Here is a 56,541-nt window from a genome sequence, read left to right on the forward strand (position 1 = left end):
CGCCGACGGCTGCCCGGCGACCGCGGCGGGCAAGTGCGCCCGCGAGGTCCTGGCCCTGGGCACCCCGCTGCTGTGGTGGGCGGGCTGCTTCGCGCTGCTGTACGTGCTGTGGCGCTGGTTCTTCCGCCGCGACTGGCGGGCGGGCGCGATCGCGTGCGCGCTGGGGGCGGGTCTGCTGCCCTGGTTCAACTACCAGGAGCGGACGATCTTCTACTTCTACGCGGTGGTCTTCGTCCCGTACCTGTGCCTGGCGGTGGCGATGATGATCGGCGCGCTGCTGGGCCCGGCCGGCTCATCGGAGCGCCGCAGAGCCCTGGGCGCGATCGGCGCGGGCGTCCTGGTCCTGCTGATCGCGTGGAACTTCATCTACTTCTGGCCGATCTACACGGGCCAGACCCTGCCGATGGATTCCTGGCGCGGCCGCATGTGGCTGGACACCTGGGTCTAGCACCGCGCACGACGGGCCCCGACGCCGGATGGTGTCGGGGCCCTCGTCGTCGGGGTCAGCGGGAGGCTTCGCAGGCCGCGGAGGCGGCGTCCTTGCTCGCGCCGGCCGCGACGAGGCTGGCGTCGCAGCTGGTCTGGTTGCCGATCGACCCCTGGTAGCAGGCCTCCGCGGCGCCGTCCGTGGCCTTCGGGGCGTGCTGGGCGACGTACTGCTCGCAGGCCTTCACGTCCGCGTGGGCGGACGGGGCGGCGATGACGGTGCCGCCGAGGGCGAGGGCGAGGCCTGCCAGGATGCTGGGGATACGAGCCGACGGACGCATGCGGATGCACCTGCTCTCTCGGTGGGCCGCGCGGTCCGCGGACCCTCGCCCTTCCGACGCTAGAACACGGCGCCGGAGCACGCATGTTCGGACGAGACGGCCTAGGAGGCCTTGAGCGGCCGGCCGAGCGCGACCGGTCCGAAGTCGGCCGGCAGATGGCGCACGGCCAGCGCCGCGGCCTCGGACGCCGTGGTGAACACCCCGAGGTCCGGGGTGATGAAGCCGGTGCCCACCCCGTACGTGCCGTCGCCGCCCGCGCTCAGGCAGGGGCTGCCGAGCGTCAGGCTCGGGCGGGTGGTGGACGAGAAGCGCAGCGCCCAGTGGCTCGTGAACGGGTAGAGGGCGCGCAGGGCCGGCTCGGCGTACGCCGCCTCGACCAGGGCCCGGTACTGCGGCTGCCAGGAGTACTCCAGCTCGCGCGCCTCCCGGAGCATGCCCTGCCACTCCGATTCCACCAGGCGGACGGGATCGAGGTCGGGCACCTCGAAGTGGCCCGTCAGGTGCACGAACGGGGCTACCCGCCGGATGTCGTCGAGGGACTCGCCGTCGTGCCAGGCCCGGGCCGCCCTGGCGACCTGGGCGAGATCGTCGGTGTCCCCGTCGACGAGGCACGAACCCTGGAACGGCTCCCCGCCCCGGATCGACCAGCGCCGCTCGTGTGTCGACGCGCCGATCCGCAGCGGCTCGCGGTGCGGCAGCGTGCTCGCGACGCTCGCGTGCAGCAGTGGACCGGAGTCGGGCGAGACCGCGGGGACGGCGTCGAGGCAGCCGTCCGCCGCGGCTCGGAGCGCTGCGGCGAGGCTGCCGCGGGCCGCGACGTCGGGGTACAGGACGGCGGGATCGGGAGGTGTGGACACAGCTCCCGATTGTGCCCGGTCGGCGGGCCGGGACTCCCGCCGGATGTTCCGGTCCGGTAACAACGACGTACTGATCCGCTGCACAGAGTAAAGTCCGCACCAGGGGTTCTTTGAACATGTTCAGGAACCGTCATCATGGGGGAAGGATTCAAGTGAACGGGGCAGCTAAGGGCGCCGTCATCGGCGGGGTGTTCCTCGCCATGGTCGGCGGCGCCGGCTACGGGGTGTACACGCTGGTCGGAGACGCCGGCGAGAACGCGAAGGAAGGCAAGGACGACGAGACCACCGTCCAGGCCGAGAAGGGCAGCGGGCCGGTCAGCGAGAAGGACGCCGCGAAGACCGCCAAGGCCTTCCTGGCCGCGTGGGCGGCCGGGGACGAGCGGGTGGCCGCCGACCTGACGAACAACCCCGCGGCCGCGCAGGCCGCGGTCGGGGATTTCAGGACCAGGTCGTACGTGTCCAAGACCGTGATCACCCCCGGCACGCCGACCGGCACCACCGTGCCGTACAAGGTCGAGGCGGAGATCACGTACGAGGGGACCACCAAGCCACTGGCCTACGACGGGCGGCTGACCGTGGTGCGCGGGCTGACCAGCGGAAAGCCGCTGGTCGACTGGCAGCCCTCGGTGATCCACCCGCAGCTCCAGAAGGACGAGAAGCTGCGCGCGGGCGCCCCCGCGAACCCGCCCGTGAAGGCCGTGGACCGCAACGGCGAGGAGCTGACCGCGGAGAAGTACCCCTCGCTGCGCCAGATCCTCGACGAGCTGCGGCAGAACTACGGCAGCAAGGCGGGCGGCAAGCCCGGGGCCGAGGTGTGGATCGAGCCGGCCGCCAAGGACGCGCCCAAGCGGACCCTGCTGACCCTCGTCGAGGGCGAGCCGAGCGTCCTCAAGACGTACCTGGACGCGCAGGTGCAGGCGGCGGCCGAGCAGGCGGTCACCAGGTTCCCGGAGGCCTCCGTGGTCGCCGTCCAGCCGAGCAACGGGCACATCCTGGCCGTCGCGAACCACCGCAAGGACGGCTTCAACGCGGCGATGCGGGGCGCCCGGGCACCCGGTTCCACGATGAAGATCGTGACGGCCGCGATGCTGATGGACCGCGGCATGGTCGCCGCGGACAAGCCGGCGGAGTGCGGGAAGACGGTGACCTGGGGCCGTGAGTTCCACAACCTGAACCACTTCGAGCTGCCGCCCGGCACCAGCTTCGCGACCTCGTTCGCCCGCTCCTGCAACACCGCCTTCATCAAACAGATCAAGCCCGTCGACGACGACTCCGCGCTGCCGAAGGAGGCCACGGAGGTCTTCGGCATCGACCTGGACTGGAAGACCGGCATCAAGTCCACCGACGGCAAGGTCCCGCCTGCCACGGGCGCGGCGGCGGCCGCCGAGTACATCGGACAGGGCCAGATCACCATGAACCCGCTGAACGTCGCGTCCATCACCGCGACCGCGCGCACGGGTGTCTTCCGCCAGCCGGTGCTGGTCTCGCCGGAGCTCGACGGCCGGAAGATCGCGACGGCCGAGCGCCGGATGAAGTCCTCGGTGCAGCAGCAGCTGGTTTCCATGATGAAGCTGACCGCCTCCAGCGGCACCGCGCGGGAGGCGATGGCCCCGGTCCGCGGCTCGGACAAGGGCGCGAAGACCGGCTCGGCGGAGGTCGGCGGCGCCGGGGACAGCCCGGACAGCTGGTTCACCGGCTTCAGTGGCGACGTGGCCGCGGCGGCCATGGTCGAGGGCGGCGGCCACGGCGGCGATGCCGCGGGTCCGATCGTCGCCCAGGTACTGAACGCGGGCTGAGCGCCCGGCCGAGCGTACGGCGGCGGCGACGCGACCGGCCCGGGCCGAAATCGGTCGTGTCGCCCCGCCGGGCGGCGATAGCGTCGCGGCATGACGACGTCCACGCACCCCCTGTTCGCCGAGGCCCTCGCCGAGCTGGGCCTCGACCTCACCGTCCGGAGCTTTCCCGAAGGGACCCGTACGGCCGCCGACGCGGCGGCCGCGATCGGCTGCGAGCTGAGCCAGATCGTCAAGTCGCTGATCTTCGCGGCGGACGGGGTCCCGGTGCTGGTCCTCATGGACGGTGCCTCACGTGTGGACGTGGAGGCCGTGCGCCGCGAGCTCGGCGCCGGGAAGGTGACGCGGGCCGACGCCGCCCTGGTCCGGGAGACCACGGGCTACGCGATCGGCGGGGTCCCGCCCTTCGGGCACCGCACCCGCACCCGGGTACTGGCCGACCGGTCGCTGCTGGCCCACGAGGAGATCTGGGCGGCGGCCGGTACCCCGACCACGGTGTTCCCGATGGCCCCGGACGAGCTCATCGGGTACGCGGGGGCCGAGCTGGCCGATGTGCGCGAGCGGTCCTCAGAGGGCTGACAGGGCCGACTTCAGGGCCCGGACCAGGGCCTGCGCCCGGGGATCCGCGGTGACCGACTTGGCCAGGGCGTTGGTGACGTAGCCGAAGCCGATGCCCGCCTCCGGGTCCGCGAAGGCCAGGGAGCCGCCGCGCCCGGGGTGGCCGAAGGAGGCCGGGGAGAGCAGCGGGGAGGCCGGGCCGTGCAGCATGTAGCCGGGGCCGAAGCGGGTGTTCACGACCAGCACCCGGTCCGGTCCGGCGGAGTGCTCCCGGCCGGCCAGCTCGGTGGTGGCCGGCGTGAAGATCCGCGCGCCGTCCTCGACCACGCCGATGGTGGCTCCGTAGAACCGGGCCAGGGCGCGGGCCGTCCCGATGCCGTTGGAGGCGGGGAGCTCGGCGGCCCGGTACGCGGGGTCGTTCTCGTCGGGCAGCGGCGCGATGGCGGCGAAGGCACGGCGGGTGAGGGAGTCCGGGTCGGCATAGGCCTCGGAGACGTTGCGCCGCGGCCGGGTCCGCAGCAGGCCCGCGCTCTCGGGCGGCTCGACCGGCGCCACCCGGCCCACGCGGTGGGCCTCGGTCTCCGGCAGGCCGATCCAGAACTCCAGCCCCAGCGGTTCGGCGATCTCCTCCGCGAGGACGGAGCCCACCGTGCGGCCGGTCGCCCGCAGCACCAGCTCGGACAGCAGCCAGCTGTAGGTCTGCGCGTGGTAGCCGTGCTCGGTGCCCGGCTCCCAGAAGGGCTGCTGGGCGGCGACCGCGTGCGCCCCGGACACCCCGTCGGCGGCCTCGGCGGCGCTCAGCCCCCGGTCCAGCGCGGGTATGCCGGCGCGGTGCGCGAGCACGTCGCGCACCAGGATCCGCTCCTTGCCGCCCGTCTTGAACTCCGGCCAGTACGAGCCGACGGGCGCGTCCAGGTCCAGCAGTCCGCGCTGGTGCAACAGCAGCGGCACGGCGGCCGCGACGCCCTTGGTGGCGGAGCGGACGATCTGCGCGGTGCCCTCCGTCCAGGGCTCGGTGCCCTCCGCGTCCCGGGTGCCGCCCCACAGGTCGACGACCTTGCGGCCGTCGCGGTACACGGCCACGGCCGCGCCCCGGTCCCCCAGCGCCTCGAAGTTGCGTACGAACGCGTCCCTGACGGGCTCGAAGCCCTCCGTCACCGACCCGTGGACATCCACGTCTGCTCTCCTGCCGTGGCGCTCCGACGGCGCCTACGCCACAGTGCAACGCCTTCCGGACGGCTCTGCTTCCCGGGTCCCCACGGAGCGCTCACCGGGCCCGGCGCCGATCAGTGCGAGGGGCGCGTCAGAAGGGGCGTGCGCGGGTCGAAGCCGAACGGCAGCTCCAGCCGGTGGGCCCGCATCAGCTCGTCGTCGCACAGCAGCTCCTGCGTGCGCCCGTCCGCCGCGATGACGCCCTCGCTGAGGATCACCGAGCGCGGGCACAGTTCCAGCGCGTACGGCAGGTCGTGCGTCACCATCAGCACGGTCACGTCCAGCGAGCGCAGGATGTCCGCGAGCTCGCGGCGCGAGGCGGGGTCCAGATTGGACGAGGGCTCGTCCAGGACCAGGATCTCGGGCCGCATGGCCAGTACGGTCGCCACCGCGACGCGGCGGCGCTGGCCGAAGGACAGGTGGTGCGGCGGCCGGTCGGCGAAGTCCGCCATCCCGACCTGCTCCAGGGCCTCCCGGACCCGCTCCTCCAGCTCCGCGCCGCGCATCCCGGCCGCCGCCGGGCCGAAGGCCACGTCCTCGCGGACGGTCGGCATGAACAGCTGGTCGTCGGGGTCCTGGAAGACGATCCCGACCCGGCGGCGGATCTCGGCGAGGTTCCGCTTCTCCACCGGCAGCCCGGCGACGGCCACGGTGCCGACCCCGCCGGTGAGGATGCCGTTGAGGTGCAGCACCAGCGTGGTCTTGCCCGCGCCGTTGGGTCCGAGCAGGGCGACCCGCTCGCCCTGCCCGACGGTGAGGTCCACCCCGAAGAGGGCCTGGTGGCCGTCGGGGTAGGCGTAGGCGAGGCCGGCGACTTCGAGGGAGGGGGTACTGGTCACAGGGTCCATCCCATCAGACAGACGGCGAGGGCCGTCACCGGGAGCACCGCCGCGTACGCCCACTGGGCGCGCGTGGCGACGACCTCGTCGATCACCGGCATCGAGCCGGCGTAGCCCCGGCTGACCATCGCGAGGTAGACCCGCTCGCCACGCTCGTAGGAGCGGATGAACAGCGCGCCGGCGGTCTTGGCCAGCACCCCCCAGTGGCGGATCCCGCTGGCCTCGAAGCCGCGGGAGCGGCGGGCGATGGACATCCGGCGCAGCTCGTCGCTGATCACGTCGCCGTAGCGGATCATGAAGGAGGCGATCTGGACGAGCAGGGGCGGCAGCTTCAGCCGCTGGAGGCCCAGCAGCAGGGCCCGCAGTTCGGTGGTCGAGGCGAGCAGGACGGATGCGGCCACGCCGAGGGTTCCCTTGGCGAGGACGTTCCAGGCGCCCCAGAGGCCCGAGACGCTGAGCGACATGCCGAGCACCTGCACCCGCTCGCCCTCGGCCACGAAGGGCATGAGCACGGCGAAGGCGACGAAGGGCACCTCGATCAGCAGCCGCCGCAGCAGGAAGCCGGCCGGGATCCGGGCGACGGCCGCCACCGTGGCGAGGAGGGCGGCGTACAGGCCGAAGGCCCACACCGCCTCGCGCGGTGTGGACACGACGGCCACGACGAAGGCCAGGGTCGCGGCGAGCTTGCAGTGCGCGGGCAGGTCGTGGACCGGCGAGTGGTCGTGGCGGTAGAGCTTGTGGGCGTGGCCGGCCCCCATGTCAGCCCGCCGAGACGGAGGTGGACGCGGAGGTGGCGGTGAGGTCCTCCGCCCGGCGGCGGCGCACGGCCCAGAAGATCCCGGTGCCGGCGACGACGGTCACGCCGACGCCGATGACCCCGGCGAGTCCGCCGGACAGGCGCGCGTCGTCGACGTCCTTGACGCTGTAATCGGCGAGCGGGGAGTTCGCCGCGGCGTGCTCCTCGACCTTCTGGTCGATCCCCTTGTCCGCGGCGACCTTCTCCAGGCCGTCGGGGTTGGCGGAGGCGTAGAAGGAAACGAATCCGGCGAGCACGAGGGCGGTGACCAGGCCGGTCACCCACACCTTCTTCGTCGATCCGGCCCCGGCGGCGACGGGCGCGGCGGCCGCGGCCGGTACCTCGACGAGTGCGCCGTCGACGCGCAGCTTCAGGGGCGAGGCCAGCCCGCGGGCCCCGTGCACCAGGTCGGGACGTACGGCGATCACGGCGCCGACGGTCGCGGCGGTGATGGCAGCCTCGCCGATGCCGATCAGGACGTGGACGCCGACCATGGCGGTGAGCACCTTGCCGATGGGCACGTCGGTGGTGCCGCCGATGGCGTAGACGAGGGTGAAGGCGGCGGCCGCGGCGGGCACCGAGAGCAGGGCGCCGGTGAAGGCGGCCGCGGTGACGGAGCGGCGGGTGGGCGGCAGGAGCCCGAGCAGCCCGCGGAAGATCGCGTAGGCGACGACGACGGTGACGACGCCCATGACGGTGACGTTCACGCCGAGGGCGGTCAGGCCGCCGTCGGCGAAGAGGATGCCCTGCATGAGGAGGACGACGGACACGCACAGCACGCCGGTGTAGGGGCCGACGAGTATCGCTGCGAGGGCCCCGCCCAGGAGATGGCCGCTGGTGCCGGCCGCGACCGGGAAGTTCAGCATCTGCACGGCGAAGATGAAGGCGGCGACGAGCCCGGCGAGCGGCGCGGTGCGCTCGTCGAGCTCGCGGCGGGCGCCGCGGAGGCTGACGGCCACCGCCGCGGCCGCCACCACTCCGGCGGCCACCGAGACGGGTGCGTTGATGAATCCGTCGGGCACATGCATGGAGGAGCTCCGCTTCCGCGTCTTATGCAGTCTTTAGCTGTTCAACCATAGTGCCCAGTTGCAAACCATTGGCAAGAGCGGGCGCATCACAAATGGAGCCGTGCGGTTTCGTGGGAATGTGCGAGGCTGGACGGGACAAAAGGACGCAAATGTTCTGATTTCGAGGAGTCTTGTCGATGTCAGCCACCGCCGAGAATCCCCCAGCGACCGCCACGGTCACCATCGTCGAGGAACGGGTCCGTGCCCGCGTCATCACGGACGACCCCCTCTACCGGGCCATTCCGGTCGCGCTGCGCTTCGCCGTCGCCGAGCCGCTGGCCGTGCGGATCGTCTTCCCGGCGGGCCTGTCCCCCGAGGGCACCGACAACGAGTGGGTCTTCCCCCGCGCCCTCCTGGAGGCGGGCCTCCAGGCCCCGACCGGGACCGGGGACGTACGCGTCTGGCCCTGCGGCCGCGTCCAGGCGGTCGTCGAGTTCCACTCCCCCGAGGGCGTCGCCGTCGTCCAGTTCGACATCGCCGCGCTGCGCCGGTTCCTGCGGCGCACGTACGCCCCCGCGGCCGCCGCCACCCGTCAGGCGTAAGGGGGTCCCGCCGGAAAGGGCCCGGCCCCGTACCGCCCGGTGATCGGGCGGTACGGGGCCGGGCCGTCCTGTCGGCAGGTGCGGGGCCGACGGGGTCGAACGGGGCCGGACGGGGTCAGGCCCCGACCAGCTCGCGGTCCTTGTCCGGACCCTTCGGGCCCTCCGGGGACTGCGCGGACTCCAGGTGCTTGCGCAGGCTCTCGCCCTCCACGTCCACGTTCGGCAGCAGCCGGTCCAGCCACTTCGGCAGCCACCAGGCCTTGTGCCCGAGCAGGGCGAGCACCGCCGGGACGATGGCCATGCGGACCACGAAGGCGTCGAAGAAGACGGCGACGGCCAGACCGAAGCCGATCATCTTGACCATCTGCTCGCTGGCCCCGATGAAGCCCGCGAACACCGCGATCATGATGACGGCGGCGGCCACGACGACCCGCGCGCTGTACTGGAAGCCGGTGACCACGGCCTGGCCCGGGCGCTCGCCGTGGACGTACGCCTCACGCATCCGGGTGACGAGGAAGACCTCGTAGTCCATGGCCAGACCGAAGACGACACCCACCATGAAGATCGGCATCATCGACATGATCGGACCGGTCTGCTCCACCCCGAAGAGCGAGCCGAGCCAGCCCCACTGGAAGACCGCGACGACGGCGCCGAGGGCGGCGACGACCGAGAGCAGGAAGCCGAGGGCCGCCTTGAGCGGGACCAGGACCGAGCGGAAGACGAGCATCAGCAGCAGGAAGGCGAGGCCCACGACGAGCGCCAGGTAGGGCAGCAGCGCGTCGTTCATCTTCTGCGAGAAGTCGATGTTCATCGCGGTGGCGCCGGTGACGAGGACGTCGTCCCCGCTGCCGTCGCGGATCTCGTGGACCAGTTCCTCGGTGTGGGTGGAGGAGGGGCGGTCCTTCGGGATCACGGTGATCACCGCGGCGTCGCCGGCCTTGTTGAGCGTCGGCGGGGTGACCGCGACGACCCCGTCCAGGCCCTTGATCCGGTCGACGGTGGAGTCGGCCAGCGCCTTGTCGCCGTCCACGACCACCATCAGCGGGCCGTTGAAGCCGGGGCCGAAGCCGTCGGACAGCAGGTCGTACGCCTGGCGCTGGGTGGTGGAGACAGGCTGGGCGCCGTCGTCCGGCAGGCCCATCTCCAGCTTGCTCGCCGGGACGGCGATGACGCCGAGACCGATCACACCGGCCAGCAGCACCATGACGGGGCGGCGCATGACGAAGCGGGCCCAGCGGGTGCCGCCGTTGGCCTTCTGCTCGGCGCCCGCCGGCTTGCCCTTGCCGAACAGGCGGCTCTTCTTGCCCGCGGGCAGCACCTTCTTGCCCGCGAAGCCGAGGATGGCCGGGACCAGGGTCAGCGCGACGAGCACGGCGATGACCACGGTGCCCGCGGCCGCGAAGCCCATCTTGGTCAGCATGGGGAGGTTGACGACGGCCAGGCCCACCAGGGCGATGACCACGGTCAGACCGGCGAAGACGACGGCGGAACCGGCGGTTCCGACGGCGCGGCCGGCGGCCTCGTCCCGCTCGCGGCCCTCGGCGAGCTCCACGCGGTAGCGGGAGACGATGAAGAGGGCGTAGTCGATGCCGACCGCGAGGCCGATCATCGTCGCGAGGGTGGCGGTGGTGTTGCCGAGGTCCAGCACGTTGGCGAGCGCGGTGATGGAGGAGACGCCGATGCCCACGCCGATGATCGCGGTCAGCAGCGGCAGACCGGCGGCGACGAGCGAGCCGAAGGTGATGACGAGGACGATCGCGGCGACCGCGATGCCGATGATCTCGCCGGAGCCCGTCTCGGGGGCGGCCATCAGCGCGTCGCCGCCGATCTGGACGTTCAGCCCGGCGGCCTTGGCCGCCTTGCCCGAGTCCTTGAGCGCCTCGCGGGTGTCGTCCTTCAGCTCCATGCCGCTGACGGTGTACTTGGCGCTGATGTAGGCGGTGGAGCCGTCCTGGCTCACGGCCTGGACCTCATACGGGTCGGCGACGGAGGAGATCTCGGCCGCGCCCGGTCCGGTCTTCAGACCCGAGACGATCTTCTGGACCTCGGCCTTGGGGCCGGGGTCGGTGATCTTGGCACCCTCGGGGGCCTTGATGACGATGCGGGCGTTGGCGCCGTCGGCGGCCATGCCCGGGAAGCGCTCGTCCAGCAGGTCGAAGGCCTTCTGGGCCTCCGAACCGGGTATCGAGAACGAGCCGGAGGTGGGCGCGGCCGCCGAGGCGGCGCCGAATCCGGCGGCGAACAGCAGCGCCACCCAGAGGAGGGCGACGAGGCCGCGGCGCCGGAAGGCGCCTCTGCCGAGTCGGTAGAGGAAGGTAGCCACGTCGGTGGTTCTCCCGTTCAGGTCGTGGGATGGATCCGGATCGGATCAGGGCGTGAAGAGCCGGCCCGACGACGAGAGCGGTGTGTCAGGAGCAGCAGAGGGCGGTACCGGGGACGGGGAGGAGTGAGGATCAGACGCCGAGGGCGGGGAAGACCACGGCGTCGATGAAGTCACCGAGGAAGGCCCGGTCCACCGGGCGGTCCTCGATCAGCGGGAGCGCGATGAACGCCCCGATGAGCATGTGCGGTACGAAGTCGAGCGCGGGACAGTCCGGGCGGATCTCGCCCCGGTCCACCCCGCGTTGCAGCATCGCCTGGAGACCGTTGATCTCCGGGTCGACCAGCAGGTCGCGCAGGGCCTTGTGCAGCTCCGGGCTCTCGTGGACGGCATGGGCCAGCCCCCGCATCAGTGCGGTGTCCTTGGCCATCTGCGCGTCGTCGGAGTGCTCGACCATGCGTGCGAAGTCCCCGCGCAGGCTGCCCGTGTCGATCTCGCGCAGCGAGACCGGCTGCGTGCAGCGCAGGGCCTTGGCGACCAGCTCCGGCTTGCTCCCCCACTGGCGGTAGAGGGTGGCCTTGCTGGACTTCGTACGGGCGGCGACCGCGTCCATGGTCAGCGCCTCGTAGCCGACGTCACGCAGGAGGTCGAGGACCGCCTCGTGCAGTTCGGCCTGTCGCTCGGGGGTGATCCGGCTACGCCGGGCCGCCATCGCCTCGGTCATGTCCGTGCCTCCCGTCGAAGCGAAACTGTTCCGTACACCTACGACGATACCCCCACCCCAAGCGAAACGAAACCGTTCCGTTTCGCTTGGGGGAGTGGCATGGATCACCTGTACGAGTTGCCAGGGCCCCCCTGCGCGGAAAGCATTGGGGGGTGAGTCACGACGTCGCGTACCTCCGTTTCCCGCACCTGCACGACGACCTCCTCTGCTTCGCCACCGAGGACGACCTCTGGGTCGCCCCGCTGGTCCCCGACGGCCACGCACCCGGACGGGCCTGGCGCATCACCGTCGACCGGACCCGCGTCGGCCACCCGCGCTTCTCCCCCGACGGCAGGCACATCGCCTTCACCACCTGGCGCAGCCTCGACCCCGAGATCCACCTCGCCCCCGTCGACGGCGGCCCCGCCCGCCAGCTGAGCCACTGGGGCGCCACCGACACCCGCGTCTGCGGCTGGGACCCCGACGGCAACATCCTCGCCGTCTCCTCGCACGAACAGCCGTTCTCCTACTTCTCCTGGGCCTACAAACTGCCCGTCGACGGCAGTCCCGGCGGACGTCTGCCCTGGGGGCCCGTGTCCGACATCCAGGTCGCCGACATCGACGGCGAGCACAAGAGCCTGCTGCTCACCGGCAAGCCGCCGCACGAGCCCGCCGCCTGGAAGCGGTACCGGGGCGGCGCCATGGGCCGGCTCTGGCTGCACGGGCGCCAGCTCCTGGAGGGCCTCGAAGGGCACCTGGACGCCGCGATGTTCGTGGGCGGCCGGATCGCCTTCCTCTCCGACCACGAGGGCATCGGCAACCTGTACTCCTGCCTGCCCGACGGCACCGATCTGCGCCGCCACACCGATCACGAGGAGTTCTACGCCCGGCACGCCTCCAGCGACGGCTCCCGCATCGTCTACCAGTGCGCCGGTGACCTCTGGCTCGTCGACTCCCTGGACCGGGGCGCCGCCCCGCGCAAGCTCCAGGTCCGCCTCGGCGGCCCGCGCGCCGGCCGGCGCACCTACCAGGTGCCGGCCGCCAGCCACGTCGACTCGCTCTCCGTCGACGCCACCGGGCGGGCCAGCGCCGTCGTGGTGCGCGGCAGCCTGTACTGGCTGACCCACCGCGACGGCCCGGCCCGGACCATCGCCGACACCCCCGGCGTACGCGTGCGGCTGCCGGAGATGCTCGGCAGCGGCGGACAGGTCGCCTACGTCACCGACGCCGAGGGCGAGGACGCGATCGAGATCGCCTACCTGCCCCGGGCCTCCGGGGACCGGCAGCCGCGCCGGCTGGCCTCGGGCGAGCTGGGCCGGGTGACCGAGCTGCTCGCGGACCCGGACGGCGAGCGCCTCGCCATCGCCTCGAACGACGGGCGGCTGCTGCTCGTCGACGCGTCGGAGGAGTCGAACGGCGAGGTCACCGAGCTGATCCGGTCCATCAACGGCCCCGTCACCGACCTGGCCTTCTCCCCCGACGGGACCTGGCTGACCTGGTCGCACCCCGGCATCGGGCGCTCGCTGCGGCAGATCAAGATGGCCCGCATCTCCGGGCCCGGCGCGCGCACCGTCGTCGACGTCACCAACGGCCGCTTCGCCGACGAGAACCCCGTCTTCACCCGGGACGGGCGCTACCTGGCCTTCCTGTCCTGGCGCGGCTTCGACCCGGTCTACGACGTGCACACCGGCGACCTGTCCTTCCCGCTGGGCTGCCGCCCGTACCTGGTGCCGCTGTCCTCGGCGACCCCCTCGCCCTTCGCGCTCTCCGCCGAGGGGCGGCCCGCGGCGGGCGGCCTGGACCCCGTCGAGGGCGAATCGGACAACTCCGGCGACGGCGGCGCCGTGACCGTGGAGGTGGAGGGGCTGGAGAGCCGGGTCACCCCGTTCCCGGTGAGCGCGTCCAAGTACTCGGCCCTGTACCCGGTCAACGGCGGCGGACTGGTCTGGCTGCGCTGGCCGATCTCGGGCGCGCTCGGCGAGACCTTCGCCAACCCCAACGACATCAGCGGCAAGCCCACGCTGGAGCACTTCGACCTGACCAAGGCCCGCAAGAGCGAACTGGCCTCGGGACTGGACTGGTTCGCGGTCAGCGGTGACGGCACCCGGCTCGTGATCAACGACGACGGCGACCTGCGCGCCGTCCCGGCCACCGAGTCGGGCGACAGCGACTCGACGGTCTACCTGGACCTGCGCCGCATCCTGCACGAGGTGGACCCGGCGGCCGAGTGGCGCCAGGCCTTCGAGGAGGCCGGGCGGATCATCCGCGCCTACTTCTGGGAACCGAACATGTGCGGCATCGACTGGGACGGCGTACTGCGCCAGTACCGCCCCCTGGTCGAACGGGTCGCCTCCCCCGACGAGTTCGCCGACCTGCTGCGCGAGGTCCTCGGCGAACTCGGCACCTCGCACGCCTACGTCTCCCCCGCCCGCCGCAACGAGGGACCCCCGCACTACCAGCGCGCCATCGGCCTGCTCGGCGCCAACCTGGTCGCCCGGGACGGGACATGGGTGGTGGCCAAGATCCTGCCCGGCGAGTCCTCCGACTCCAAGGCCCGCTCCCCGCTCGCCGGCACCGGCATCCGGGAGGGCGCGGTGCTCACCCACGTGGACGGCCGGCCGGTGGACCCGGTCGCCGGCCCCTACCCGCTGCTCGCGGGAGCGGGCGGCACCACGGTCGAGCTGACCTTCCAGCCCGCGGAGGGCTCCGGCCGCTCCCGCCGGGTCGCCGTCGTCCCGCTGATCGACGAACGGCCGCTGCGCTACCAGGACTGGGTGTCCAAGCGGCGGCAGGTGGTCCGGGAGCTCAGCGGCGGCCGCTGCGGCTACCTGCACATCCCCGACATGGGCGGCTCGGGCTGGGCGCAGTTCAACCGCGACCTGCGCATGGAGATGTCCCGGCCCGCGCTGATCGTGGACGTACGCGGCAACGCCGGCGGCCACATCAGCGAGCTGGTGGTGGAGAAGCTCACCCGCTCCATCCTCGGCTGGGACCTGACGCGCGACGCCCAGCCCGTCAGCTACGCCTCCAACGCGCCCCGCGGCCCGATCGTGGCGCTGGCCGACGAGGCGACCTCCTCGGACGGGGACATGATCACGGCGGCCTTCAAACTGCTGGGCCTGGGACCGGTGGTGGGCCAGCGCACCTGGGGCGGGGTGGTCGGCATGACCGGCCGGCACGCCCTCGGCGACGGCACGGTGATCACGGTGCCGATGAACGCCGCCTGGTTCCCGGAGTACGGCTGGTCGGTGGAGAACCACGGCGTGGAGCCGGACTTCGAGATCCTGCGCACCCCGCTCGACTGGGCGGAGGGGCGGCACGCCCAGATGGACGACGCCGTGCACCTGGCGCTGGAGCTGCTCGAACAGGACCCGGCCGCGATGCCGCCCGGCTACACGGACGTACCGGACCGGCGCCGTCCGAAGCTGCCGCCGAGGGAGTGAGCAGGCACCGGGTGAGCAGGGGCATGCGGGAGGGGCGCGATCCCCGGACTGCGGGGATCGCGCCCCTCGGCGCCGAATGCGGGCCCGGTGACGGTCGGATGACGGTCGGGCCAGAAGCCTAGGTCCGGTCGTCGAGCTCGTCCCGGATGTCGTCGAAGGACCGCTGCGGCGAGTCCTTCGGCTGCGGGCTCCGCCGGGCCTTCTCGTCCTGCGGGCCCTTGCCGGGCTGCTTCTGGCCCTTCTGGGCCTTCTCCTTGAGCTCCTGCGCCTTGTCCTGGAACTGGTCCTTGATGCCCATGCTGTTCACTCCATGAGGGGTGTCGGTGGTGGGGCCTCGACCAGACTTGCATGGGCGGACAAAGGTCGCATTTCGATCAGTGACTCTGTGTGCGCTCCTTCTCGTCCGCCGCCCCGCCGGCCCCGACGAGCCCCTTGGAGACGCCGCTCAGGCGCGGTCCGAAGCGCTTCATGTCGCGCTGTCCGACCGTCGCGATCATCCCCGGCAGGTAGCCGCGCACCCCCTGCATGCCGCGCAGCCACCACTGCGCGTACACGTGCGGCGAGCGCCGCTCGATGCCGGCGACGATCCGGTCGACGGCCGGCCCCAGCGGGTACGTGCGGTTGGCCGGCCACGGCAGCCGCTGGCGCAACTCCCGCATGACCTCGTCCTGGTCGGCGCCGCGCACCATGTCGGTGTCGGTCCAGGAGAGGTAGCCGACGCCGACCCCGACCCCCTTGTACCCGACCTCCGCCCGCAGGCAGTGCGCGAAGGCCTCGACCCCGGACTTGGAGGCGCAGTAGGCGGTCATCATCGGTGCCGGGGTGATCGCGGCCAGCGAGGCGATCTGGAGGAAGTAGCCGCGGCTCTCGGTCAGTACGGGCAGGAAGGCGCGGGCCGTGACGGCCCCGCCGATCAGATTGACCTCGATCACCCTGCGCCAGGCGGCCGGGTCCGAGTCGGCGAACGGCCCGCCGGCGGCCACGCCCGCGTTGGCGACGACGATGTCCACCTTGCCGAAGCGCTGCTTGACCTCCTCGGCCACCCGGGACATGGCCTCGTGGTCGGTGACGTCGGCGTACCAGTGGTCGCTGTCGGTGTGCAGCCGCTCGGAGACCTCCTTGAGGGCCTCCGGCTCCAGGCCGACGAGGGCGATCTTCGCTCCGCGGGCCGACAGCTTGCGCGCGAGCAGCTCGCCGACACCGCGGGCGGCGCCGGTGACGACGGCGACCCGGCCTTCCAGACTCCTGCGAGCGCTCACGTCGTCTTCTCCTTCGCGGTGGTTTCGAGATACAGATCGGCGAGCTCGCGCAGGGCGCCGGTGACGGCCTCGGGGGCCTCGACCGGGGTCATGTGCCCCATACCGGTGAGCTCGGTCAGCCCCACGCAGTTCGGCAGCGCGGCGGCGAGTCCCCGGGCGTGCACGATCGGGGTGAGCCGGTCGGCGGTGCCGCCGATGACGGCGGTGGGCACCGTGAGGCGGGCCACCTCGGCGTCCAGGTCCAGCTCGGCCAGCACCCGGGACCACGCGTGCCGCACCCCGGTGGGGCAGGCGTGGACGATACGGGCGCACGCCTCGACCTTGTCCGGCGCGGAACCGGGGCCCATGGTGGCGTACTTGAGGACCTTCCGGGCCACCGGCGTGACCGGCCCGAGAGGGGCGCGCGAGCCGAGGACCGCGCCGGTGACACGGGTCCGGAGGCGCCCGGCGCGCACCGGCAGGACCAGCGCCTCGGCGGCCAGCCGGGAGCTGCCGGTGCTGCACAGCAGTACGGCCGCGGCTCGCTCGGCGAACTCCGGCCGGCCCGCGGCCGCCATGATCGTCATCCCGCCCATGGAATGCCCGGCGACGACCGCCCGCTGCCCGGGGGCCAGGGTGGCCTCCAGGACGGCCACCAGGTCGTCGGCGAGGGCGGTGGTGCTGTGACCCGCCGCCCGGACGGCGGGGCTGCGCCCGTGCCCGCGCTGGTCGTAGGCGATGACCCGGTGGGTGGCGGCCAGGGCCCTGGTCTGAGCGGCCCAGAAGGCGGTGGAACAGGTCCAGCCGTGGGCCAGCACCACGGCGGGCGCTTCCTCGTCCCCGTGGACCTCGACGTGCAGGCGGGCCCCGTCGGCGGAGACGGCGACGAGCTCCCGCCGCGCGACGGGCGGGGCGTAGGGCCCGGAGGCGACGTGCGTCAACCGACTCACGCGCCCCCCTCCGCCGCGTCGACTCCAGCCTCACCGGCATTCGAGGCCCCGCCGGGGGCAAATCCAGCCCCGCCGGCGTTTGAGGCGCGGGGGTCCGGGGGCAGCGCCCCCGGCAACGGCGCCGCACCGGACCCCGCGGAGCCCTCGCGGGAGCGACCCGGCTTCGGCCCGGCGGCAGCCGAGACGCCGGCCGCGACGGCCACGGGGACCCGCTCGCGCTCCGCCACCCGCAGGACCTCGTACTCCGCCAGATCGACGCTCCGCGTCTCCCGTCGGAACTCTCCCGTCGTGCCCGGCCAGACCGTCGTGTTCCGGCCCTGCGCGTCCAGGTACCAGCTGGTGCAGCCGCCGGTGTTCCACACCGTCCGCTCCATCCGGGCCTGCACCTGCCGGTTCCACCGGTTCACCGCGGAGGGGCGGGCGCCGAGCGCGACCCGCCCGCCCAGCATGCCGAGCTGGCGCAGGTAGTCGGCCATGTAGTTGAGCTGCGACTCGATCATGAGGATCATCGAGCTGTTCCCGAGCCCGGTGTTCGGCCCGATGATCGTCATCCAGTTGGGGAAGCCCGCGGCGGTGGCGCCGCGCAGCGCCTGCATCCCGTCCTTCCAGGTGTCCGCGAGGGTCCGGCCCTCCGCGCCCACCACCCGGTCCGCGATCGGCATGTCCGTGACGTGGAAGCCGGTGCCGAAGATGATCGCGTCGACCTCGGTCTCGGTCCCGTCGGCGGCGACCAGCACCGAGCCGCGGATCTCCTTGAGCCCGGAGGCGACCAGGTCCACATTGGGCCGCGCCAGGGCCGGGTAGTACTCGCTGGAGAGCAGGATCCGCTTGCAGCCGATCCGGTAGGAGGGCGTCAGCTTCGCGCGCAGGGCCGGGTCCTTGATGGAGCGCGCCATGTTGGCCCTGGCCAGGGACTCGATGAGGCCGAGCTGGTTCGGCCGCTTGGTGAAGGCGCTGACCTGCAGCTCCCGGATCCCCCACAGCAGCCCGCGCCGCGCCGCGCGGGTGAAGGGCAGCTGGCGGTGCAGCCAGCGCTCTCCGGCGGTGATGGCCCGGTCGGTGCGCGGCATGACCCACGGCGGGGTCCGCTGGAAGAGGGTGAGGCGCTCCACCTCGGGGGCGATGGCCGGCACGATCTGGATGGCGGAGGCGCCGGTACCGATCATGGCGACGCGCTTGCCGCGCAGGTCGTAGTCGTGGTCCCAGCGGGCGGAGTGGAAGACCTTCCCGGGGAACTCGGCGAGCCCGGGGACCTCCGGCATCTTCGGGTCGGACAGCGGCCCGGTCGCGGAGACGACGACGTCGGCGGTCAGCTCACCGGCCGAGGTCTCGATCTCCCAGCGCAGCTCCTCCGCGTCCCAGCGCATCATCCGCACCTCGGAGTCGAGCCGGATGTGCGGGCGCAGTCCGAAGGTGTCGGCGACGTGTTCCAGGTAGGTGCGGATGGCCGGCTGTCCGGAGAAGGTCCGCGGCCAGTCGGGATTGGGGGCGAAGGAGAACGAATAGAGGTGGGAGGGCACGTCGCACGCACACCCGGGATAGCTGTTGTCGCGCCAGGTGCCGCCGACCGAGTCGGCCCGTTCCAGTACGACGAAGTCCGTGATCCCTTCGCGCCGCAGCCGTACGGCCGCGCCGAGCCCACCGAATCCGGACCCGATCACCGCCACCCGTACGTGCTCGCGTCCGCCCATGCCGCTCGTACCACCCATGCCCGCCGCCTTCCGCTCATCCGCAGTCCCAGCCACGCACCGCAACACCGCATCGCACCGCACCATCGAAACACTGCCAGCAATCACTGGCACAATCGGGAGGGTAGAGCAGCTCCGTACTCATGGGTAGGGGGCGGACCCGGAAAGTTACTGCCGGTACGCCATAAGGTGCGACTGTGGCGAAGGAAGAGACGCGAGCGACGAAGACGGTGCGCGAGTACCGCACGGAGGAACTGGCCGAAGCGGCCGGCATCCCGGTCCGCACCCTGCGCTTCTACCGGGAGCGCAAACTGCTCCCACCGCCCCGCCGCGAGGGTCGGATCGCCTGGTACGACGACCACCACCTGGCCCGGCTGCGCACCATCGCCGGCCTGCTGGAACGCGGCCACACCCTCGGCGGCATCGCCGAGCTGACCGCCGCCTTCGAGAGCGGCCGCGACGTCGGCCAGCTGGGCGAGCTGCTCGGCATCGGCTGGTCCGAGGAGACCCCCGTCCGGCTCACCCCTGAGGCGCTGGCCGACTACTTCGAGGGCGAGGTCACCCCGGAGAACCTGGCGGCCTCCCTGGACCTCGGCTACCTCGCCGTCGACGGCGACGTGATCGTGCACGTCAGCCGCCGCCTGCTGGACGTCTCCTCGGCCCTGGTCCGCGAGGGCGTCCCGCTGGCGGCCGTCCTGGAGGCCGGCCGCCGCGTCCGCGAGCACGCGGACGCGATGGCCGTGCTCTTCACCGAGCTGATATCGGCCCACATCTCACCGGACGCGCTGCCCCGGCTGCGCCCGCTGGCGAAGAGCGTGGTCGAGGCCGAGCTGATGATGGCGATGGACCGCCTGCTGGCCTCGGGCGGCGCCCACGCCCCTGCCGCCGACACCGACACCGGCTCCGGTCAGGCACCCAGCTCGTAGACCACGGTCACGGGCGCGTGGTCGGACCAGCGCTCGGGGTGCGTCTCGGCCCGCTCCACGAAGGCCTTCACGGCCTTCGCCGCCAGCCCGGGGGTGGCCACCTGGAGGTCGATCCGCCAGCCGGCGTCGTTGTCGAAGGCCCGCCCCCGGTAGGACCACCAGGAATACGGCCCCTCGGTGTCCGGGTGCAGCTCCCGCACCACGTCGACGTAGCCCGCCTCCGAGTACACCTTGCCGAGCCACGCCCGCTCCTCGGGGAGGAAGCCCGCGTTCTTCCGGTTCGTCTTCCAGTTCTTGAGGTCGGCCTCCTGGTGGCAGATGTTCCAGTCACCGCACACCACGACCTCGCGGCCGTCGGCGGCCGCCCGCTCCTTCAGCGCCGCCAGGTAGGTCAGGAACTCGTCCATGAACCGGTACTTCTCGTCCTGCTTCTCCGTCCCGGCCTCCCCCGAGGGCAGGTAGAGGCTGGCCACGGTCACCCCCGGAAGGTCGATCTCCAAGTACCGCCCGGCGGTGTCGAATTCCTCACTTCCGAACCCGACCTGCACGCGCTCGGGCGCCCGCCGCGTGTAGAGCGCGACCCCGGCCCGCCCCTTGGCGGCGGCCGGCGCGAAGGCCGTGTGCCAGCCCGCGGGGGTCCGGACGTCCTCGGGGATCTGCCCCTCCTCGGCGCGTACCTCCTGCAGGCAGACCACATCGGCGTCGGATCCCTCGAGCCACGCCCCGAAGCCCTTCTTGGCGGCGGCGCGGATCCCATTCACATTCACGGAGGTCACTGTGAGCATCCCAGCACCATAGCGGGAGGGTTCCGTACGATATTCGAATGTCTCACCGGATAGACCTCCGCACCGTGCCGTACGACCACCCGGACGCGGTCGAACTCGATGACCGGGTCCAGCTGGAGTACCAGGAGCGGTACGGCGGTGAGGGCGACGCCACCTTCCTGGACCCGGCGATGTTCGTCCCGCCGCGCGGCCTGTACCTGCTGGCGTACGACGCCGCGGGCACCGCGGTGGCGAGCGGCGGCTGGCGCACCCAGGACGAGAACGACGAGGGCTACGCGAACGGCGACGCGGAGCTCAAGCGCATGTACGTCGTCCCGGAGGCCCGGGGCCTCGGCCTCGCCCGCCGCATCCTGGCGGTCCTGGAGGAGGACGCCCGCGCGGCGGGCCGCCACCGCATGGTCCTGGAAACGGGCGACCAGCAGCCGGAGGCGATAGCCCTGTACCTCTCCTCGGGCTACGCCCTGTCCGCGAAGTTCGGCCACTACCGCTTCTACGACTCCAGCCGCTGCATGACCAAGCCCCTCCGACCCAGCCCCGCCGGCGTTTGAGGCGACCTTTCAGCCCCGCCGCCTCTTTCAGCCCCGCCGGCGTTTGAGGCGACCTTTCAGCCCCGCCGGCGATTGAGGCGCGGGGGTCCGGGGGCAGCGCCCCCGGCGACGGCGCCGCCCCCTACCGCGGGAGCCAGCCGGCCCGGTCCGTCCCCCACCGGGACGGCCCCACCCCCCACTCCCCGAAGGGACTGGCGGCGTGCCGCAGCACCCCGTACCCCGACCGGGTCTCCCGCAGCCACGGCTCCGCCGCATACCCCGAAGCCCCCGCACCCGCGCCGGCCCCCGCCCCCGCACCCGCCCCCGCTCGGGAGAGCCCCCGCACCAGCCACGACCCCGTCCCGGCGAGGGAGAACCGCAGCCCCCGCCCGCCCCCCTCCGCGAGCGCCCGCAGCACGCCGGCCGCCACCAGATACCCGGTCCCGTGGTCCAGCGCCTGCGCCGGAAGCACCCCGGGCTTCCCGTCCGGCCCGGAACACGCCGCGGCGATCCCGTACCCCGCCTGCACCAGCGAGTCGAATCCCCGCCGCCCGGCCCACGGTCCCCGCGCCCGCCACCCCCACGCGCACAGCTCGGCCACCACCAGCCCCGGCCACCGGTCCAGCAGCTCCCGCGCCCCGAACCCGTACCGCTCCAGGGCCCCGGGCCGGTAGCCCGACACCACCACGTCGGCCTCGGCGAGCAGCCCCTCGAAGACGGCCCGGTCCCCCGCCGCCGCCAGGTCCAGCAGCGCCGACCGCTTCCCGAAGCCGGTGTCCGCGTACGCGTCGTCCGCCTCCGGCAGCCCCGGCGGGTCGATCCGCAGCACGTCCGCCCCCAGCAGTCCGAGCGTGCGCGTCGCGACGGGCCCGGCGATGACCCGGGTCAGGTCCAGCACCCGCACCCCCGCGGCGGGCCGGCCGGCCGGGGCCGCGCCGAGGGGCCGACCCCGCGCCCCCGATTCCCGTACGGGCTCCATGAGCGGCTGCGGATCTCCGTACTCCCGTGCCACGGCGACGGCGAGTCCGCCCGCCCCGTAGACGAGCTCCTGCACCTCGACGGCCGTCCGTCCCCCGACCGCGGCGCCCACCGCCTCCGGTGTCGCCGACGGCAGCCGCAGCGCCCGCACCAGGGCGGCTTCGTGGTGCGGATAGTTGGCGTGCGTGCGCACCCAGCCGTCCGCCGTCCGCCAGAAGCCGGACAACGGCGCGAAGGTCACCGGTGCGCGTCCTTCGACCCGCAGGTGCCGCTCGCTGACGAACGCCGTCGCGACCGCGCCCTCGTCCACCACCGGCGGGGCCGCGTCCGACGCCGCGCCCCCGGCCCGCACCGCGGCCAGCTCGGCCGCGGCCAGCCCGCACACCCCGACGGTCGCGCGCGCCAGTTCGGCCACCGGCAGCGGCCCCTGCGCCAGGTCGCCTGCTCCGCGGTAGCGGACCCGCCCGACGAGCCCGGGCGCCCCGCCGAGCGCCTCCCAGGCCTGGGCCGTTGCGCCGTCCCGTTCCTCACCGATCGTCATGAACCCATGATTGCGCGCCCGGTCGGCTTATCTCGTTGCCCGGAGCGGGTTCCTCGACGATCATCCGTCGACAGATCCCCGCCGAGCGAAGGGCACCATCACCGTGAAATACCGTGTCATCGGAACCGCCGCCGAGACCCGCCGCGAAGTGAGCGTGCTGAGCCTGGGCACGATGACCTTCGGCACCACCGTCGACGAGGCCACCTCGTACGCGATCCTCGACCGCTTCGCGGAAGCGGGCGGCACCTTCATCGACACGTCCAACAACTACGCCTTCTGGGTCAACGGCACCCAGGGCGGCGAGAGCGAGGAACTGGTCGGCCGCTGGCTGCGCAGCCGCGGTGCCGGGGACGCGATCACCGTCGCCACCAAGCTGGGAGCCCGTCCCAACCGGCCTACCAGCGGCTTCAGTCTGGATGTGGAGGGCCTGTCCGCGAAGGTCATCCGGGAGTCCGCGGAGCGCAGCCGGGAGCGGCTCGGCATCGAGCGCATCCACCTGCTGTACGCGCACATCATGGACGAGAACACGCCACTGGAGGAGACAGTCCAGGGGTTCGCCGAGGTCGTCGCGAACGGCACGGCGGGCCTGCTCGGCGCCAGCAACCACTGGGCCTGGCGGGTGGAGCGCGCCCGTGCGCTGGCCGCGGCGGCCGGCGTACCCGGCTACGAGGTGCTCCAGCACCACCACAGCTACCTGCGCCAGCGCACCGACGTCCCCAGCCTGCGCTCGCCCGACGGCAACCAGGGCCTGGTCAGCGGTGACCTGCTCAGCTACCTCCGGGACAACCCGTCGCTGACGCAGGTCTCGTACTCCCCGCTGATCGCCGGCGCCTACGTCCGCGACGACAAGCCGCTGGGCCCGGGCTTCGACCACGCGGGCACCGAGCCGCGCCTGCGCGCGGTCCGCGAGGTGGCCGCCGAGACCGGGGCCACCGTCAACCAGGTGGTGCTGTCCTGGCTGATGGGCGGTGACATCCCGGTACTCCCCCTCGTCGGGGCCTCTTCGGTGGCCCAGCTGGAGGAGAGCCTGGCCGCGGTGGACCTCGACCTGACCCCGGACCAGCGCACGAAGCTCGACGCGGCCCACTGACCTCTTGGCTGCGGCTCCACGCGCCGGGAGCCATGGAGGTGTCGCGGATCACCCCGACGAGGATGCCGGGGGCGAGCTCCACGAGCTCAGGCACCTCGTGGGCCGCGAATTGGACCGACCCCGTCGGCTAGTGCGAAGGCCCCCCTGCTGGAGGGTCCGCCGAATCAGGGGAACTGCCGGGGTCGGTGAGCCAATCGGGCTGACAGAGAATCAGGCCGTCGTCAGGTGTGAGCGGGAACGTCGCTGTTGTGAGCGCTGCGTCGGCAAGGCTGTGGGCCAGGTCCTCGCAGGGCAGGTCGAAGAAGGAACCGGGCCGGTCAGGTGGAGGCGTGGTCCGGGCCCCTGCACGGCGCAGCGCGGCGACGGTGAGCCGGTCAGCTGCCTCACGCTGGGCCTCGTCGCTCTGGATGGCAAAGATCCGCGCCGACTCGCCGAGATTCTGTCGGCCGATGAGGTCCAGCAGTGCGGGTTGCACCTCCAGGGTGGGTGTCTTGGAAGCCCGGAGGCCCAGTGCGACCATCCGCCAGGGGCCGTGTGGGAAGGCGACCAGGATCCGGGAGCGCTCGCAGACGGCGTCGAGCAGCCGGAAGACATCGGCTGTGGGATTCTGCAGCAGGGTTTGTGCCTGACGGGGGCTCTCGGCGGCCCCACCCGTGGCGAGAGCGTGCACCATCACCGGTTCAAGCAGGCGCAGGACCAGGTCGCGGCCGAGGAGTACGGTGCCGGGGTCGGCGACGGCGGCTTCTTCTTCCGGGTCCGGCAGCCGACCGACCACGATCCTGGCCCGGGCGCTGTAGTCCACGGAGCGGCGGAGCAGGTCGTCGCGCAGGGACCCGACGGGGTTGCCGAGGAGGGTGAGCGAGTCTGCGATGCCCACGCGTGCCACCACGTCCGCCGCAGGCCCAAGCAGCCGGTCGACGCTGTGCTGCAGCCGACGGCGCGACTCCAACTCGTGCCGCTCCGTCGTGTAGGCCTTGTCCCGTTGGCGCACCAGGGCTTCGCCGGACAGTATGACGGCGCGGTACAGCTGGTTCAGGTCGTGACTTCTGTACGGCAGCCCGGCATCGTTGAGGACAAACGGGCGGAGGTCCGGTGGCAGCACGGGAAGCCGTCGGATCGCGACCGTGTCCAGCGGTAGGTCGCCCACCTTGCCGGCCCGGTACAGCATGATCTTGACGGCCGATCCCCCGGTCGCAGCAGAAGCACCGTAGCGGTCCACGGTACGGAACCATGTTTCTGTGTCGACCAGTTGCCCGACACGCCACGTTGTCGAGCCGGGGTCGGTGACCACGAAGAGTTCACAGTCCGCGATGGCTCTCAGCTGACTGATCGTCACGTCCATCAGCATGGCCAGCCTTTCGCCGGCTGCGCCATCCAGGAACCAGCTGTGGACCACGGTGGCGGGGAGTCTGAGGTGGCCGAACCTGCGGCCGCGTTCAGTCGGCGAGGTCAGGGTACGTCCGCAGTCCTCGCAGGCCCGCCCCACCCTTCTCCGGTTGTGGTGCATGCCGCAGGCGCACTCGTCTTCTCGGTCCTGGCCGAAGATGTCCTGGCAGAAGAGCCCGCCCTTGCGCGGGCGCATGTCCCGCACCTCGAACGGCCATTCTTGGTGCACTTCGCCGTGCGACCGGATGATCACGTCGGAGTCGCTCATCAGTTGAAGGCCGATGCCATCCGGGTGAAGCAGCGGCACCAGGCGGGCGGCACGCAAGGTGAGGTCGAGCCGACGTACCCCGTGGCTGACGGCGTCCTCGAGCGCGGAGGGCGGCTCCAGGCTCGGGGCAAGAGGTCCGTGCCCTGCGGTCTCCAGAGTGGTGCGCAGTTCCGTCCGCCAGTCGGCGCAGTCGCTGCGTGGTCCGTAGAGCTCCATCGCCAGATGGCGTGCTCCGCGCTCGACCAGCCAGCGGAACTCCACGGGCTTGATGACCTGGGCGCCCTCTCCGCCACTGCTCGGCGGAGGTTGCTTCGAAATCAGATCAACGTTGCCGGACGACCAGGCTCCGGTGTCCCCTCCCGCCAACCTGTCGACGGCGAGCCGGACTTGGACGGTGCGAGCCGGTTCACCAAGTGGTGGAGCCCAGGGGTGGTCGGGAGCCACGACCAGGTCCGGTTCATCGGAAACAGCCGCGATCTGTCTGAGCGTCGCTCCCGAGGCGAGCCCGCACACGGTCACGGAGCCGCCCGCCTCGCCGTCCAACGTGTCCCCGGGCCGCAGGGCGTGGTCGACGGCGACCGTCACGGTGACGTGGGTGCTGGCGGCCAGCATCCCCGGATCCAGGTGCCGCCCCGGCGCGGCGGGCACTGCGTCGGTCGCCAGGGGCCCAGTGAGCTGCTGGTCCAGCACCCAGCCAGGCAGCTCGCCCGGCATCGTCAGGCACTTCGTCCTCCGTCCCGCGTCCTCACCCCATACCGCCTTCGCAAGGCGCTCCTCGGGAAGGAGGTGTGTTCCCTCGGGCACGGGCACGACTGCTCCGACGAGCAGTTGCCCCGGTTTCACCTCGCTGCCCGGTTCGGCCAGACCACACTCCGAGAGGCTCTCCGTTCGTGCAGCGCTCACGCCCCAGGGGCTCTGGGAAAGCTCGGCGCCGGCGGGCAGCGACAGCTCCAGCTGCTGCAGCCGTGGCACGGCGAGTTTGCCCGGGTCGGTGAAGTGGCTGCCGAGGAGCGCTGCGGTGCCGCGCAATTGTGCTGACGACGCGACGGTGCACTGGAAGGACACCGCACCGAGACCGACCAGGTTGCCCGCGTGGAGGCCGGTGACGGTCGGGTGGCCCAGTCGGCGCCAGAAATCGCGCGTGTATGCGGGGAGTAATCGACCAGACTGATAGAGGAGTTCGATCATGTGGTGGATCAGGTCCTGTGTGAACCGGGCGTAGCTTCCGCGGGTTCGCAGCAGGGTCCGCCGCAGAAGGGCATCGAGAATGGCACCGAACTCACTCCTGCCGTCGTAACCCAGTGCGTCCTTCAGCCCGAGGAACCGGTGGCCTGCGGCGCGGTCATCCGGACCGGTCGCGAGACTGCTCTCCCAGAAGACCACGGGCGGAACGAAGGTGGGCTCCCCGTCGCGTTCGTGCAGCCCGATGGGCAGCGGCAGGGAGAGCAGTCGGATACGGTCGCGGTTCACCGTGCCGCCGTGATCTACGAGCGAGATGTCCACGGTGAGCGGGAGCCAGTAGTCGGCAGCACGGGTGCCACCGCGCTTGACCTGCCAGAGGTTGGCCAGTGTCACCCGAGTGCGACAGTCCGGGCAGACGATGTACTCCACTGCTCCATGGCAGTTCGGGCACGGGGGCGCGGTCGGGTCGATCCTGCCGTGGCCACGGACCGTGCCGCACGGGCAGGCGTGGTCGTAGCGGCGGGCGAATCCGGTCAATTGGCCGCAGGAGCAGTGCCACTTCCCCAGCTCGTAGCCGATCAGACACAGTCTCTGCTGATCGGCGGGGGCGTCTTCGGGGAAGAATTTCCGCAGCACTCCATCGAGTCCGCCCTTGCTCCGCTCGTGCGGGAGCCTGTCGAGCTGCAGGAATTCGGCGTACGCCCGGCAGTGCTGCTCCTGGGCCGAACGGCTCACAGGCGTGCCGAACGGCCGCTGCTCCAGGAAGAGAACCTGAAGGTAGCGGATCAGGTCCGGTTCCCTCTCCCGGAAGTACTCGCGGGCCGCGTACAGGTCCGCCTGCCGGCCTTCGACGCCCGTCCACTGCAGGCGCAGCCGCCGGAACTCCTCGTCGAGGATGGTCGCGAGAAGGTCACTTCCCCGCCCCTCCGCCTTCGCCTGCCCGATGGCGTTGCTGAGGTTGTAGACGCCGGGCTTCTCCCGCCAGTGTCCCGCGTGCTGGGCGAGTCTCCGGTCGCAGCGGCCGCTGCGGATGCTCGCGCCGGCGAGATCGAGGATGGATTCAGGCTCGTCCGACACCGTGTCAGCCGATCCCGGCCCGGACCCGGAAGTACTGCCGGAACCGGTCGTGGCAGAAGCTGTACATCTCGCCGCTCCTGGCCGGTGCACCGTCGGGCACAGGCCGGCGGTGCACGAGCAGGAAGCGGTGGATCTCCCGCACGACGGTGTCGAAGTTCACCCGGGGTTGTCCGTGGAGAACCTCGGCGGTGTTGAGGTTGTTCAAGGTCAGGCCCGGGACGCATTCCGTCAGATCCACCGCGGAGAGGGTGCGGGCCTGGTACAGGAGCGCGAGGATCTGGGCGTGCTCCAGGCGGTGAGCGCTGCGGGTGAGCTGTTCGAACTGCTGGTCCAGATAGCCCTCCAGCCCGCTGGGGGTTCGGTCGACGGTGTCCCGGGTCAAAGTGCCGGCCGCCGCGTCCTCCACCAGGAAGCGCAGGTAGAAGGGGTCGCCTGCGGAGAGCTGGTGGACCTCGCCGACGAAGTCGGTGTCCTCGGCCAGTTCGGTGGCCTCGCCACCAGCCATCCTCAGCAGGTCGATCAGCGCCGCCTCGTCCAGGCCCCGTAGCGACAGGTGCAGACCGGTGGCCGAGGGGGACAGGCCGATGTCGCTCAGGCAGGACCTCTTGTCGCCCCGGGTGCGACCCGAGAGCAGTACCACCAGGCCCTGCGGCAGCTGCTGCGGGAAGACGTGAAGCAGCCGCTCCGGCTTGGTCAGCTCGTCGATCGCGTCGAGCACGATGACGGTGGGCCGCTTCGGCTCGTGACGGAGGAGGGCACGGAACTGCCGCTGCACGCTCTCCGGGTCCATTCCGGGCACGTGAGCGGGATCCAGCTGCTCGCACAGGCACTCCAGGACGTGGTCCGCGTTCGCCGGGTCGAAGAGGCCCTCGCCCCGCCCGCTGTGGGCCTGGCTGATGAAGTGGTAGCGGAAGTCGGGGTGCCGGCTGACCAGATCGGCGAGCAGCGAAGTCTTCCCGTATCCCGAGAGCGCCTCCACGAAGACGTATCCGGAGCCCCGGGTGCGGATGTAGTCGGTGATCCGGGTGCTCTCCGTCTGCCGTCCGGTGAAAAGGCGGGTGCGGTTCTCGATCAGGTCCCGGAAGAAGTCCCTGGACGCGAACCCCACCGGACCCGGGTCGGGTTCGGTCTCCCGGCCGGACTGACGCGGGCCGTTCGACCGACGCGCCGCCGACGTGCCGGTGGCAGCCGTATCCGGACCCTGCTCCGTTGTCCCGGCCGTCGGCACCGAGTACGGGGCGGGCCCTGGCAGGGGCTGGAGGGCCGGGCCCGACTCGGACAGCTGCCACGGCCGACCACTGATCCTGCGCTCGCTTCGTGCCGCCTGACGCAGCTGTTCCCAGGACTGCCACTGAGTGGGCTGACGGCCGGAGTTCCTGCGGGCCTGCCCCTGCAAGTATTCGATCATGACCTTGAACGTGCGGCTGTCGGACGGCACCGCACGGCCGGTGAACCAGTTGCTGAGAGTCTGCGCCTTGAAGTCCACCCGCGGTAACTGGCTGTGACCGTGGCGAATGATGGACCCGTAGCCGGTCAACTTCGCCTGGATTCTGAGGTCGTTCAACGCAGCGAAGAGCCTTTCCTGCGCCCCCGTTTCCTGCGGCACGCCGATCCCTTCGCCTGCATGCACCATCCGGACCGGATCCGCATCGGACACGCATTGCCGCTCCGGATCCATGCCCTGAACAGCCTAAAGGGCATCCGGATCCGATTTCAGGCGAATCGGCGCATCGCCGGACGGAAACCCTGCGTGGCTTGGTAGGGGCAGCCGTCACCACCCGGTGACGCCGACTCGGGAGCGCTGGATCATGGAACTGGGCAAGCCGAACCACCACCTTCGAGGCATCGCCCGCACCGTCGGCCACGCCCTGCTGCGCGGAGCGGTCTCCGCCCTGGGCGCTCTGACCGTGCAGGCCGCCTGGCAGTTGCTGGTCGGGTAACGGGCGTCCGCCCCGGCAGTCGGGCACCGCCTCGAATCACACCCCCGCAAACGCCGAGATCCCGCCCGGTCTTTCGACCGGGCGGGATCTCGTGACGTTCACGAGAGCTACTCGCGAACTGTCGTCTGTGGACCTGTGGGGATTTGAACCCCAGACCCCCTCGATGCGAACGAGGTGCGCTACCAGACTGCGCCACAGGCCCTTGCGACGTGTGAAACATTAGCATCCCCGCGCTGGTGCTCCAAAACCGATATCCCGGAGCGTCCGCGCAGGTCACCGATCACTCGTTCGCGGCGCGCGGGCGGTCCTCGCCCTCGTACTGGTCGAACAGCGGTGTGCGGCCCTTGCCCTGGGCGCGCGGGCGCGGGGGCATCTGCGGTTTCGGGTCCGGCTTGGGGGGGCCGGGCTGGGCGCGCAGGCGGGGTTCCGTCGGCTCGGCCGTGCTGGAGCGGGTCGCGCTCCAGGCGTCCGGGGCCGCCGGGCCCGTGGCGCGGGGGGCCACCGGGGCGGTCACGTACGTCGGCAGCGGGACCGGGACCGGCTCCCAGCTGTCACCGCGGGCGGGGCCGCGTTCGCGCTCGCGCTGCTGGTCCACCCACTCGGCGTGGTCGGTCTGCTCGACCAGGGCGCGCCGTCCGGCTTCCTGCGGGGAGACCGGTGGTGCAGGGTCCGGTTCGGCGCCCGCCGCGGCCTCGGGCTCACGGCGGCTCGGGCGGTTCTCCCGCAGCTGCCGCGCGGCCGCCTCGGCGCGCCGCCGGTCCATGGTGAACTCGTAGCGCCGTCGCTCCTGGACCCGCAGGTGCACGATGTACGTGCTGAGCAGCAGGGCGGGGACCGCGGGGGCCCACAGGTAGTGCAGGCCGCCCACCGCGGCGACGACGGCGCCGAGGGTGAAGACCAGGAAGAGGAGTGCGGTGGTGCGCCGGCGGCGCGCGAGGACCTGGAGGCGCTGTTCGCGCCGGGCCCGCTCCGCGCGCTGCTCCCGTTCGACGGTGGCCCCCCTCGGCTCCGCCCTGGTCGGGGACACGCCGAAGGCCCGGGCGTCGGCGTCGACGGAATCGACTGTTTCCGTCGCGGCGTCCGGGTCCGCGTGGGGCTGGGGCTCCGCCTGCTCGGCACCGCGCTCACGCAGCCCCTTGGCGTAACGGCGCTCCATTCCCGCCCGGCCGGAAAGCAGCCGAATGGCAGTGGAGAAGCGTTCCGTCGGACGGGCTTCGTTCAGCTCGTCCTGCCTCCGGAGCCACATGGGCACCAAGTAGGCGGCCCAGGCCCCGACAATGACTGCGTAGATGAGGCCGCTGCTGCTCACACCTCACACCGTAGAGGGACACGGCCGAGGGGATCGGCCAATTGGGCCGGTGTGTCGCGCGATCTCGCTGATATCACGGACTTTTTTTGTGATTCTTCGGATCAGGTTATGGGCGAATCGGTTACCCGAGGCCATCAATTCGAACAGATATTCGCTTTTCGGTGCGCCCCGGTGGTTCGCTATTTCGGCGGGGACGACGAGTGGCGCGCACGGTGCCAGCGGCGCAGCAGCCCCTCCGGGACCTCCTCCGCCGTCACCGCGTAGACGAGGTGGTCGCGCCAGGCCCCGTCGATGTGCAGATAGCGCGGCCGCAGCCCCTCCTCGCGCAGGCCCAGCTTCTCCACGACGCGCCGGCTCGGAACGTTCTCGGGCCGGATGCACACCTCGATCCGGTGCAGGCCGACCTTCCTGAAGCAGTGGTCCACCGCCAGCGCGACCGCCGTCGGCATCACGCCGCGGCCCGCCACCTCGCGGTCCACCCAGTAGCCGATGTGGCCCGCGCACATCGAGCCCCAGGTGATCCCGGCGACCGTCAGCTGGCCCACCAGCCGGCCCTGGTACTCGATGACGAAGGGCAGCATCCGGCCCGCGTTCGCCTCCGCCCGCAGATGGCGGACCATCTGGCGGTACGTGGGCCGCTGGACCACCGGCCCCCAGGGCGCGGGCGGCGGAATCGTCGCCTCCCACGGCCGGAGCCAGTCGCGGTTGCGCCGGTTGACCTCGCGCCAGGCCTTCTGGTCGCGCAGCTTTATCGGCCGGAGGGTGACGTCGCCGTCCGACAGGACCACCGGCCAGGTCGGGCCGTTCAGCTCGGGCTCCCGGAGGGTGCCGCCGGTCTCGGGTGGTCGCCGCCCCGCAGCTGGTCCACCGCGTGCGGCAGGACGCGGGACAGGACGGCGAGGCCGTCGCGCACCCCGCCCGTCGAGCCGGGGAGGTTGACGATGAGGGTGCGCCCGGCCACGCCCGCCAGGCCCCGGGACAGGGCCGCGGTGGGCACCTTCGCCAGGCCTTCGGCGCGGATGGCCTGCGGGATGCCCGGGATCTCGTAGTCCAGCACCCGCGCGGTGGCGTCCGGGGTGCGGTCGGTCGGCGAGATCCCGGTGCCGCCGGTGGTCAGGATGACGTCGTACGCGGCGGCCACGCCCGCGCGCAGCGCCTGCTCCACCGGGTCGCCGTCGGGGACGACCCGCGGGCCGTCCACGGTGAAGCCGAGCTGCTCCAGCGCCTCGGCGAGCAGCGGTCCGCCCCGGTCCGCGTACACGCCCTGCGAGGCCCGGTTCGAGGCCGTCACGACCAGGGCCCGGCCCAGCGGCTGCGGGGAGCCGGCGCCGGCCGCCTCGGCAGTGGAGCCGTGGCCGTGGCCGTGGCCGTGGGCATCGTCGCCGTGCGGGGCGTTCACGAGCGCGCCCAGTCGCCGGACTTGCCGCCGGTCTTCTCCTCCACCCGGACGTCCGTGATGACCGCGCCCTTGTCGACCGCCTTCACCATGTCGATCACGGTGAGGCCGGCGACCGCGACCGCGGTCAGCGCCTCCATCTCGACGCCCGTGCGGTCGGTCGTCTTCACGGTGGCCAGGATCTCGACCGCGTCGTCGGCGACCCGCAGGTCCACCTTCACGCCCGAGACGGCCAGCGGATGGCACAGCGGGATCAGGTCGGGCGTCTTCTTCGCCCCCATGATCCCGGCGATGCGCGCGGTGGCGAGGGCGTCGCCCTTGGGGACGCCCTCGCCGCGCAGCAGCTCGATCACCCGCGGGGCGACGAGTACGCGTCCGCTGGCCCGTGCCGTCCGGGTGGTGACGTCCTTCCCGGACACGTCGACCATCCGGGCCGCGCCGGCCTCGTCGATGTGGGTGAGCCTGCTTTCGGTACTCATTGCTGCGCCGCTCCGCTCTGGGCTCCCGGGGAGCCTGTGTGGTGCGACACACGCTACCCGCACCGGCCCGACTTCAGCCGAGCAGGATCACTTCCAGCTCGGTCCCCGGCTCCACGGAGGTGACGTCCTCCGGTACCACCATCAGGGAGTCGGCGTGCGCCAGCGCGGCGATCAGGTGGGAGCCCGATCCGCCGACCGGAGCGACCGTGCCGCTCTCGGGGTCGTACTTGCCGCGCAGGAACTGGCGGCGGCCGGCCGGGGAGCCGAGTGCCTTGTCGGCACTGAGCACCGCGCGCACGCTCGGCCGCCGGACCTCGGACTCCGGCAGCCCCATGAGGGCGCGGATCGCGGGGCGCACGAACAGCTCGAAGGAGACGTACGAGGACACCGGGTTGCCGGGCAGCGCCAGCAGCGGGGTGTGGTCCGGGCCGATCGTGCCGAAGCCCTGCGGCTTGCCGGGCTGCATGGCGAGCTTGCGGAAGTCCATCCGGCCGCCGTCGACGTCCTCGCTGTCGGAGCCCTCGGTGGCGTGCCCGACCGAGGACAGCGCCTCCTTGACGACGTCGTACGCGCCGACGCTGACCCCGCCCGTGGTGACCAGCAGGTCGGCCCGGATCAGCTGGTCCTCGATGGTGGAGCGCAGGGTGTCGGCGTCGTCCGCGACGGCGCCGACCCGGTAGGCGATGGCACCGGCGTCCCGCGCCGCCGCGGCCAGCGCGAAGCTGTTGGAGTCGTAGATGGTGCCCGAGGTGAGCGCCTCGCCGGGCTGGACCAGCTCGCTGCCGGTGGACAGGACCACCACGCGGGGGCGCGGCCGCACCCGTACGGTGCCGCGCCCGATGGCGGCCAGCAGGGCGATCTGCGGCGGCCCGAGGACGGTGCCGGCCGCGAGGGCCAGGTCACCGGCCTGTACGTCGCTGCCGCGCGACCGGACGTGCGCCCGCGCCTCGGCTGCGCGGTGCACGCGCACCTCGCCGCCCGCGTGTTCGGGGGCGGCGCTGGCCGGGGTCATCCCGGCGGCCGCGCCGCCGCCCGTGCCGCCGTCGGTCCACTCGACCGGTACGACGGCTTCCGCGCCGGGCGGCAGCGGGGCGCCGGTCATGATCCGGGCAGCCTCGCCGGGGCCGACGGTGGGCAGCTCACCGCTGCCCGCCGCCACGTCCCCGACGACGGTGAGCACCGCGGGAAACTCCTCGCTCGCACCCTGGACGTCGGCCGTTCGGACGGCGTAGCCGTCCATGGAGCTGTTGTCGAAGGGCGGGAGGGCGACGGGCACGGTCACGTCCTCGACCAGGACACAGCCCTGGGCGTCCAGCAGTTGGAGCTCGATGGGCTCCAGCGGCCGGACGGCCGAGAGGACGTCCGCGAGGTGCTCGTCCACGGACCACAGACGGTGGTCGGTGTCCTGCGGTGCGGAACTGCTCAAGGTGCTACATCTCCTCCGTGACGTAACGGTGAAGCCAGGTGCGGAACTCGGGGCCCAGGTCCTCGCGCTCGCACGCGAGGCGGACGATGGCCCGCAGGTAGTCGCCGCGGTCCCCGGTGTCGTAGCGACGGCCCCGGAAGATCACGCCGTGCACCGGACCACCGACGGTCTCGTCGGCGGCCAGCTTCTGCAGGGCGTCGGTGAGCTGGATCTCCCCACCGCGGCCCGGCTCGGTCTCCCGCAGTATGTCGAAGATCGCGGGGTTGAGGACGTAGCGGCCGATGACCGCGTAGTTGCTGGGGGCGTCCTGGGGGTCCGGCTTCTCGACGAGGCCGGTGATGCGGACCACGTCCTCCTCGTCCGTGGCCTCGACGGCGGCGCAGCCGTAGAGGTGGACGTTGGCCGGGTCGACCTCCATGAGCGCGATGACGGTGCCGCCGGTGCGGGCGTAGATGTCCGCCATCTGGCGCAGCAGCGGGTCGCGCGGGTCGATCAAGTCGTCGCCGAGCAGGACGGCGAAGGGCTCGTGGCCGACGTGCGGCTCGGCGCACAGCACCGCGTGGCCCAGGCCCCGCGGGTCGCCCTGGCGGACGTAGTGCATGGTGGCCAGGTCGCTGGACTCCTGGACCTTCTTCAGGCGGTCGTCGTCGCCCTTGGCGATGAGGGCCGACTCCAGCTCGTAGTTCCGGTCGAAGTGGTCTTCCAGGGCACGCTTGTTACGCCCAGTGATCATGAGCACGTCGTCGAGCCCGGCGCCGACGGCCTCCTCGACCACGTACTGGATGGCCGGCTTGTCCACAACCGGGAGCATTTCCTTCGGGGTCGCCTTGGTCGCCGGAAGGAAGCGGGTACCGAGGCCAGCGGCCGGAATGACGGCCTTCTTGATCACGGGGTGCAACATAGTCATGCCCCGAACGATAGTGGTCTTCCGTCGAACACCGGACGGGACCGCAGCTGCTAGATACAGGTATGCCCCGATTCGGAAGGATATTTGATTTCCTCGTGGCAGAGAATCCGTCCCCCGCACCGGCCAAGGCCGAACTGCGCCGAGAACTGCTCGCCGCGCGCCGCGCCTTGTCCCCCGAGAGCCGCCGCGCGGCGGCCTCCGCACTCGCCGTGAGCTCCCTCGAGCTGCCCGAACTGGCCGGTGCCGGCACGGTCGCGGCGTACGTGTCGATCGGCACCGAACCCGGCACCCGGGAGCTCCTCGACGCCCTGCGCGCGGCCGGCAAGCGGGTGCTGCTCCCCCTGCTGCTGCCCGACAACGACCTCGACTGGGCGGCGTACGAAGGCCCGGCCGCACTCGCCGAGGCCGCCCACCCGGGCAAGATGCGACTGCTGGAGCCGACCGGCCCCGCGCTCGGGCCGGACGCGGTCACCGGGGCCGACGCCGTGCTGCTGCCCGGGCTCGCGGTGGACGGCCGCGGCATGCGCCTCGGCCGCGGCGGGGGCTCCTACGACCGGGTGCTGGAGCGGCTGGAGCGCGCCGGGGCGCATCCCGCGCTGGTGGTGCTCCTCTACGACGAAGAGGTGGTCGCGCGGGTCCCGGAGGAACCGCACGACCACCCCGTGCAGGCGGTGGCGACCCCGTCAGGGGTGCACCGCTTCAGTCCATGACGGCCTGATCCGCGCCCCGGCCCTTACGAGCCCTCGGGCTTGAGGGTCAGGGTGTCGACCGTGGCCTTCTCGACGGCGTCCTTGCCGAAGGGCCACTCCAGCAGCTCGCCCTTGGCCCACATCGTCGTCTGGTCCGTGTAGTGCGCGTTGTACGCGTGCCCCGAGGCACCCGTCAGGTTGATCCAGCGCGACTTGTCGAGGTCGTTGAGGTTCACGACCATCCGCATCGACGGGACCCATGTGACCCCGTACCCGCTGGAGGCGTTCCAGCCGGTCGCGTTGACCGTGGCCTCGCCGCCGCCCACGTTCCACGGGCCGCGGTTGAGGAGCCACTGCATGAAGCCGGGGCCCTCGGTGCCGATCGTCTGGTTCTTCAGCGTCAGCTGGTGCAGCCGGCCCCAGCTCCAGGTGGACTGGTCCTTGCCGAGCTTGGCGGTCAGCTCCCAGCGGGCGTCGCGCATGGCGCGGGCGAAGAGCTCGTCGCGGGTGGTGGCCGCCGGCTGGGTCACCGTCCGCGGCGAGGTCCACCACGGCGACTTCTCGTCCTTGACCAGGCGGCGGACCACCTCGAACCAGCGGTCGCCGCCGTCGGGCTGCGCCGAGTCGGAGCCGCGGGTGCCGCATTCGCGGACCGTCTTGGCGAGGTCGTCGGCCGGGCCGGTGCCGTTGCCGAGGACGTTCATGCAGCTGCCCTCGATCCGCAGCTCCTTGGGCATCTTGTCGCCGAAGGACAGCTTGAGGATGTTGCGCCAGACCGCGTTGAAGTAGGCCGCGGCCGCCGAGTCGGGCTCCTGCGTGTAGTTCCAGCCGTCCAGCAGCTTCTGCGCGGCGCGCACGCCCGGGTCCGAGACCTCTATCTTCGCCAGCATCGGGGTCAGCAGCGCGGCGATCTCGCTGCTGTTGTCCATCTGCATGGTGCGCATGTCGTCGGTCGAGATCCGGCCGCCGTCCTTGATCTTCGCCTCGATGAGGTCGTTGATCCGCTGGCTGCGGGCGCCGTAGCCCCAGTCGGTGGTCAGCAGGTACGGGTACTTGCCCGCGCCGGTCCCGCTCTCCACGACGGCCTGGTTGGCCGTGACGATGTAGCCGCGGGACGGGTTGGAGTCCCAGGGCATCTCGTTCTGCGGGATGTATCCGGTGTTGCTGTCCTTGCCGCCCTTCCAGGCGTACTTGGAGTCCCAGCCCGGGGCGGGCATCCGGCCGTCGTGCTGGCCGCGCACCGGGATGCGGCCCGGGGCCTGGTAACCGATGTTGCCGTTGGCGCCCTTGTTGTCGGCGTAGATCAGGTTCTGCGACGGGACCTCGAAGTCGGCGGCCGCCTTGCGGAAGTCCTCGAACGTCTTGGCCCTGTCGAGCTTGAAGACCGCGTCCATGGACTTGCCCGGGTCCAGCGCCGTCCAGCGCAGGGCGACGGCGTAACCGTCGCCGCGGTCGGGGGCGGAGCTGGCGACGGGGGCGCGGGTGCCGACCGTACCGAGCTGCTCGCTGCGGTCGGAGACGAGCGGGCCGTTGTTGGTGGTGCGGACGGTGATCTTCTTGCTGTCGCCGCCCGCGACCTTGATGACCTCTTCGCGGGTGGCGAAGGGGAGCACCTTGCCGTCGTAGACGTAGCCCTCGGGCTTGACCTGCTCCAGGTAGAGGTCGGTGACGTCGGCACCGAGGTTGGTCATGCCCCAGGCGATGTCGGTGTTGTGGCCGATGACCACGCCGGGCATGCCGGAGAAGGTGTAGCCGGCCACGTCGTACTGGCACTGGGCCGAGACGGTGCGGCAGTGCAGGCCCATCTGGTACCAGACCGAGGGCAGCTGCGGGGACAGGTGCGGGTCGTTCGCGAGCAGCGGCTTGCCGGTGGTCGTGTACTTGCCGGAGACGACCCAGGAGTTCGAGCCGATGCCGCTGCCGTTGGGGCCGAGGATCGCGGGGATCTTGTCCAGGGTGTCGGCGAGGGAGCTCAGCTGGGTGCGCAGGCCCACGGTCGCACCCTGGGCAGCGGCGTTGTCGGCCAGGCCGTTGGCCGGGCCCGTGACGGTCTGGGTTCCGATGGTGTTGGCGCCGCCGGAGCCGTTGCCCGAGCCGGTCCCGGAACCGGAGCCCGTGCCGGTGCCGGTGCCCTGCGGGGTGTACTTCCCGCCGTCGACCTTGCCGCCCTCGACGATCGGCTTGTTCCGGTCGAAGGGGTACGGCGGGTAGAGCTCGTCGATCTGCGCCTGCGAGAGCTTGGTCGCCATCAGCGCGCGGTCGATCTCGTCCTGCATGTTGCCGCGCAGGTCCCACGCCATCGCCTTGAGCCAGGCCACCGAGTCCACCGGCGACCACTGCTCGGGCCGGTAGTCGTCGCTGAGCTTGAGCGCGGCGTGCTCGACGGAGAGGTCCTTGCCGGACTTCCCCTTCAGGTACGCGTTGACCCCGTCGGCGTAGGCCTGGAGATACTTCTTGGTCTCCGTCGAGAGCTTCTTGTCGAACTCCTCCTGCGCGACCTGGCGCCAGCCCAGCGTGCGCAGGAAGGCGTCGGTCTCGACCTGGCCGGAGCCGAACATCTCGGAGAGCCGGCCGGACGTCATGTGACGCCGTACGTCCATCTCCCAGAACCGGTCCTGCGCGTGCACGAAGCCCTGCGCGCGGAAGAGGTCGTCGTCGTTGTCCGCGTAGAGCTGCGGAATGCCGTGGGCGTCGCGCTTGACCTCGACGGTCCCGGTCAGGCCCGGCACCTTGAGGGAGCCGGTCGTCTGCGGGAAGGAGGCGCGCACGCTGTCCACGCTCCAGTACGCCCCGTAGCCGAGGCCCGCGAAGAGCGCCAGGACCAGGACGAGCACGATCAGACGGGCGCGTCGTCCCTTCTTCTTGACGGGAGGAGCGGTTTCGTTGGCGGGCATCGCTGTCCTTAGAGGGGCAGGGTGGTCCTGGGAGTACTGGGAGCAACCATAGGCGTACGACCGCCTCCGTTGATCCGCCAGGGGTCCAGGTGCTGAGGACAGGGGGGAACAGGCGTTTCACAATGTGGTTATCGCGTAAAGGGCGCGTCAAAGATTAGGTAAGGTAACGAACTACTTGCCGAACTTGTCGCCGGGAGGCTCGATCCGCCGGGCGCATTGAGGAGGGCCGCCCGCTGACTGTCCACACGCTCAATGAGCTGCTGCTGGTCTGCTCGCTCGTGCTGCTCGTCGCCGTGGCGGCGGTACGCATCTCTTCACGCAGCGGCCTCCCCAGCCTGCTCATCTACCTCGGCATAGGCATCGCCATAGGCCAGGACGGGATCGGCAACGTCGTTTTCGACAATGCCGAGCTGACCCAGGTCATCGGTTATGCCGCACTCGTCGTGATCCTCGCCGAGGGTGGTCTGGGCACCAAGTGGAAAGAGATCAAGCCGGCCCTGCCGGCCGCGGTCATGCTGTCACTGGTGGGCGTCGCGGTCAGCGTGGGCGTGACGGCGGCGGGGGCGCACTACCTCGTCGGACTGGAATGGCGCCAGGCCCTGCTGATCGGCGCGGTCGTCTCCTCGACCGACGCGGCGGCCGTCTTCTCGGTGCTGCGCAAGGTGCCGCTGCCCGCCCGGATCACCGGCGTCCTGGAGGCCGAGTCCGGTTTCAACGACGCACCCGTCGTCATCCTCGTCGTGGCCTTCTCGACCGTCGGCCCGGTGGACGAGTGGTACGTCCTGATCGGCAAGATCGCCCTGGAGCTGGCGATCGGCGCCGCGATCGGCCTGGCCGTGGGCTTCCTGGGCGCGTACGGGCTGCGGCACGTGGCGCTGCCCGCCTCCGGCCTCTACCCGATCGCCGTGATGGCCATCGCGATCGTGGCGTACGCGGCCGGCGCCATCGCGCACGGCTCCGGCTTCCTGGCGGTGTACCTGGCGGCGATGGTGCTCGGGAACGCGAAGCTTCCGCACTGGCCCGCCACCCGCGGCTTCGCCGACGGGCTCGGCTGGATCGCCCAGATCGGCATGTTCGTGCTGCTGGGCCTGCTGGTCACCCCGCACGAGCTGGTCCGCGACTTCTGGCCGGCCGTGATCATCGGGCTGGTGCTGACGATGGTGGCGCGCCCCCTGGAGGTCTTCATCAGCCTGCTGCCCTTCCGGATCTCCTGGCAGGAGCAGGTGCTGATGTCGTGGGCGGGCCTGCGCGGAGCCGTGCCCATCATCCTGGCGACCATCCCGATGGTGTCCGGGATCGAGGGCAGCGACCGCGTCTTCAACATCGTCTTCGTGCTGGTCGTCGTCTACACCCTGGTACAGGGGCCGACCCTGCCCTGGCTCGCGCGCAAGCTGAACCTCGGGAGCGGGGACGAGAGCGCCCTCGACCTCGGGATCGAATCGGCGCCCCTGGAGAAGCTGCGCGGGCACCTGCTCTCCTTCTCCATCCCGCCGGCCTCGCGGATGCACGGCGTGGAGGTGAGCGAGCTGCGGCTGCCGCCGGGGGCCTCGGTCACGCTGGTGGTCCGGGACGCGAAGAGCTTCGTACCGGCGCCGTCCACCGTGCTGCGGCACGGGGACGAGCTGCTGGTGGTGGCCACGGATCCGGTGCGGGACGCGGCGGAGGCACGGCTGCGGGCGGTGGCCCGGGGCGGCAAGCTCGCGGGGTGGCTGGGCACGGGCGGACCCGTTTCCCGCTAGCGCGAAGCCGGGGCGCCGCTCACTGGCAAAACGTGTTAGAGCATCGTTCTAATTCAGCCGAGTTCGCTGAGATATGCCCACTTTTGCCTGCTTTTTCGGGCTCTTTACCTGCGAACCAGCCGTTAATCCCAGGCGAAGACACCCCTTGTCACCGAATTCACAAGGCGTGGTAGTGGCTTTCCCTGTACGATGAAGGCACACCAGATCGAACCAACTCTGCCTGACGCAGAGCTGGCGCGACCGCAAAGCGGCCGTGGCACCACCCCGACGTGGGCGCCCAGGTATCACTCGGTTCTGCGCAAGAGGACAGCTCTCGGGGCTCCCACATGTACGGGTGCGGCCGCTCACAAGGCGGAGCACCGTCCGCAGACGGGGACGCTCTACCAGGCAGCGGAAAGGCAAGGCCGTGACATCCGCGGTCACGACCGACACGTCCGCCCGCCCCGGATACGGGCAGCTCCTGCGCACTCCCGGCGCCCTCGGCTTCGTACTCCCCGGCTTCGCAGCCCGGCTCCCCTTCGGCATGCTGACGATCAGCATCCTGCTGCTGGTCCAGCACACCACCGGTTCCTACGGCAGCGCCGGCATCGTCGCCGCCGTCACCGGTATCTCCATGGCCCTGTCCGCCCCGCTGATGGGCATCTTCACCGACCGCTTCGGCCAGACCGCCGTCCTGCTGCCCGTGGTCCTCGCGCACTCCGCCGCCGTCATCGGCCTGGCCGCGCTCGCGCTGCTGGACGCGCCGGTCCTCGCGCTGGCGGCCGCCGCCGTACCCACCGGTGCCACGGTGCCGCAGGTCGGACCGATGGTCCGGGCGCGCTGGGCCGCCAAGCTGGAGGGCTCGCCGCTGCTGCCGACGGCCGCCGCCTTCGAGTCCGTCACCGACGAGTTCACCTTCGTCGTCGGACCGGTCCTGGCGACCGCGCTGTGCACCGGCGTCCACCCGGCGGCCGGCCTGGTCACCGAGGCCGCCCTCACCCTGCTCGGCGGCCTGCTCTTCGCGGCCCAGCGGGCCAGCCAGCCCAAGACGCACGCCCCGTCGGCCACCGGCGAGAAGCGCGCCTTCGCGCTGTCCTTCCCCGGCCTGCGCGTCCTGATCTTCGCCTTCCTCGGGATCGGCGCCGTCTTCGGCGGCATGCAGGTCTCGCTCGCCGCCTTCTCCAACGAGATGGGCAACCCCGGCGCCAACGGCCTGCTCTACGGGGTCTTCGCCGCGGGCAACATGATCGCCGGTATCGCCATGGGCGCCATCGCCTGGAAGATCGGCCCGCGCCGCCGGCTGATCCTGGGCTACATCGGCCTCACGGCCGCCGCCTCCGTCCTGTGGGCGGCGCACTCGATGATCCTGCTGGGCGCGCTCGGCCTGGTCGTCGGCCTGTGCATCGCCCCGGCGCTGATCACCGGCTACACGATGGTCGAGGCGCTGGTCCCCGCGAACGCGCGGACCGAGGCCTTCACCTGGCTGACCGGCTCGATCGCCTTCGGTCAGGCCATCGCCGTCATCCTGGCCGGCCGCCTGACGGACGCGCACGGATCCTCGTTCGGCTTCCTGGTGCCCATGGGTGCGACCGCGCTCGCGCTGACCGCCCTGCTGGCGCTGCGCGCGAGGCTCGCCCCGAAGGCCCCGAGCCGGATCGTGAACGTCTCCGCGCAGGAGGACGCGCCCGCGGCCCCCGCGACGGCGGAGGCGAACACGGCGAACACCGCGAACACGGCGGCGAAGACCCAGGAGACCGCCCGCACCACCCCGTCGTCGGCCTCCCGTAACCGGGTGAACGAGCGTGGGATGGGTCACCGCGTGCCGGTGACGGTGGACTGATCCGCCGGAATACGTCACCATGGAGCGTCGTTAGCACTCATTGAGTCAGAGTGCCAGGAGGAAATTCGTGCCGACCTACCAGTACCAGTGCACCGAGTGCGGTGAGGGCCTTGAGGCCGTGCAGAAGTTCACCGATGACGCACTGACCGTGTGCCCGAGCTGCGACGGACGCCTGAAGAAGGTGTTCTCCGCGGTCGGCATCGTCTTCAAGGGCTCCGGTTTCTACCGGAACGACAGCCGTGGCGCGTCGTCGAGCAGCACGCCCGCCTCGAAGCCGTCGTCCAGCTCCTCGTCGTCCTCGACGTCGACCCCTGCCGCCGCTCCCGCCGCCTCGTCCTCCTCGACGTCGTCGAGCTCGTCGAGCAGCAGCTCCACGTCGGCCGCCTGATCGCTCCTTCCCGAGGCCCCGCCGCCCTTGCCGGCAGCGGGGCCTTCGGCATGCTCACGGCAGGGCCTTAGGGTGGACCGCATGGTGAACGCAGAGATCGGTGTCATCGGCGGCTCGGGCTTCTACTCCTTCCTGGAGGACGTCTCCGAGATCCAGGTGGAGACCCCGTACGGACCCCCGAGCGACTCCCTTTACGTGGGTGAGCTGGCCGGCCGCCAGGTGGCCTTCCTGCCCCGGCACGGACGCAGCCACACCGTCCCGCCACACAGGATCAACTACCGGGCCAACCTGTGGGCCCTGCGCTCGGTCGGCGTCCGCCAGGTGCTGGGCCCGTGCGCGGTCGGCGGTCTGCGGGCCGAGTACGGGCCGGGCACGCTGCTCGTTCCCGACCAGCTGGTCGACCGTACGAAGGCCCGGGCCCAGACCTTCTTCGACGGTGAGCCGCTGCCGGACGGATCCGTTCCGAACGTCGTGCACACCACCTTCGCCGACCCGTACTGCCCGGTGGGCCGGTCCGTGGCGCTGGCCGCGGCCCGCGGGCGGGACTGGGAGCCGGTGGACGGCGGCACCATGGTCGTCATCGAGGGGCCGCGCTTCTCGACGCGCGCCGAGTCGCGGTGGCACGCGGCGGCGGGCTGGTCGGTGGTCGGCATGACCGGCCACCCGGAGGCGGTCCTCGCCCGCGAGCTCGGGCTCTGCTACACCTCGATGGCCCTGGTCACGGACCTGGACGCGGGCGCGGAGACCGGCGAGGGCGTGTCCCACACCGAGGTCCTGAAGGTGTTCGGCGAGAACGTCGGGCGGCTGCGCGAGGTCCTCTTCGACGCGGTGGCGGCCCTGCCGGCCACGGAGACCCGGGACTGCCTGTGCACGCACGCGCACGACGGGTGGGACCTGGGCATCGAGCTCCCGTAAGGGCCGTCCGCACTGGCCGTCCGGGACGCTCCGGCGGGCCGACCGCCGACCCGAAGGGGTACGGGCCGCCCGCCACCGGTCCCCGAGGCCCTCGCGGAGGACCTCGGGGACCGGCTCCCGGGCGCGCTCGGGACCGCTGCCGCGGCGCCCGGGGAGGAAGGCGTCCGACGAGCCGGCCGACGGCTGTCACATTCGGCGCGGCTGTCCGGTCCTCCCTGGTGACGGCGGAAAACGAAGACCGCCCCGGCCAGGGAGACGACTGTCATGCCGCGTATCTCGCTCACCCCGCCCCGCACCCTGCTGATGCGGATCGGCGCCTGGTACTCGCGCCGTACCTACGGCAAGGTGCTCGACCCCGGGCAGGCCTACGGGCACAACTCCCGCGTGCTCTTCTCCTACGTCCGGCTGGAGCGGAGCGTGGCGAAGTGGAACGCGCTCGACGCCGGGCTGAAGCACCTCGCCGTGATGGCGGCGGCGGCCCGCATCAACTGCTCGTGGTGCATGGACTTCGGCTACTGGGAGGGCCACGAGCTGGGCCTGCCGACGGAGAAGATCGAGCGGGTGCCGCGGTGGCGGGATTCCCGTGAGGTGTTCACCGAGCTGGAACTGCTGGTCATGGAATACGCCGAGGCCATGACCGAGACCGAGCCCGCGGTCACGGACGAGCTCGCGCGGGAACTGGTCGCGCGGCTCGGCGAGGCGGCGTTCGTCGAGCTCACCGCCATGGTCGCGCTGGAGAACTGGCGCTCGCGCGTCAACAGCGCCTTCGGCCTGACCAGTCAGGGCTTCGCGGAAGCCTGCCAGGTCCCGACCGGGCGCTGATCCCGGCAGCGGGCGGCCGGGGTGCTGCCCGGTTGCCCGGCCGCCCGGCTGCCGGATGACTGACTCGTACGGGTGACGGGGTTGTCCACAGTGCGGGGATCGTCCACAGGCTCCGGCGGGATTCCCCGGGAGGCCGGATCGTGGGATGTGTCCGGGCGCCGGGTCCGGGCACAGCAACTCACTCGGTCTGGTGGTGTTCGTCATGTCCCTTACTTCCGCAGCCCCTTCGTCCTGCTCCGCTCCCCGTGCCGCCGCCCTCGCTCCCGACGCGTGCGCGACGTCCTCCGCGTGTCCTCCCGCGCGCCCGGTCCCGTCGTTCCCGCCGCTTCGCGTGGGGCGGGGCGGGGACCGGCTGCGCCGGGCCGTGCGACGACGGCGGCGGGCCGCCTCGGCCGCGCTGGCCGTCGTCGCGGCGGCGGTGGCGGTGGGCGGGACGGAGGCGCAGGCCTCGCGGGGCGTCGCAAGGCCCGAGACACGGGCCGCTCAGCGTGCGGCGCCACCCGCCGCGGTGCGGATGGTGTCGGCGCCCGTGCGCATCGCGGACGCGGCGACGGTGCGGCTGCTGCGGCGCGGGGACCGGGTGGACGTGGTCGCGGCGGAGCGCGGCGGGCCGCCGAGGGTGGTGGCCGCGGGAGCGCTGGTCGCCGAAGTCCCCGATCCGGACAAGGGTGTTGCGGACGGTGGGGCGCTGGTGGTGCTGACCGTTGCGCGCGACACCGCGCGGGATCTCGTGGGTGCGGGTGCCACGGCGCGGCTGGCGGTGACATTGTGCTGATTCGCACAGCCGGCCAGCCGATTCACCTCAAGGTGGGGGCCGATTGGACACGCCGCGCCCGGACTGCCGTAGTTTTCGGAACCGTTGACTCCGTGTTCGGCAGATGTGAAGAAAGGCTCGGTCGTGAGCGAGAAGAAGAAGGAGAGCGTGCTGGCAGGCTTCAAGGCCTTCCTGATGCGCGGCAACGTGGTCGACCTGGCGGTGGCCGTGGTCATCGGCGCCGCGTTCACGAACATCGTGAACTCGGTGGTCAAGGGGATCATCAGCCCGGTGGTGGGCGCGGTCGGCACCAAGAGCCTGGAAGGCTACAAGTCCTGCCTGAAGGCTCCTTGCGCCATCGGCCCGGACGGCCAGCCGACGGGTGTGGAGATCCTCTGGGGCGCGGTGCTGAACGCGACGCTGACCTTCGTCATCACCGCCGCGGTCGTGTACTTCCTGATGGTGCTGCCGATGGCGAAGTACCTCGCCAGGCAGGAGGCCCGGCGCAAGGCGAAGGAAGGTGTCCAGGAGGTCGTCGAGATCACCGAGCTGGAGCTCCTGAAGGAGATCCGGGACGCCCTGGTCGCACAGCGCGGCGGCGGCGGCACGCCCCCCACCGGTTCACGCGGCGGCTTCTGACCTCTCCGGCCGCCTCGCGCGGTCAGACGTGGTGCGGGGGCTTCTCGTCGAGGAAGCGGGCCAGGTCGGCCGCGCTTCCGCCGGCGGGCGGCCGCTCGCCCCAGCCGCGGTCGGTGTCGTCCGAGGACTGCTGGTCCAGCGGGTCGTCGAAGACCAGCCTGGGCTTGGGCCGCGGCTTGTCGGCCTCGGGGGCGGTACGCGAGGCCTGCGGGTCGGGGGCGGGGGCGCTGCTCATGCCTCCAGGGTACGGCCGCCCGCTGCCCCGGCCCGGACCCCCGCCCGGACCCCGGCCCGGTCCGGCCGGGCGCCCCGGCTGCGGGGCGGCGGGCGCGGGGCCGCCGGCACACCGCCGGGCACGTGGCGCCGAAGCCGATGAGGGGCCGGTGACGGCGCCCGCCTCCGTCCGTGACCGCTGCGCGGCCGGGGACCGCGCCTCGCATCCGCCCGGGGCACAGGGGCCGCACGGGCCGCGCGTCCGCCCCGCCGCAGGCCCCCGCCTCTGGTCTCCTGGCCGGTATGGCCTACTCCCCCATGACCGCTCGCAGCCCCGGCGAACTCCACCGTGCCGCCACCCCGCTGGAGCTGTTCTTCGACCTCTGCTTCGTCGTCGCCATCGCCCAGGCCGGCGCCCGGCTGGTGCACTCGCTCGCGGAGGGCCATCCGGGCGCCGGGGTGGTCGGCTACTTCTTCGTCTTCTTCGGCGTGTGGTGGGCCTGGATGAACTTCACCTGGTTCGCCTCGGCGTACGACGTGGACGACGTCCCGTACCGGATCGCGACGCTCGTGCAGATCGCGGGTGTGCTCGTGTACGCGGCCGGGGTGAGCCGGGCCTTCGACGACAACGACTGGGCGGTCGCGGTCACCGGCTACATCATCATGCGCGTCGCCCTGACGGCGCAGTGGCTGCGGGCGGCCGCCGGGGAGCAGGGCGAGGCCCGGAGGTCGGCCCTGAAGTACGCGGCCGGACTGGTGATCTGCCAGCTGGGCTGGATCGGCCTGCTGTTCGTCCCCGACGACCTGAAGCGCTGGCTGTTCGTCGTCCTGCTCGTCGCCGAGCTGGCGGTTCCGGTGATCGCCGAGCGCGGGCACCAGACGCCCTGGCACGCGCACCACATCGTGGAGCGGTACGGCCTGTTCACCATCATCGTGCTCGGGGAGACGATCGCCGCGGCCACGGTGGCGGTCAAGTCCGCGATCGACGAGCACGAGGCGCTGGACCAGCTGCTGCCCATCGCCGCGGGCGGGCTGCTGATCGTCTTCGCCGCCTGGTGGATCTACTTCGCCGTGCCGATGCACCAGCACCTGAACTCCAACCGCGAGGCCATCCCCTGGGGTTACGGGCACCTGCTGATCTTCCTCTCGGGCGCGGCGATCGGTGCCGGCATCGAGGTCGCGGTCGAGCACGCGGTGGGCAAGGCGCACATCTCCCAGGTCGCCGCGAACGCCGCCGTCACCGTCCCGACCGCGCTGTTCCTGCTGATGGTGTGGCTGCTGCACTCCCGCCACTTCAAGCGCGGCCTCGCCCAGCAGCTGGTCCTGCCGGTGTCCGCCCTCGTGACGCTCGCCTGCACCTGGTCGGGCACGTACGCCGTCCTGTGGGCGGGCCTCATCGGGGTACTGACGGTGGCGGTCGGCCTCACCCTGTCCACGCGGGGCACCGCAGCCGCCCACGCCGCCGTCTGAACCCCGGGCCGTCCACCCAGCACCCACGCCCGCACCCGTACCCCGCCGAACCGTCACTCCCGCGCCCCGTCGCCGTTCTCCAGCGCAGGACGACGCGCACCCTTTGGAGGCCCTGCCATGACACTCCCGGCCCAACGCCACGGCACCGACCCCGGCGCGGAGCTGGCCGAGCCAGGTTTCTGGCAGCAGCCCCCCGCCCACCGCCTCGCTGCCTTCGCCCGGTTGCGCGCGGCCGAGGGCCCGGTGTTCGTCCCCGAAGGGTCCGGGCGCGGCCACTGGGCCCTCGTCCGCCACGCCCAGGTACAGGAGGCCAGCCGCCTCCCGAAGGTGTTCGCCAGTGCCCCCGGCGTGACCACCCCCGAGCCGGCCCGCTGGGTGCGGGCCCTGTTCGGGGACTCGATGGTCAACCTGGACGGCCCCGACCACGCCCAGCTGCGCAAGATCGTGCAGCGCGCCTTCACGCCCCGCCTGCTGGCGGCCGCCGAGGAGGACATCCACGCCGTCGCGGCCCGGATCGTGGACGACGTACTGGAGGACGGTCCCGACGAGTTCGTCTCGGCCGTGGCCTCGCGGCTGCCCCTGGAGGTCATCTGCAACATGATGGGCATCCCCGAGCGCTACCGGGCCGAGATCGCCGACCGGGTCAACCACGCCTCCGAGAACATCGGTGTGGAGCGGGGCCTGGCCTCCCGGCTGCGGATGCCCGGGCGCGGGCTGCGCGCGCTCGCCCGGATGCAGCGGATGGTGGCGGGCATCGGGCGGGAGCGGCGCAAGCACCCCACCGACGACCTGATCTCGGCGCTGGTCTGCGCGAACGTCGACGGCCAGGCCCTCGGGGCCCGCCAGCTCGGTGCCTTCTTCTCCCTGTTGATGGTCGCCGGGGTGGAGACCACCCGGAACGCGATCACCCACGGGCTGTCGCTGCTGACCGACCATCCGGACCAGCGGGACCTGCTGCTCTCGGACTTCGAGAAGTACGCGGACGGGGCGGTGGACGAGATGATCCGGCACTCGACGCCCATCATCCAGTTCCGCCGGACCGTGGCGGCCGAGCACACCATGGACGGGCACGTGTTCCGGCCGGGCGACAAGGTGGTCCTCTACTACGCCTCCGCCAACCGCGACGAGGCCGTCTTCCCCGACCCGGACGCCTTCCTCATCACGCGCTCGCCCAATCCGCACCTGGGATTCGGCGGCGGTGGCCCGCACTTCTGCCTGGGCGCTCACCTGGCCCGGGTGGAGATGAAGGCCCTCTTCCGTGAGCTGCTGACCCGGCCGGTCGGGCTGCGGGCGGTGGGCCTGCCGGACCTGGCCGGCTCGAACTTCGACAACCGGGTCCGCTCGCTGCGGTTCGCCTTCGAACGGCCCTGACCACGGTCCCGGAAACGGAACCGGCCACCGGGCAGGCTGGGGGCCCGGCGGCCGGAGCGGGTGGTGGCGGCGCCCCGCCTGCGGTTATCGCTGCACGCGCCGCACGGCGAGCACGCAGTGGGCGCTGCTGGTGAGCACGGACTCGTCGCCCGCGAAGGCCTGCAGGGTCTCCGGCGCGACCGGCTGCCCCGGAACGGCCTCGGGCCAGGCACGGGTGGCGAAGAGGAAGTACGCCTGCCCGCTCTCGTCCGCCGCGGCGACCCACTCGTCGGGGGCGGTGCAGCGCGCGTTCATCCCCGGCAGGGTGAGCGCGATCTGGTTGCCCTCCAGCAGGATCTGCACCGGGAAGGTGGCCGCCTTGAGGGTGCCGTCCATGACCACGTCGCCGATGGGCAGGCCGATCTCCTCCAGCAGCCCGCGGGCGGCCGCCTCGCCGGCCTCCCGGCCCTGCGGTCCGTCACCGAGGGTGTAGGCGAGGAGGTACGGGATGTCGTGCGCCTCTTCGGGGTCTCCGATCCAGGCGAGCACCGAAAGGGTGCCGAGCTGGGACCGGTCGATTTCGGCTTGAGTAGAAGTCATGCGCGCACCCTAGTGGTCTCGCCGCCGAGCCTTTCACGGCCCGTCACCCGGGCGGGCTATACGGCCCAGAATCCCTCTCCGGAATTCGACCGGATGTTCGCGTCCTGGTACTGGAGCCGCGCAATGCGCACGCTTTCCGGAATTTCGAACACCACCCACCCCTCGGCCCGCTCACCCACCTCGAGGGAATCGAAGACGATCGGTTTGCCGGTCGTCAGCTCGCCGGTCTTCACCACCGGGTGACGCCGCCCCGCGCTGTCATGCGCCCACATGCGTCCGAGCGCCCCGTACGAGGCTCCTCCCACGTTGACGAAGGACATCGAGGCGGCCACCCAGCGCTTCCCGGCGGGCGGGGCGAAGTTCTTGTCCACGCTGATCGCCGGGTCCACGAAGGCCCCGAGGTCGACCTGGAGGTGCCGGCCCATCTCCTTGCCGTGCACCCGTGCGGAGCCGCCGACACGGGCGTCCTTCGCACCGCTGCGTCCGGACGCCTCCGCCCCGCCCGGCACCCCGTCGTCCACGACGACCGGCGGCGCGGCGGCGGGCGCGAGGGCGCCCGGCTCCGGGGCGCTCTGGCAGGCGGCGGCACCGAACAGCAGGAGCGGGAGCAGGGCGAGGGCGGGCAGGGGGCGGGCGGGCTGGCGCATGCGTGATCCCTTCGGGGACGTATTGCGGCCAGTTTCACGCGCCCCGGCAAGTAATTGCGAACAACGACACGAGCCTGCGGAGCAAGTGCGTACGCCCACCTGCCACCACAATGCGTTCCGGCGGAATACCACCGCCCACACCCCCAGGAGGAAGAATGCACGTCTCCCCCCGCCGAATGGCCCTGGCGGCCTTCTCCGCACTGGCCGCCACCACTCTGTTCTGCGCTCCGGCCGGCGCCACGGTTTTCAATCAAGGTATTTCCGTACATCACGACGCGTACGTCTCGGGCGACGGAACCTTCACCCTTTCCGGGACGTACCACTGCGAGCAGGCTTCACCCACGGGGGCGATGCAGATCAAGGCGACCGTCGAGCACGAGGGCGGCCGGCTGAGCATCGGCGCGGAGCAGCCCGTCTGCGACGGCACGAAGCGCCGCTGGGTGGCCACGGCCCCGGGCCGCTGGGTGAACGTGCGCCCGGGCCACGCCGTGGTCACCGCCGAGCTCCAGGAGGTCCAGCTGTCGGGCCTGATGCCGAGGTCGGTCGCCACGGTCGCCCAGGACAGGCAGGACGTCGAGGTCCGCAGGCACTGAAGCCCGTGCGCGGCCGTCACGCCTTCCCGGTAGCCGCCGCTACCGGGACCGGCACTCGGGCGCGACGCCCGTCATCGACATGAAGGCCACCGCCTGGCACCCGGGGTCCGCGTGCGGCCGTCCCGTCGTCCGGCCCACGACCGCCGGCACTCCGGCGGCCAGCAGGAGCGCGGCGAGGATGCCGGTCACGGCACCCCTGCTCAGCCTGCGCACAGTGCGTTCCGTTCCATGGTCGGCATCATCGCCCCGGCTCCCGCCGCCCACAACTCGGCGTGTCCGGGCGCTCACCCGGTGCTCCGCGGGCTGCCGCTCGCGTCGAACTCGCACCACACCGCCTTGCCGTCACCCCGGGACTCCACACCCCAGTGCGTGGCCAGCGCGTCCACCAGCAGCAGCCCGCGCCCCGTGGTGGCCGCCTCGCCCGGGGTGCGCCGGCGCGGCCACACGCTGGAGCGGTCCTTGACCCACAGCCGGATCCGCCGGACCGGCTCCGGCAGCACCTCCATCGTCAGCACGGCCCCGCCGTCCGTGTGCAGCAGGGCGTTGACCAGCAGTTCCCCGGCCGCCAGCTCCACGTCGTCGGCGAGCTCCGGCATGCCCCAGTCGCGCAGGGCCTGGCGCAGGGCGTAGCGGGCCTCGGAGAGGCCTTCCGGGTCGGCCTGGTGGACGTACTGGTGGATGCGCGGTGCCCGGTGGGTGCCCGGGTCCGGGGCACGGCGCAGCACCAGCAGGGCCACGTCGTCCCCGGAGCCCCAGCGCTCCCAGAGCCGGTCGGAGAGGTGGTCGGCGAGGGCCGCGGCGCCCTGGGGGCCGCTGCGCACCGCCTGGGCGAGGGCGTCCATCCCCGCGGTGATGGTGGTGCCCGGCTCCTCCACCAGGCCGTCCGTGCACAGCACCAGGGTCTCCCCGGGCACCAGGTCGAGCCGGGTCTCGGGGAACTCCTCGTGCTCGAAGAGCGAGGCCAGCCCGAGCGGCAGGCCGCCGCGCACCTTGGGCCAGCCCGTACGCCCGTCCGTGTGCCGGATCAGGGGTCCGAGGTGTCCCGCGCGGACCGCCCGTACGCCGCCCGTCTCCAGGTCCACCTGCGCGTACATGCAGGTGGCGAAACGCTCGGTGTCCAGCTCGGCGAGGAAGCGCGAGGCCCGTGCCAGCACGGTCGACGGGGGATGGCCCTCCCCCGCGTACGCGCGCAGCGCGATCCGCAGCTGGCCCATGATCGCCGCCGCGTGCGTGTCGTGGCCCTGGACGTCGCCCACCACGACGCCCACGCGGTCGCGGGGCAGCGCGATCACGTCGTACCAGTCCCCGCCGACCTCCCGCCCGCTCCAGGCGGCGTGGTAGCGGACGGCGATCTCCCCGCCGCTGATCTCCGGGATCCGGCGCGGCAGCATGGCGGCCTGCAGGCCGGTCGCGAACTCCCGCTCCTGGTCGAAGAGGAGCGCCCGCTGGAGGGACTGGGCCACGATGCCCGCCAGGCCCAGGCAGAGGTTGCGTTCCTCCGGGCTGAACTCGGTGCGCCGCCGGTAGAAGAGGACCAGCCCGCCGATGGCCTTGGCCTGCGCGATCAGCGGCAGATAGGCGGCGGCGTCGTACCGGATCCGGTTCAGGTAGTCCGCGAGGGGCGGGAACTCGCCGCCGAGATCGGTGAGCGAGGTGACGAAACGTGCCTGCCGGGTGAGGACCACGTGCGAGAGCGGCAGCGAACCGTCCAGCCGGGTGAACCGGCGCTCGCTGAGGATCTCCAGGGACTCCCCGCTCAGTGCGATGATCTTGATGGTGCCGCCCTCGACCAGCCCCAGGGCCAGCCCGTCCGCACCGAGCCGTTCCAGTGCGCCCGCCCCGGTCAGCGCGGCCGTGACGTCGTCGACCGTCACCGCCCGCGACAGGGCCTCCGTGGTCCGCTGCACGATCGTCGTCTGCTGGGCGCGCGCCGCCTCCAGCTTGCGCAGCAGCGTGGCGTGGGCCAGCTCGGCGGTCGCGTCCCGGACGATCCCCACGATCCGCTCGGGCTGCCCGGCGCCGTCCCGGAGCACCCGGCCGGAGGTGTGGGTCCACTGGTCGCGCCCGTCGCGCCGCTTCACCGTGAAGTACGCGCCGTACGTGTCCCCGCCGTCCGCCAGGACGCCTTCGACGATCCGGGTCAGCCGGAGCCCGTCCGCGGACGGGATGCGCCGCCCGACCCCGGGAACGGTTCCGTCGAACTCCCCCGGCCCCAGGTCGAAGACCTTCATCGCGGCCTCGTCCAGCACCACCGTCCCGGCGCCCAGGTCCCATTCGAGGCTCCCCATGCCGTTGAGCGCGAACCGCTCCCCGGGCACGGTCACGGGGGGCCGCCGGACCGGCTCGGGTCCGTCCCGTTCCGCCGCTGCCACGTTCCCCACCACCTAACGGCCGGGCCAGCACGGCTGGGAGATCAGCCGCTCCCACTCCTCGTCAGGATGCCCCGGCAGGGTGCGCCCGGCCTCCCTCCAGCGCTTGACCAGGGAGAGGTAGATCGTGGGCTGGTCGGCGTGGGAGGCCGTCGCGTACGGGCCCGCATACGGCCCTGCGTGCGGCCCTGCGTAGGGCCCCGCGTACGGGCCCGCGTGCGGGGCGCGGTCGTACCCGGCGGCCCTGGCCCGACCGGCGGGCTGTTCCCCGCGGCTGGCGGGAATACGCACCCAGCCGCGGCCCTGCGCTCGCTCCGAGCTCATCACGGACCCCTCTCTCCGCGGATCTCACCGCAGATACGTCTTCGGATGCCCTGGGGGTACCCCCGGAACGGGCCCGGGGGAAGCAGCCGGGACCGGCCGGACGACACCGGGGGAACCCGGCCGCGAACCCCGGGCACCGAGGCGCTTGCGGACTCCTCTCACCAGTCTCCCCGCCGTGAAGCCCGCGCCGTGTACGAATCGCATGGAAGGGCCGAATGAGGGAGCCGTCAGCAGCCCCGCGAAGAACAGTCCGGGCCACGAGGACTCGAACCCGGGGCTCAGCTCCGGCGCCCCGCTTCCCCCCACGGTCCCCAGCGCCGCCCGCAGCCTCGCGTCGAGCAGTCCGAGGCGGGCCAGCTCCGGGACGAAGCCGGTGGCCGCGATGACGTGCTCGGTGTCCAGGACCACGGATTCCCCCGCCCGGGTGGTCAGCCCGAGCCGGGTCCGCCCACCCACCGCCACCGCCCGGTGCAGCCGGTGCCCGAGCAGGACGGGGACGCGCCCCTCGAAGCGGTCCCGCAGCCACCAGGCGCCGGCCGGTCCCAGCGCCGTCGCCGCGATCCGCTCCCGGGTGGGCGCGGGCAGCCGGCGCACCGCCCAGGGCAGCTCCGACCACACCCAGCTGCGCCAGCCGGTGCCGAGGCCGCTGTGGGGATCGCGCAGGGCCCGCAGCGGGGGCCGGTCCAACGGCTGCGGGACGGTGTTCCAGTTCAGCCGGGAGCGCCGGGCGACCAGGGTGGGCAGGGCGCCCTGCTCGGCCAGCAGGGCCGCGGTCTCCAGGGCCGCCTGCCCGGCCCCGAGCACGGCGACCTCCCGGCCCGCGAACCGGCTCAGGTCGCGGTGGCCGCTGCTGTGCGAGTAGTGGGCGGGCGGGAGGTCCGCCAGCGCCTCGGGGTGGCGGACGAAGGGCATCACCCCGACCGCGAGGGCCACCGCGCGGGCGAGCAGGGGCGGCCCCTCGGCGGTGCGCACGCGGAAGCCGTCGCCCTCCGGGGTCACCTCCAGGACGGTCACCTCCTCCACCTCCGGCGCGGCCTGCCGGGCGAACCACATCCCGTACGAGCTGAACGTGCCGATCGGCAGCGGAGTGCCGTGTTCCGCGGTCATGCCGAGGGTGGCGCAGTAGTCGGCCAGGGTGTGCCGCCCGTCCGGCGCGGACAGGTTGGAGGACCAGGGCTCCGACTTGAGGTACATGCCGTCGGGCATGTGGTCGCGCCACGAGGCCATGGGCCGCCCCAGCAGCCGTACGTCGAGCCCCGCGGCCGCCGCGTGGGCGGCGATCGACAGTCCGTACGGGCCCGCACCGATCACCACGAGATCGTCGATCCGCGTCAACTCCGCTCCTCCAGCTCGATGGTCAACGGGACACCAACTCGTCCGGCTCGGCCGAGGTCTCCGGCGGAACGGGACGGGAGGCCGGCACCGCGGGACCGCCCGACCCGGCCGGCTCCTGGTTCCGGCCGCGCTGCCGGGGCGCGCGGACGACCGCGAGCGCCGTACGGCGGCCCTGCCCCGGAACCCCGCGCAGCGCCCGGACCCCCTTGCCCGCGCCCCGCCCCAGCAGGGCGCCGAGCATCGCCAGGAACGGCAGCGGATCGTCGGCGGCGAACCAGGCCGTCTCGACGCTCCCCCGCTCGGCGGCCCGCTCCGGGGCCGCCCCCCGGTCCCTGCCCGTGCCCGCACCCGCACCCGCACCCGCGCCTGCCGCCGGGCCCGGGGACGCGGACGCCCGCGCCGGGCCGGCCGCGGCCGCGGGGACCGCCGCCGGGCGGCGCGGCATCGACCCGCCCCGGGCCCGCGCCAGCAGCGCGTAGTTCTCCGCGACGAACACCCGGCCCGGGCCGCCCGAAGGCTGCGGTACCTGCTGGCCCGTCAGGTCCAGGTACATCGCCTGTACGACGTCCAGCCCGGCCGAGTCCGCGAACAGCCGGAACTGCGCGCCCGGCCGGGGGTTGAAGTCCACCAGCCGGAAGCAGCCCAGCTCGTCGCGGCGGAAGTCCAGGTCCAGGATCCCCTGGTAGCCCAGCCGTTCGGCGAGCCGCAGCCCCGCCTCCTCCACCGCAGGATCCGGCAGCCAGCGCCCCACGGCCGTCAGCCCCGTCCGTACCGGCCAGGACAGCTCCTTGCGGCCCGAGCCCGCGAGCAGCGGACGCCCGCCCCGCGCGAAGGCACCGTGGAAGAACCAGTCCGTGTCCGGACCGGCCGGCAGGAACCGCTGGAGCAGCAGCCTGCTGCCGGCCTCGGCGGAGCGCTCGTAGAGCCGGCGCGCCTCGGCGGTGGTGTTCACGAGCATGGTGCTGCGCAACCCGTCGGCCGCGGTGGGCAGCAGCCAGGGCCGGCTCCACTTGGCGACGACCGGCAGGCCCAGCCGCCAGGCCGCCTCGGCCGCCTCGGCCCCGCTCGCCGGGATCACGGTCTCCGGGTGCGGGACGTCCCACCGCGCGCAGAGCCGCGACAGTTCGGCCTTGTCGGCCACCCGGGCGGGCAGGTTGTCGGGCTGATGGGGAATCCGGAAACGCTCGCGGAGCATCGGCGCGACCCGGGACACGGCGATCGCGCTCAGGTCGTCCATGGCGATGAGCACTGCCGGACGGCCGATCCGCTCCGACACCCCGGTCAGGCACTCCAGCAGCGCCTCGGGCGCCTCGGGGTCCAGCCCGCCCGCCGGCCCGGGATGCACGGCGCGCAGATAGCGCGAACGCCCCATGGGACCTCCCCCGGCCTCGACGACGGCATGGACCTCCACACCCTTGCGGCCAAGGGATCTGACGGCGCCGAGGGTTCCGTGGTGGAACGGATTCCGATCGAGTCTGAGCACAACGGCGGGCACGTGGTTGAGATACGCGGGCATGGAACGGCGTCTTTCACCTAGTCGGACCAAGCGGGGGTGGTGTGCACCTGCTAATGGCCTACGCGGCAGTCACCGAACAGGCCGTTCGTCAGATCTGATGCCTAACGTCTTCGGAAAGCACACCGATTCAGGAAAGCTCGGGAGACGCCATGCCCAGACCACGTCGCCGACTGGCGAGCACCTGCATCGGTACGGTCACGGCCGGACTGCTGGCCACCGGTGCCGCGCTCGCGACACCGGAGAAGGACCGGCCCGGGGGCTCCGACATCGCCATGGGCGCCTATCTCGACTACGGGCCGCCCGGGGTGGCCCGGATCCCGTACCTGTCGAGCTGGCTGGGCGGCAAGAACGTCCGGGTCGGGCACACCTATCTCCCCGGCGACAAGTGGGCCGGCATCGAGGGCAGGGTCTCGTTCCTGAAGAACTGGGCCGACTGGCGCCGGGCCGGGGACGACCGGATGTTCGTGCTCAACGT

Annotated in this window: 52 protein-coding genes and 1 tRNA gene (2 of these 53 running past the window's edge); 21 read left to right on the forward strand and 32 right to left on the reverse strand. The window is 72.2% G+C overall.

Translation table 11 applies throughout. From position 1 onward, the window contains the following. A protein-coding gene (locus ACXNSR_RS16070; protein WP_458642692.1) for a dolichyl-phosphate-mannose--protein mannosyltransferase crosses the window boundary here: on the forward strand, positions 1-448 show its 3' end. 1,322 nt of this gene lie to the left of the window's left edge; only the last 448 of its 1,770 coding nucleotides appear in the window; its start codon lies beyond the left edge, outside the window; it ends in the stop codon at positions 446-448. A gap of 55 nt (positions 449-503) precedes the next feature. On the opposite strand, the gene ACXNSR_RS16075 is transcribed toward ACXNSR_RS16070, so the two are convergent. Next, complete coding sequence (locus tag ACXNSR_RS16075; protein WP_458642693.1) at positions 504-767, reverse strand: hypothetical protein; 264 nt, start codon at positions 765-767, stop codon at positions 504-506. A gap of 101 nt (positions 768-868) precedes the next feature. Then, positions 869-1,624: a DUF6193 family natural product biosynthesis protein gene (locus ACXNSR_RS16080; RefSeq protein WP_458642694.1), complete on the reverse strand. Its 756-nt coding sequence runs from the start codon at positions 1,622-1,624 to the stop codon at positions 869-871. A 152-nt stretch (positions 1,625-1,776) separates the two neighbouring features. Between ACXNSR_RS16080 and ACXNSR_RS16085 the strand changes: the two genes are divergently transcribed. Together ACXNSR_RS16085 and ACXNSR_RS16090 are read left to right on the forward strand one after the other, a co-directional pair. Further along, on the forward strand, positions 1,777-3,420 hold the full coding sequence (locus ACXNSR_RS16085) for a penicillin-binding transpeptidase domain-containing protein (RefSeq protein WP_458642695.1): 1,644 nt from the start codon (positions 1,777-1,779) through the stop codon (positions 3,418-3,420). A gap of 90 nt (positions 3,421-3,510) precedes the next feature. Next, positions 3,511-3,996 carry a YbaK/EbsC family protein gene (locus ACXNSR_RS16090; protein ID WP_458642696.1) on the forward strand — a complete coding sequence of 162 codons (486 nt, stop codon included), beginning with the start codon at positions 3,511-3,513 and terminating at the stop codon, positions 3,994-3,996. On the opposite strand, the gene ACXNSR_RS16095 is transcribed toward ACXNSR_RS16090, so the two are convergent. The 4 genes from ACXNSR_RS16095 to ACXNSR_RS16110 form a co-directional block, all read right to left on the reverse strand. Continuing rightward, positions 3,985-5,151 carry a serine hydrolase domain-containing protein gene (locus tag ACXNSR_RS16095; RefSeq protein WP_458642697.1) on the reverse strand — a complete coding sequence of 389 codons (1,167 nt, stop codon included), beginning with the start codon at positions 5,149-5,151 and terminating at the stop codon, positions 3,985-3,987. The genes ACXNSR_RS16090 and ACXNSR_RS16095 overlap by 12 nt on opposite strands. A gap of 110 nt (positions 5,152-5,261) precedes the next feature. Beyond that, positions 5,262-6,035 carry an energy-coupling factor ABC transporter ATP-binding protein gene (locus ACXNSR_RS16100; RefSeq protein ID WP_458642698.1) on the reverse strand — a complete coding sequence of 258 codons (774 nt, stop codon included), beginning with the start codon at positions 6,033-6,035 and terminating at the stop codon, positions 5,262-5,264. After that, entirely contained in the window at positions 6,023-6,784 is a 762-nt protein-coding gene (gene cbiQ / locus ACXNSR_RS16105) for a cobalt ECF transporter T component CbiQ (RefSeq protein WP_458642699.1), read from the reverse strand. Before cbiQ ends, ACXNSR_RS16100 begins: the two co-directional genes overlap by 13 nt. Position 6,785: 1 nt before the next feature. Next, positions 6,786-7,850, reverse strand: coding sequence for an energy-coupling factor ABC transporter permease (locus ACXNSR_RS16110; RefSeq protein ID WP_458642700.1), 1,065 nt, complete (start codon positions 7,848-7,850; stop codon positions 6,786-6,788). Positions 7,851-8,026: 176 nt separating this feature from the next. Here ACXNSR_RS16110 and ACXNSR_RS16115 point away from each other — a divergent pair, with 176 nt between their 5' ends. After that, positions 8,027-8,431 (forward strand): SsgA family sporulation/cell division regulator, encoded by a 405-nt coding sequence (locus tag ACXNSR_RS16115; RefSeq protein WP_458642701.1) that lies wholly within the window; start codon positions 8,027-8,029, stop codon positions 8,429-8,431. A gap of 115 nt (positions 8,432-8,546) precedes the next feature. Here ACXNSR_RS16115 and ACXNSR_RS16120 read toward each other — a convergent pair whose 3' ends face one another. Both ACXNSR_RS16120 and ACXNSR_RS16125 read right to left on the reverse strand, forming a co-directional pair. Then, positions 8,547-10,754 (reverse strand): MMPL family transporter, encoded by a 2,208-nt coding sequence (locus ACXNSR_RS16120; RefSeq protein WP_458642702.1) that lies wholly within the window; start codon positions 10,752-10,754, stop codon positions 8,547-8,549. Between the two features lie 130 nt (positions 10,755-10,884). Continuing rightward, positions 10,885-11,475, reverse strand: coding sequence for a TetR/AcrR family transcriptional regulator (locus tag ACXNSR_RS16125; RefSeq protein ID WP_458642703.1), 591 nt, complete (start codon positions 11,473-11,475; stop codon positions 10,885-10,887). Positions 11,476-11,627: 152 nt separating this feature from the next. Between ACXNSR_RS16125 and ACXNSR_RS16130 the strand changes: the two genes are divergently transcribed. After that, positions 11,628-14,897: a S41 family peptidase gene (locus tag ACXNSR_RS16130; RefSeq protein WP_458642704.1), complete on the forward strand. Its 3,270-nt coding sequence runs from the start codon at positions 11,628-11,630 to the stop codon at positions 14,895-14,897. 118 nt (positions 14,898-15,015) lie between these two features. Here the strand turns inward: ACXNSR_RS16130 and ACXNSR_RS16135 are convergent, their stop codons facing one another. The 4 genes from ACXNSR_RS16135 to ACXNSR_RS16150 form a co-directional block, all read right to left on the reverse strand. Next, positions 15,016-15,195 carry a hypothetical protein gene (locus tag ACXNSR_RS16135; RefSeq protein WP_458642705.1) on the reverse strand — a complete coding sequence of 60 codons (180 nt, stop codon included), beginning with the start codon at positions 15,193-15,195 and terminating at the stop codon, positions 15,016-15,018. A gap of 76 nt (positions 15,196-15,271) precedes the next feature. Then, positions 15,272-16,156, reverse strand: a complete 885-nt coding sequence (locus tag ACXNSR_RS16140) for an SDR family oxidoreductase (protein ID WP_458642706.1) — start codon at positions 16,154-16,156, stop codon at positions 15,272-15,274. Then, entirely contained in the window at positions 16,153-17,085 is a 933-nt protein-coding gene (locus ACXNSR_RS16145; RefSeq protein WP_458642707.1) for an alpha/beta fold hydrolase, read from the reverse strand. Before ACXNSR_RS16145 ends, ACXNSR_RS16140 begins: the two co-directional genes overlap by 4 nt. Next, positions 17,082-18,776 (reverse strand): flavin-containing monooxygenase, encoded by a 1,695-nt coding sequence (locus ACXNSR_RS16150; protein ID WP_458643316.1) that lies wholly within the window; start codon positions 18,774-18,776, stop codon positions 17,082-17,084. Before ACXNSR_RS16150 ends, ACXNSR_RS16145 begins: the two co-directional genes overlap by 4 nt. Positions 18,777-18,970: 194 nt before the next feature. On the opposite strand from ACXNSR_RS16150, the gene ACXNSR_RS16155 reads away from it, so the two are divergent. Then, entirely contained in the window at positions 18,971-19,699 is a 729-nt protein-coding gene (locus tag ACXNSR_RS16155; RefSeq protein WP_458642708.1) for a MerR family transcriptional regulator, read from the forward strand. On the opposite strand, the gene ACXNSR_RS16160 is transcribed toward ACXNSR_RS16155, so the two are convergent. After that, positions 19,681-20,484, reverse strand: coding sequence for an exodeoxyribonuclease III (locus tag ACXNSR_RS16160; RefSeq protein ID WP_458642709.1), 804 nt, complete (start codon positions 20,482-20,484; stop codon positions 19,681-19,683). The genes ACXNSR_RS16155 and ACXNSR_RS16160 overlap by 19 nt on opposite strands. A 38-nt stretch (positions 20,485-20,522) precedes the next feature. Between ACXNSR_RS16160 and ACXNSR_RS16165 the strand changes: the two genes are divergently transcribed. Beyond that, positions 20,523-21,032, forward strand: coding sequence for a GNAT family N-acetyltransferase (locus ACXNSR_RS16165; protein WP_458642710.1), 510 nt, complete (start codon positions 20,523-20,525; stop codon positions 21,030-21,032). Positions 21,033-21,153: 121 nt separating this feature from the next. Here the strand turns inward: ACXNSR_RS16165 and ACXNSR_RS16170 are convergent, their stop codons facing one another. Next, positions 21,154-22,530, reverse strand: coding sequence for a CoA transferase (locus ACXNSR_RS16170; RefSeq protein WP_458642711.1), 1,377 nt, complete (start codon positions 22,528-22,530; stop codon positions 21,154-21,156). 103 nt (positions 22,531-22,633) lie between these two features. Here ACXNSR_RS16170 and ACXNSR_RS16175 point away from each other — a divergent pair, with 103 nt between their 5' ends. Next, positions 22,634-23,620 (forward strand): aldo/keto reductase, encoded by a 987-nt coding sequence (locus ACXNSR_RS16175; RefSeq protein WP_458642712.1) that lies wholly within the window; start codon positions 22,634-22,636, stop codon positions 23,618-23,620. 127 nt (positions 23,621-23,747) lie between these two features. Here ACXNSR_RS16175 and ACXNSR_RS16180 read toward each other — a convergent pair whose 3' ends face one another. Both ACXNSR_RS16180 and ACXNSR_RS16185 read right to left on the reverse strand, forming a co-directional pair. After that, complete coding sequence (locus ACXNSR_RS16180) at positions 23,748-27,533, reverse strand: hypothetical protein (protein ID WP_458642713.1); 3,786 nt, start codon at positions 27,531-27,533, stop codon at positions 23,748-23,750. A gap of 4 nt (positions 27,534-27,537) precedes the next feature. After that, on the reverse strand, positions 27,538-28,941 hold the full coding sequence (locus ACXNSR_RS16185) for an ATP-binding protein (RefSeq protein WP_458642714.1): 1,404 nt from the start codon (positions 28,939-28,941) through the stop codon (positions 27,538-27,540). Positions 28,942-29,341: 400 nt separating this feature from the next. On the opposite strand from ACXNSR_RS16185, the gene ACXNSR_RS16190 reads away from it, so the two are divergent. After that, positions 29,342-29,473, forward strand: coding sequence for a hypothetical protein (locus tag ACXNSR_RS16190; protein WP_458642715.1), 132 nt, complete (start codon positions 29,342-29,344; stop codon positions 29,471-29,473). Between the two features lie 128 nt (positions 29,474-29,601). Here the strand turns inward: ACXNSR_RS16190 and ACXNSR_RS16195 are convergent. The 7 genes from ACXNSR_RS16195 to galU all read right to left on the reverse strand — a co-directional run bounded on the left by ACXNSR_RS16195 (position 29,602) and on the right by galU (position 34,990). Then, a tRNA-Ala gene (locus tag ACXNSR_RS16195) sits at positions 29,602-29,675 on the reverse strand. Between the two features lie 78 nt (positions 29,676-29,753). Further along, positions 29,754-30,782: a divisome protein SepX/GlpR gene (gene sepX / locus ACXNSR_RS16200; RefSeq protein WP_458642716.1), complete on the reverse strand. Its 1,029-nt coding sequence runs from the start codon at positions 30,780-30,782 to the stop codon at positions 29,754-29,756. A 179-nt stretch (positions 30,783-30,961) separates the two neighbouring features. Continuing rightward, positions 30,962-31,570: a GNAT family N-acetyltransferase gene (locus ACXNSR_RS16205; RefSeq protein ID WP_189735408.1), complete on the reverse strand. Its 609-nt coding sequence runs from the start codon at positions 31,568-31,570 to the stop codon at positions 30,962-30,964. Between the two features lie 17 nt (positions 31,571-31,587). Beyond that, the gene (locus tag ACXNSR_RS16210; protein WP_458643317.1) at positions 31,588-32,091 is read right to left on the reverse strand and encodes a MogA/MoaB family molybdenum cofactor biosynthesis protein; all 504 of its coding nucleotides are present in this window, start codon (positions 32,089-32,091) and stop codon (positions 31,588-31,590) included. Between the two features lie 86 nt (positions 32,092-32,177). Beyond that, the gene (moaC, locus tag ACXNSR_RS16215; RefSeq protein ID WP_030012065.1) at positions 32,178-32,657 is read right to left on the reverse strand and encodes a cyclic pyranopterin monophosphate synthase MoaC; all 480 of its coding nucleotides are present in this window, start codon (positions 32,655-32,657) and stop codon (positions 32,178-32,180) included. Positions 32,658-32,730: 73 nt separating this feature from the next. Next, on the reverse strand, positions 32,731-34,083 hold the full coding sequence (gene glp / locus ACXNSR_RS16220; protein ID WP_458642717.1) for a molybdotransferase-like divisome protein Glp: 1,353 nt from the start codon (positions 34,081-34,083) through the stop codon (positions 32,731-32,733). A 4-nt stretch (positions 34,084-34,087) separates the two neighbouring features. Beyond that, a complete protein-coding gene (galU, locus tag ACXNSR_RS16225; protein WP_458642718.1) occupies positions 34,088-34,990 on the reverse strand; it encodes a UTP--glucose-1-phosphate uridylyltransferase GalU in 903 nt (300 codons plus the stop codon). A gap of 95 nt (positions 34,991-35,085) precedes the next feature. Between galU and ACXNSR_RS16230 the strand changes: the two genes are divergently transcribed. Beyond that, the gene (locus tag ACXNSR_RS16230) at positions 35,086-35,700 is read left to right on the forward strand and encodes a 5-formyltetrahydrofolate cyclo-ligase (RefSeq protein ID WP_458642719.1); all 615 of its coding nucleotides are present in this window, start codon (positions 35,086-35,088) and stop codon (positions 35,698-35,700) included. A 23-nt stretch (positions 35,701-35,723) separates the two neighbouring features. On the opposite strand, the gene ACXNSR_RS16235 is transcribed toward ACXNSR_RS16230, so the two are convergent. Continuing rightward, on the reverse strand, positions 35,724-38,573 hold the full coding sequence (locus ACXNSR_RS16235; protein WP_458642720.1) for a penicillin acylase family protein: 2,850 nt from the start codon (positions 38,571-38,573) through the stop codon (positions 35,724-35,726). A gap of 278 nt (positions 38,574-38,851) precedes the next feature. Between ACXNSR_RS16235 and ACXNSR_RS16240 the strand changes: the two genes are divergently transcribed. From ACXNSR_RS16240 to mscL, 7 genes are all read left to right on the forward strand, one after another. Then, positions 38,852-40,312, forward strand: coding sequence for a potassium/proton antiporter (locus tag ACXNSR_RS16240; RefSeq protein ID WP_458642721.1), 1,461 nt, complete (start codon positions 38,852-38,854; stop codon positions 40,310-40,312). Positions 40,313-40,718: 406 nt separating this feature from the next. Next, positions 40,719-42,131, forward strand: coding sequence for an MFS transporter (locus ACXNSR_RS16245; RefSeq protein ID WP_458642722.1), 1,413 nt, complete (start codon positions 40,719-40,721; stop codon positions 42,129-42,131). A 67-nt stretch (positions 42,132-42,198) separates the two neighbouring features. Next, positions 42,199-42,519: an FmdB family zinc ribbon protein gene (locus ACXNSR_RS16250; protein ID WP_030386242.1), complete on the forward strand. Its 321-nt coding sequence runs from the start codon at positions 42,199-42,201 to the stop codon at positions 42,517-42,519. An 81-nt stretch (positions 42,520-42,600) separates the two neighbouring features. Further along, on the forward strand, positions 42,601-43,434 hold the full coding sequence (locus ACXNSR_RS16255; RefSeq protein ID WP_458642723.1) for an S-methyl-5'-thioadenosine phosphorylase: 834 nt from the start codon (positions 42,601-42,603) through the stop codon (positions 43,432-43,434). A gap of 264 nt (positions 43,435-43,698) precedes the next feature. Beyond that, the gene (locus ACXNSR_RS16260; protein WP_458642724.1) at positions 43,699-44,256 is read left to right on the forward strand and encodes a carboxymuconolactone decarboxylase family protein; all 558 of its coding nucleotides are present in this window, start codon (positions 43,699-43,701) and stop codon (positions 44,254-44,256) included. Between the two features lie 364 nt (positions 44,257-44,620). After that, a complete protein-coding gene (locus tag ACXNSR_RS16265; protein ID WP_458642725.1) occupies positions 44,621-45,031 on the forward strand; it encodes a hypothetical protein in 411 nt (136 codons plus the stop codon). 123 nt (positions 45,032-45,154) lie between these two features. Continuing rightward, positions 45,155-45,649 (forward strand): large conductance mechanosensitive channel protein MscL, encoded by a 495-nt coding sequence (mscL, locus tag ACXNSR_RS16270; protein WP_458642726.1) that lies wholly within the window; start codon positions 45,155-45,157, stop codon positions 45,647-45,649. Positions 45,650-45,671: 22 nt separating this feature from the next. On the opposite strand, the gene ACXNSR_RS16275 is transcribed toward mscL, so the two are convergent. After that, a complete protein-coding gene (locus ACXNSR_RS16275; protein ID WP_030009740.1) occupies positions 45,672-45,884 on the reverse strand; it encodes a hypothetical protein in 213 nt (70 codons plus the stop codon). Positions 45,885-46,165: 281 nt separating this feature from the next. Between ACXNSR_RS16275 and ACXNSR_RS16280 the strand changes: the two genes are divergently transcribed. Next, positions 46,166-47,332: a low temperature requirement protein A gene (locus ACXNSR_RS16280; RefSeq protein ID WP_458642727.1), complete on the forward strand. Its 1,167-nt coding sequence runs from the start codon at positions 46,166-46,168 to the stop codon at positions 47,330-47,332. Between the two features lie 117 nt (positions 47,333-47,449). Beyond that, positions 47,450-48,703, forward strand: coding sequence for a cytochrome P450 (locus ACXNSR_RS16285; RefSeq protein WP_458642728.1), 1,254 nt, complete (start codon positions 47,450-47,452; stop codon positions 48,701-48,703). A gap of 84 nt (positions 48,704-48,787) precedes the next feature. Here ACXNSR_RS16285 and ACXNSR_RS16290 read toward each other — a convergent pair whose 3' ends face one another. Both ACXNSR_RS16290 and ACXNSR_RS16295 read right to left on the reverse strand, forming a co-directional pair. Further along, positions 48,788-49,282, reverse strand: coding sequence for a DUF5949 family protein (locus ACXNSR_RS16290; protein WP_030009737.1), 495 nt, complete (start codon positions 49,280-49,282; stop codon positions 48,788-48,790). 56 nt (positions 49,283-49,338) lie between these two features. Further along, positions 49,339-49,929 (reverse strand): hypothetical protein, encoded by a 591-nt coding sequence (locus tag ACXNSR_RS16295; RefSeq protein WP_458642729.1) that lies wholly within the window; start codon positions 49,927-49,929, stop codon positions 49,339-49,341. A gap of 155 nt (positions 49,930-50,084) precedes the next feature. On the opposite strand from ACXNSR_RS16295, the gene ACXNSR_RS16300 reads away from it, so the two are divergent. Further along, a complete protein-coding gene (locus ACXNSR_RS16300; RefSeq protein ID WP_458642730.1) occupies positions 50,085-50,522 on the forward strand; it encodes a DUF6299 family protein in 438 nt (145 codons plus the stop codon). A 39-nt stretch (positions 50,523-50,561) separates the two neighbouring features. Here ACXNSR_RS16300 and ACXNSR_RS16305 read toward each other — a convergent pair whose 3' ends face one another. The 5 genes from ACXNSR_RS16305 to ACXNSR_RS16325 all read right to left on the reverse strand — a co-directional run bounded on the left by ACXNSR_RS16305 (position 50,562) and on the right by ACXNSR_RS16325 (position 55,922). After that, the gene (locus tag ACXNSR_RS16305; RefSeq protein WP_458642731.1) at positions 50,562-50,711 is read right to left on the reverse strand and encodes a hypothetical protein; all 150 of its coding nucleotides are present in this window, start codon (positions 50,709-50,711) and stop codon (positions 50,562-50,564) included. 95 nt (positions 50,712-50,806) lie between these two features. Then, the gene (locus ACXNSR_RS16310) at positions 50,807-52,894 is read right to left on the reverse strand and encodes a SpoIIE family protein phosphatase (RefSeq protein ID WP_458642732.1); all 2,088 of its coding nucleotides are present in this window, start codon (positions 52,892-52,894) and stop codon (positions 50,807-50,809) included. Between the two features lie 12 nt (positions 52,895-52,906). Then, entirely contained in the window at positions 52,907-53,215 is a 309-nt protein-coding gene (locus ACXNSR_RS16315) for a hypothetical protein (RefSeq protein WP_458642733.1), read from the reverse strand. A gap of 24 nt (positions 53,216-53,239) precedes the next feature. Further along, positions 53,240-54,541 (reverse strand): NAD(P)-binding domain-containing protein, encoded by a 1,302-nt coding sequence (locus tag ACXNSR_RS16320; RefSeq protein WP_458643318.1) that lies wholly within the window; start codon positions 54,539-54,541, stop codon positions 53,240-53,242. A 31-nt stretch (positions 54,542-54,572) separates the two neighbouring features. Continuing rightward, on the reverse strand, positions 54,573-55,922 hold the full coding sequence (locus ACXNSR_RS16325) for a carboxylate--amine ligase (protein ID WP_458642734.1): 1,350 nt from the start codon (positions 55,920-55,922) through the stop codon (positions 54,573-54,575). Positions 55,923-56,215: 293 nt separating this feature from the next. Between ACXNSR_RS16325 and ACXNSR_RS16330 the strand changes: the two genes are divergently transcribed. After that, positions 56,216-56,541, forward strand: the 5' end (the start) of a protein-coding gene (locus ACXNSR_RS16330) for a glycoside hydrolase family 26 protein (RefSeq protein WP_458642735.1). It continues 1,390 nt past the right edge of the window; 326 of the gene's 1,716 nt are visible here — the first part of the coding sequence; it begins with the start codon at positions 56,216-56,218; the stop codon falls past the right edge of the window.

It is taken from the genome of Streptomyces sp. NC-S4, from assembly GCF_054353315.1.

Coding starts and splice junctions, on each gene's coding strand:
- ACXNSR_RS16260 (WP_458642724.1), top strand. CDS start 43,699: ATGCCGCGTATCTCGCTCACCCCGCCCCGCACCCTGCTGATGCGGATC.
- ACXNSR_RS16275 (WP_030009740.1), bottom strand. CDS start 45,884: ATGAGCAGCGCCCCCGCCCCCGACCCGCAGGCCTCGCGTACCGCCCCC.
- ACXNSR_RS16255 (WP_458642723.1), top strand. CDS start 42,601: ATGGTGAACGCAGAGATCGGTGTCATCGGCGGCTCGGGCTTCTACTCC.
- galU (WP_458642718.1), bottom strand. CDS start 34,990: ATGACTATGTTGCACCCCGTGATCAAGAAGGCCGTCATTCCGGCCGCT.
- moaC (WP_030012065.1), bottom strand. CDS start 32,657: ATGAGTACCGAAAGCAGGCTCACCCACATCGACGAGGCCGGCGCGGCC.
- ACXNSR_RS16190 (WP_458642715.1), top strand. CDS start 29,342: ATGGAACTGGGCAAGCCGAACCACCACCTTCGAGGCATCGCCCGCACC.
- ACXNSR_RS16075 (WP_458642693.1), bottom strand. CDS start 767: ATGCGTCCGTCGGCTCGTATCCCCAGCATCCTGGCAGGCCTCGCCCTC.
- ACXNSR_RS16125 (WP_458642703.1), bottom strand. CDS start 11,475: ATGACCGAGGCGATGGCGGCCCGGCGTAGCCGGATCACCCCCGAGCGA.
- ACXNSR_RS16135 (WP_458642705.1), bottom strand. CDS start 15,195: ATGGGCATCAAGGACCAGTTCCAGGACAAGGCGCAGGAGCTCAAGGAG.
- ACXNSR_RS16285 (WP_458642728.1), top strand. CDS start 47,450: ATGACACTCCCGGCCCAACGCCACGGCACCGACCCCGGCGCGGAGCTG.
- ACXNSR_RS16185 (WP_458642714.1), bottom strand. CDS start 28,941: ATGATCGAATACTTGCAGGGGCAGGCCCGCAGGAACTCCGGCCGTCAG.
- ACXNSR_RS16315 (WP_458642733.1), bottom strand. CDS start 53,215: ATGAGCTCGGAGCGAGCGCAGGGCCGCGGCTGGGTGCGTATTCCCGCC.
- ACXNSR_RS16170 (WP_458642711.1), bottom strand. CDS start 22,530: ATGACGATCGGTGAGGAACGGGACGGCGCAACGGCCCAGGCCTGGGAG.
- ACXNSR_RS16160 (WP_458642709.1), bottom strand. CDS start 20,484: ATGCTCACAGTGACCTCCGTGAATGTGAATGGGATCCGCGCCGCCGCC.
- ACXNSR_RS16235 (WP_458642720.1), bottom strand. CDS start 38,573: ATGCCCGCCAACGAAACCGCTCCTCCCGTCAAGAAGAAGGGACGACGC.
- ACXNSR_RS16115 (WP_458642701.1), top strand. CDS start 8,027: ATGTCAGCCACCGCCGAGAATCCCCCAGCGACCGCCACGGTCACCATC.
- ACXNSR_RS16280 (WP_458642727.1), top strand. CDS start 46,166: ATGGCCTACTCCCCCATGACCGCTCGCAGCCCCGGCGAACTCCACCGT.
- ACXNSR_RS16100 (WP_458642698.1), bottom strand. CDS start 6,035: ATGGACCCTGTGACCAGTACCCCCTCCCTCGAAGTCGCCGGCCTCGCC.
- ACXNSR_RS16300 (WP_458642730.1), top strand. CDS start 50,085: ATGCACGTCTCCCCCCGCCGAATGGCCCTGGCGGCCTTCTCCGCACTG.
- cbiQ (WP_458642699.1), bottom strand. CDS start 6,784: ATGGGGGCCGGCCACGCCCACAAGCTCTACCGCCACGACCACTCGCCG.
- ACXNSR_RS16325 (WP_458642734.1), bottom strand. CDS start 55,922: ATGGGGCGTTCGCGCTATCTGCGCGCCGTGCATCCCGGGCCGGCGGGC.
- ACXNSR_RS16090 (WP_458642696.1), top strand. CDS start 3,511: ATGACGACGTCCACGCACCCCCTGTTCGCCGAGGCCCTCGCCGAGCTG.
- ACXNSR_RS16295 (WP_458642729.1), bottom strand. CDS start 49,929: ATGCGCCAGCCCGCCCGCCCCCTGCCCGCCCTCGCCCTGCTCCCGCTC.
- ACXNSR_RS16290 (WP_030009737.1), bottom strand. CDS start 49,282: ATGACTTCTACTCAAGCCGAAATCGACCGGTCCCAGCTCGGCACCCTT.
- ACXNSR_RS16165 (WP_458642710.1), top strand. CDS start 20,523: ATGTCTCACCGGATAGACCTCCGCACCGTGCCGTACGACCACCCGGAC.
- ACXNSR_RS16150 (WP_458643316.1), bottom strand. CDS start 18,776: ATGGGCGGACGCGAGCACGTACGGGTGGCGGTGATCGGGTCCGGATTC.
- ACXNSR_RS16110 (WP_458642700.1), bottom strand. CDS start 7,850: ATGCATGTGCCCGACGGATTCATCAACGCACCCGTCTCGGTGGCCGCC.